44 protein-coding genes and 1 pseudogene are annotated in these 52,322 nt (G+C 68.4%); 17 read left to right on the top strand and 28 right to left on the bottom strand.

Going from position 1 to position 52,322, the window contains the following annotated elements:
• Positions 1 to 53 precede the first annotated feature (53 nt).
• The 3 genes from KHO18_RS20455 to KHO18_RS20445 form a co-directional block, all read right to left on the bottom strand.
• Entirely contained in the window at positions 54 to 758 is a 705-nt protein-coding gene (locus KHO18_RS20455; protein WP_211943777.1) for a paraquat-inducible protein A, read from the bottom strand.
• Entirely contained in the window at positions 755 to 1,858 is a 1,104-nt protein-coding gene (locus KHO18_RS20450; protein ID WP_144197366.1) for an AI-2E family transporter, read from the bottom strand. The genes KHO18_RS20455 and KHO18_RS20450 overlap by 4 nt, the downstream gene beginning before the upstream one ends.
• Before the next feature lie 126 nt (positions 1,859 to 1,984).
• Positions 1,985 to 3,130, bottom strand: coding sequence for an HPP family protein (locus KHO18_RS20445; RefSeq protein WP_144197367.1), 1,146 nt, complete (start codon positions 3,128 to 3,130; stop codon positions 1,985 to 1,987).
• A 107-nt stretch (positions 3,131 to 3,237) separates the two neighbouring features.
• On the opposite strand from KHO18_RS20445, the gene KHO18_RS20440 reads away from it, so the two are divergent.
• On the top strand, positions 3,238 to 5,055 hold the full coding sequence (locus tag KHO18_RS20440; protein WP_211943776.1) for a chloride channel protein: 1,818 nt from the start codon (positions 3,238 to 3,240) through the stop codon (positions 5,053 to 5,055).
• On the opposite strand, the gene KHO18_RS20435 is transcribed toward KHO18_RS20440, so the two are convergent.
• Positions 5,043 to 5,465: an Lrp/AsnC family transcriptional regulator gene (locus tag KHO18_RS20435; protein WP_144197369.1), complete on the bottom strand. Its 423-nt coding sequence runs from the start codon at positions 5,463 to 5,465 to the stop codon at positions 5,043 to 5,045. The genes KHO18_RS20440 and KHO18_RS20435 overlap by 13 nt on opposite strands.
• Positions 5,466 to 5,608: 143 nt before the next feature.
• Here KHO18_RS20435 and KHO18_RS20430 point away from each other — a divergent pair, with 143 nt between their 5' ends.
• On the top strand, positions 5,609 to 6,487 hold the full coding sequence (locus tag KHO18_RS20430) for a dimethylarginine dimethylaminohydrolase family protein (RefSeq protein WP_144197370.1): 879 nt from the start codon (positions 5,609 to 5,611) through the stop codon (positions 6,485 to 6,487).
• A gap of 13 nt (positions 6,488 to 6,500) precedes the next feature.
• A complete protein-coding gene (locus KHO18_RS20425; RefSeq protein WP_244844944.1) occupies positions 6,501 to 7,550 on the top strand; it encodes an ornithine cyclodeaminase in 1,050 nt (349 codons plus the stop codon).
• A gap of 108 nt (positions 7,551 to 7,658) precedes the next feature.
• Here KHO18_RS20425 and KHO18_RS20420 read toward each other — a convergent pair whose 3' ends face one another.
• The 5 genes from KHO18_RS20420 to KHO18_RS20400 form a co-directional block, all read right to left on the bottom strand.
• Entirely contained in the window at positions 7,659 to 8,258 is a 600-nt protein-coding gene (locus KHO18_RS20420; protein WP_144197371.1) for a helix-turn-helix domain-containing protein, read from the bottom strand.
• A gap of 464 nt (positions 8,259 to 8,722) precedes the next feature.
• Positions 8,723 to 10,051 (bottom strand): sigma-54-dependent transcriptional regulator, encoded by a 1,329-nt coding sequence (locus KHO18_RS20415; protein ID WP_377731489.1) that lies wholly within the window; start codon positions 10,049 to 10,051, stop codon positions 8,723 to 8,725.
• Between the two features lie 31 nt (positions 10,052 to 10,082).
• On the bottom strand, positions 10,083 to 12,005 hold the full coding sequence (locus KHO18_RS20410; protein WP_211943775.1) for a sensor histidine kinase: 1,923 nt from the start codon (positions 12,003 to 12,005) through the stop codon (positions 10,083 to 10,085).
• Between the two features lie 219 nt (positions 12,006 to 12,224).
• Positions 12,225 to 13,535: a dicarboxylate/amino acid:cation symporter gene (locus KHO18_RS20405; RefSeq protein WP_144197373.1), complete on the bottom strand. Its 1,311-nt coding sequence runs from the start codon at positions 13,533 to 13,535 to the stop codon at positions 12,225 to 12,227.
• Positions 13,536 to 13,774: 239 nt separating this feature from the next.
• On the bottom strand, positions 13,775 to 16,519 hold the full coding sequence (locus KHO18_RS20400) for a diguanylate cyclase (RefSeq protein WP_244844942.1): 2,745 nt from the start codon (positions 16,517 to 16,519) through the stop codon (positions 13,775 to 13,777).
• A gap of 324 nt (positions 16,520 to 16,843) precedes the next feature.
• Between KHO18_RS20400 and KHO18_RS20395 the strand changes: the two genes are divergently transcribed.
• The 5 genes from KHO18_RS20395 (at position 16,844) to KHO18_RS20375 (ending at position 24,718) form a co-directional block, all read left to right on the top strand.
• A complete protein-coding gene (locus KHO18_RS20395; RefSeq protein WP_144197374.1) occupies positions 16,844 to 17,725 on the top strand; it encodes a c-type cytochrome in 882 nt (293 codons plus the stop codon).
• A 221-nt stretch (positions 17,726 to 17,946) separates the two neighbouring features.
• Positions 17,947 to 18,405 carry a (2Fe-2S)-binding protein gene (locus tag KHO18_RS20390; RefSeq protein ID WP_144197375.1) on the top strand — a complete coding sequence of 153 codons (459 nt, stop codon included), beginning with the start codon at positions 17,947 to 17,949 and terminating at the stop codon, positions 18,403 to 18,405.
• A 13-nt stretch (positions 18,406 to 18,418) separates the two neighbouring features.
• The gene (locus KHO18_RS20385; protein ID WP_144197376.1) at positions 18,419 to 20,686 is read left to right on the top strand and encodes a xanthine dehydrogenase family protein molybdopterin-binding subunit; all 2,268 of its coding nucleotides are present in this window, start codon (positions 18,419 to 18,421) and stop codon (positions 20,684 to 20,686) included.
• 724 nt (positions 20,687 to 21,410) lie between these two features.
• Positions 21,411 to 24,323: an autotransporter family protein gene (locus tag KHO18_RS20380; protein WP_186296815.1), complete on the top strand. Its 2,913-nt coding sequence runs from the start codon at positions 21,411 to 21,413 to the stop codon at positions 24,321 to 24,323.
• A gap of 110 nt (positions 24,324 to 24,433) precedes the next feature.
• Positions 24,434 to 24,718 (top strand): winged helix-turn-helix domain-containing protein, encoded by a 285-nt coding sequence (locus tag KHO18_RS20375; protein WP_144197378.1) that lies wholly within the window; start codon positions 24,434 to 24,436, stop codon positions 24,716 to 24,718.
• Here KHO18_RS20375 and KHO18_RS20370 read toward each other — a convergent pair.
• Positions 24,715 to 25,578 (bottom strand): DUF1653 domain-containing protein, encoded by an 864-nt coding sequence (locus KHO18_RS20370; RefSeq protein WP_244844948.1) that lies wholly within the window; start codon positions 25,576 to 25,578, stop codon positions 24,715 to 24,717. The two genes, KHO18_RS20375 and KHO18_RS20370, sit on opposite strands and share 4 nt — an antisense overlap.
• Positions 25,579 to 25,824: 246 nt before the next feature.
• Between KHO18_RS20370 and groES the strand changes: the two genes are divergently transcribed.
• The gene (gene groES, locus KHO18_RS20365) at positions 25,825 to 26,115 is read left to right on the top strand and encodes a co-chaperone GroES (RefSeq protein WP_008644494.1); all 291 of its coding nucleotides are present in this window, start codon (positions 25,825 to 25,827) and stop codon (positions 26,113 to 26,115) included.
• Between the two features lie 37 nt (positions 26,116 to 26,152).
• The gene (gene groL, locus KHO18_RS20360) at positions 26,153 to 27,796 is read left to right on the top strand and encodes a chaperonin GroEL (protein ID WP_144197379.1); all 1,644 of its coding nucleotides are present in this window, start codon (positions 26,153 to 26,155) and stop codon (positions 27,794 to 27,796) included.
• Between the two features lie 110 nt (positions 27,797 to 27,906).
• Here the strand turns inward: groL and KHO18_RS20355 are convergent, their stop codons facing one another.
• The 14 genes from KHO18_RS20355 to KHO18_RS20290 form a co-directional block, all read right to left on the bottom strand.
• Positions 27,907 to 28,314: a T6SS amidase immunity protein Tai4 family protein gene (locus KHO18_RS20355; RefSeq protein ID WP_186296816.1), complete on the bottom strand. Its 408-nt coding sequence runs from the start codon at positions 28,312 to 28,314 to the stop codon at positions 27,907 to 27,909.
• A gap of 92 nt (positions 28,315 to 28,406) precedes the next feature.
• Complete coding sequence (locus KHO18_RS20350) at positions 28,407 to 28,799, bottom strand: T6SS effector amidase Tae4 family protein (RefSeq protein ID WP_211943774.1); 393 nt, start codon at positions 28,797 to 28,799, stop codon at positions 28,407 to 28,409.
• Between the two features lie 126 nt (positions 28,800 to 28,925).
• Positions 28,926 to 29,714: a metallophosphoesterase gene (locus tag KHO18_RS20345; protein WP_144197381.1), complete on the bottom strand. Its 789-nt coding sequence runs from the start codon at positions 29,712 to 29,714 to the stop codon at positions 28,926 to 28,928.
• A gap of 176 nt (positions 29,715 to 29,890) precedes the next feature.
• The gene (locus KHO18_RS20340; protein ID WP_244844940.1) at positions 29,891 to 30,943 is read right to left on the bottom strand and encodes a TadG family pilus assembly protein; all 1,053 of its coding nucleotides are present in this window, start codon (positions 30,941 to 30,943) and stop codon (positions 29,891 to 29,893) included.
• A 26-nt stretch (positions 30,944 to 30,969) separates the two neighbouring features.
• Positions 30,970 to 31,446 (bottom strand): TadE/TadG family type IV pilus assembly protein, encoded by a 477-nt coding sequence (locus KHO18_RS20335; protein WP_144197382.1) that lies wholly within the window; start codon positions 31,444 to 31,446, stop codon positions 30,970 to 30,972.
• Positions 31,447 to 31,463: 17 nt separating this feature from the next.
• Positions 31,464 to 32,408 carry a type II secretion system F family protein gene (locus KHO18_RS20330; RefSeq protein ID WP_144197383.1) on the bottom strand — a complete coding sequence of 315 codons (945 nt, stop codon included), beginning with the start codon at positions 32,406 to 32,408 and terminating at the stop codon, positions 31,464 to 31,466.
• Positions 32,409 to 32,460: 52 nt separating this feature from the next.
• Positions 32,461 to 33,438, bottom strand: a complete 978-nt coding sequence (locus KHO18_RS20325; protein WP_211943773.1) for a type II secretion system F family protein — start codon at positions 33,436 to 33,438, stop codon at positions 32,461 to 32,463.
• A gap of 9 nt (positions 33,439 to 33,447) precedes the next feature.
• Entirely contained in the window at positions 33,448 to 34,860 is a 1,413-nt protein-coding gene (locus KHO18_RS20320) for a CpaF family protein (RefSeq protein WP_144197385.1), read from the bottom strand.
• Between the two features lie 33 nt (positions 34,861 to 34,893).
• Positions 34,894 to 36,087: an AAA family ATPase gene (locus KHO18_RS20315; RefSeq protein ID WP_144197386.1), complete on the bottom strand. Its 1,194-nt coding sequence runs from the start codon at positions 36,085 to 36,087 to the stop codon at positions 34,894 to 34,896.
• A gap of 39 nt (positions 36,088 to 36,126) precedes the next feature.
• Positions 36,127 to 36,438, bottom strand: coding sequence for a hypothetical protein (locus tag KHO18_RS20310; protein WP_211943772.1), 312 nt, complete (start codon positions 36,436 to 36,438; stop codon positions 36,127 to 36,129).
• Between the two features lie 26 nt (positions 36,439 to 36,464).
• Positions 36,465 to 38,219 carry a type II and III secretion system protein family protein gene (locus tag KHO18_RS20305; protein ID WP_211943771.1) on the bottom strand — a complete coding sequence of 585 codons (1,755 nt, stop codon included), beginning with the start codon at positions 38,217 to 38,219 and terminating at the stop codon, positions 36,465 to 36,467.
• A gap of 81 nt (positions 38,220 to 38,300) precedes the next feature.
• Positions 38,301 to 39,146 carry a Flp pilus assembly protein CpaB gene (cpaB, locus tag KHO18_RS20300; protein WP_144197389.1) on the bottom strand — a complete coding sequence of 282 codons (846 nt, stop codon included), beginning with the start codon at positions 39,144 to 39,146 and terminating at the stop codon, positions 38,301 to 38,303.
• Between the two features lie 333 nt (positions 39,147 to 39,479).
• A complete protein-coding gene (locus KHO18_RS20295; RefSeq protein ID WP_144197524.1) occupies positions 39,480 to 39,944 on the bottom strand; it encodes a prepilin peptidase in 465 nt (154 codons plus the stop codon).
• A gap of 106 nt (positions 39,945 to 40,050) precedes the next feature.
• Positions 40,051 to 40,230, bottom strand: a complete 180-nt coding sequence (locus KHO18_RS20290; RefSeq protein ID WP_377731478.1) for a Flp family type IVb pilin — start codon at positions 40,228 to 40,230, stop codon at positions 40,051 to 40,053.
• A gap of 1,176 nt (positions 40,231 to 41,406) precedes the next feature.
• Here KHO18_RS20290 and KHO18_RS20285 point away from each other — a divergent pair.
• The gene (locus KHO18_RS20285) at positions 41,407 to 42,675 is read left to right on the top strand and encodes an MFS transporter (protein ID WP_211943770.1); all 1,269 of its coding nucleotides are present in this window, start codon (positions 41,407 to 41,409) and stop codon (positions 42,673 to 42,675) included.
• Positions 42,676 to 42,711: 36 nt separating this feature from the next.
• Here the strand turns inward: KHO18_RS20285 and KHO18_RS20280 are convergent, their stop codons facing one another.
• The 4 genes from KHO18_RS20280 to hemL all read right to left on the bottom strand — a co-directional run bounded on the left by KHO18_RS20280 (position 42,712) and on the right by hemL (position 46,150).
• Positions 42,712 to 43,230, bottom strand: coding sequence for a TPM domain-containing protein (locus KHO18_RS20280; protein WP_211943769.1), 519 nt, complete (start codon positions 43,228 to 43,230; stop codon positions 42,712 to 42,714).
• 15 nt (positions 43,231 to 43,245) lie between these two features.
• Positions 43,246 to 44,085, bottom strand: coding sequence for a TPM domain-containing protein (locus KHO18_RS20275; RefSeq protein ID WP_211943768.1), 840 nt, complete (start codon positions 44,083 to 44,085; stop codon positions 43,246 to 43,248).
• Between the two features lie 17 nt (positions 44,086 to 44,102).
• Positions 44,103 to 44,729 carry a LemA family protein gene (locus KHO18_RS20270; RefSeq protein ID WP_144197392.1) on the bottom strand — a complete coding sequence of 209 codons (627 nt, stop codon included), beginning with the start codon at positions 44,727 to 44,729 and terminating at the stop codon, positions 44,103 to 44,105.
• A gap of 128 nt (positions 44,730 to 44,857) precedes the next feature.
• A complete protein-coding gene (gene hemL / locus KHO18_RS20265; protein ID WP_211943767.1) occupies positions 44,858 to 46,150 on the bottom strand; it encodes a glutamate-1-semialdehyde 2,1-aminomutase in 1,293 nt (430 codons plus the stop codon).
• Between the two features lie 248 nt (positions 46,151 to 46,398).
• Between hemL and KHO18_RS20260 the strand changes: the two genes are divergently transcribed.
• The 6 genes and pseudogenes from KHO18_RS20260 to KHO18_RS20235 all read left to right on the top strand — a co-directional run.
• Complete coding sequence (locus KHO18_RS20260) at positions 46,399 to 46,569, top strand: rubredoxin (protein ID WP_092298462.1); 171 nt, start codon at positions 46,399 to 46,401, stop codon at positions 46,567 to 46,569.
• Between the two features lie 433 nt (positions 46,570 to 47,002).
• Complete coding sequence (locus tag KHO18_RS20255; protein ID WP_092298294.1) at positions 47,003 to 47,488, top strand: response regulator; 486 nt, start codon at positions 47,003 to 47,005, stop codon at positions 47,486 to 47,488.
• A gap of 41 nt (positions 47,489 to 47,529) precedes the next feature.
• On the top strand, positions 47,530 to 47,898 hold the full coding sequence (locus KHO18_RS20250) for a response regulator (protein WP_144197394.1): 369 nt from the start codon (positions 47,530 to 47,532) through the stop codon (positions 47,896 to 47,898).
• Between the two features lie 130 nt (positions 47,899 to 48,028).
• Positions 48,029 to 48,595, top strand: a complete 567-nt coding sequence (locus tag KHO18_RS20245) for a chemotaxis protein CheW (protein WP_144197395.1) — start codon at positions 48,029 to 48,031, stop codon at positions 48,593 to 48,595.
• 86 nt (positions 48,596 to 48,681) lie between these two features.
• Positions 48,682 to 50,883, top strand: a complete 2,202-nt coding sequence (locus KHO18_RS20240; RefSeq protein ID WP_144197396.1) for a methyl-accepting chemotaxis protein — start codon at positions 48,682 to 48,684, stop codon at positions 50,881 to 50,883.
• A gap of 51 nt (positions 50,884 to 50,934) precedes the next feature.
• A pseudogene (locus tag KHO18_RS20235) lies at positions 50,935 to 52,322 on the top strand (Hpt domain-containing protein); the annotation flags it as partial.

Raw genomic sequence — 52,322 nt, 5'->3', positions numbered from 1 at the left:
GGCGGTGCGCGAGGCGTGGGTGGGGCGCGGGGGCTGGGGGGGCGCGGCGGGGCTCATGGGCGATGGGCCTCGTCACGGGGCGGCACCTCGTCCGCGCCGGGCGGCTCGAGGTAGTGCCACAGGTCGCGCGGATCGAACGACAGCATTGCCGCCAGCACCACCACCAGCGCGCCGAACGACCACAGCGCCACGCCCGGCAGCACCTGCGCCATGGTGGAGAGCTTCACCAGCGTGACCAGCACGCCGATCATGAACACCTCGATCATGCCCCAGGGCCGGGTCTGGCGGATGCCGCGCACGATGCGGTCGAACCCGGGCGGCATCTGCCGGCGCGCCATCGGCACCAGCAGGTAGCCCATCATCAGCATCTCGGAGAGCGGGAACAGGATGGTGGTGGCGAAGACGAGCAGCGCCACCGGCGCCATCTGGTCCGCGAACAGCGCCTGCACGGCGCCGATCAGCGTGGTCTGGGTGCGCACGCCCTTGAGGTCCATCTCCACGATGGGGAAGGCGTTGGAGATCAGGAACAGGATCAGCGCCGTCACCACCAGCGGCAGCAGGCGGCGGTAGGCGCGCGAGCTTTCGCGGTAGAGCGGGCCGCCGCAGCGCAGGCAGGCGGCGCGCTCGCCGGGGGCCAGCGCGGTGCGTTCGTAGAGCGCGTCGCAGTATTCGCAGGCCACCAGCCGGTGCAGGTCCGGGTGCAGGTCCGCAGGCAGGTCCCGCGGGGTCTCGGAAGGGGCGTGCGGCGCCGGCGTCATGCGTCCGGGGTGAGCGTCTTGGGCGGCGCAGTCGTGACGGCGGGCACAGGCGGCCCTTCGTGCGTGCCGATGGTCCAGTCACGCAGCAGCGCGTAGGCCACGGCCAGCACGGTCGGGCCGATGAACACGCCGAGGAAGCCGAAGGCCAGCGCCCCGCCCAGCACGCCCATCATGATCCAGATCAGCGGCAGGCCGGTGCCCTTGCTGATCAGCAGCGGCTTGACCACGTTGTCCGCCATGCCGACCACGGCGCCGCCCCATATCACCATGAAGACCGCCCAGCCGGTGTGGCCCGAATGGTAGAGCCACAGCGCGGCCGGAATCCAGATCAGCGGCGGGCCCATCGGCACCACGGAAAGGAAGAAGGTGATGAAGCCGAGGATGGCGGCGCCGGGCACGCCGGCAATCCAGAAGCCGATGGCGGCCAGCACGGCCTGGATGAAGGCGGTGCCGAGCACCCCGTAGACCACGCCCTTGACCGTGCTGCCGGCCAGCGCCAGCAGGTGGTCGGCACGCTCGCCTGCCACGCGGCGCATGCCGCCGCGCAGCCACTCCACGGCCAGTTCGCCGCCGGTATAGAAGAAGAATGCCAGGACGATGGAGAGCGCCAGCTGGCCCAGCCCGGCGCCAATCGACAAGCCCGCGCCCAGCAGCACATGGCCGACCGGCGCGATCAGCTTGCGCAGGTTGGCCACCATCTCGGAGTCGGCCGTGATGACCTGGTTCCACGCACTGGAGAGCTGGCTGCCGACGAACGGCAGGCTGCTGAGCCATTCGGGCAGTTGCGGAATGCCATGCTCGGTATAGCGCTGGAACAGCGCCTGCAGTTCGTCCAGATGGGCGGAGAAGCTGGCGCCGGCATAGACGAACGGGCCGAGCACAATGACCGTGGAAATCAGCACGCAGATCAGGGCGGCGATGCTGCGCCGGTTGCCCAGCCAGCGCGTGAGCACGGTATAGGGGTACCAGGAGGCGTACGCGAGGATCGCGCCCCACAGCAGCGCAGTGGCAAACGGGGCCAGCACCAGCAGCGAGCCGCCGATCAGCACGATCAGTGCAAAGACGGCGGCGAGCTTTTCAATCAATTGTCCGGAACTCATCGGGCAGATCTCCAGGGGCGCCGTGTGACGGAAACGCCGTAAGCATAGCGGAAATCGATGACAGCGCCGCCGGGGGCGCTGGCCTGGATGAGTGTAATCGGGCGTCAGCGCGCCATCATGGTTGCCTTATGGCTCCGTGACCCCCCGGCGCAGCAGGGCCGCCACGAGGTCCGTCTGCGTGACCATGCCGACCACGCAGCGGTTGTCGTCGATCACGGGCACGTGATGCAGCCCGCCGTCCGAGAACGCCCGGCCCAGCTCCACGATGGGCTGGTCGGGGCGCGCGGTGACCACCGCGCGGGTCATCAGGTCGCGCACGGTGCCGTTCACGCGGCGCGAGTGCATGCGCTGGGCGCGGAAAAAGTCGGTCTGGGTGAGGATGCCGAGCAGGCGGCGCCGGCCGTCCACCACGGGCAGCGCCTTGATGTGATGGCGCGCCAGCAGCGCGGCGGCGTCCGCGGCGGCCTGGCCGGGGCGCACCGCCACCACGTCGCGCGACATGATGTCCCCGCACGACACATCGCCAAAGCGGCGCCGGTAGGCGCGCAGCTCCGCCTCCACGATGATCGCCTCGAGATCGTCTTCCTCGATGTCCAGGAACTCGCCGCGCGCGGCCAGCACGGCGTCCAGGTCGGCGCGCGTCACGCCCACGCGCTGGCTTGGCGGCACGTCGCGGGTGTGGTGCTGCGTGGCGGCCTCGGGCGGCCGGTGCGGATAGCGCCGCCGGGCGAAGTTATTGAAGGCGAGCGCGGTCAGCAGCAGCAGCATCGAATTGATGGCCACCGGCATCACCACGAAGCCGAAGCCCAGCGCCTGCACGGCTGGGCCGCCCAGTACCGCTGTGACGGCTACGGCACCGCTGGGCGGGTGTACGCAGCGCAGCGGGAACATCAGGGCGACGGCGACCGCCACGGCCACGCCGGCCGCCAGCCCGGGGTCCGGAATCCAGCGCGCGCAGGCCACGCCTACGGTGGCGGCGACCAGATTGCCGCCGATGATCGACCACGGCTGGGCCAAAGGGCTGGACGGCACGGCGAACAGCAGCACGGCCGACGCGCCCATCGGCGCGATGAACCACGGGTTGAAGCCCTGCAGGAAGCGGCGGCAGATCCACTCGGTCAGGAACAGGCCGATTAGCGCGCCAAGGCAGCTTTTCAGGCGCTCGCCAAGGCTCGCGGCGATCGGCATCGGCACGAAAGTGCGCAGCCAGGCACGTGCCTCGGTAACAGGATGGGGATGGGAGGGTTGGGAAGAGTCGAATTCGGCGGGCATCGAAATCGGGGGGCGGGGGCGCTCAGGATGCGGGGGTCCGCAAATATATCATGGCGTGATATATTGCGCCGGCCTCCGGACTGCCCACCCCTGCCCCGAACCCGATTATGCCCCTCTCATCACATTCCGGCCCTGCCCCGTTCGAGAAGCGCGACTACGCCGCCAACGGCCGCCTGCCCATGCTGGCCGGCATCGCGCTGGCGATCGGCGCGGTCAGCACCGGCGCCGCCTTCGTGCTGGTGAACCTGATCCGCTTCTTCACCAACCTGTTCTTCTTCCAGACGATCTCCTTCGCGGAGCGCTCGCCGGCCAGCCACGCGCTGGGCGCCTGGGTGATCGTCGTGCCGGTCATCGGCGGGCTCATCGTCGGCCTGATGGCGCGCTACGGCAGCGACAAGATCCGGGGCCACGGCATCCCCGAGGCCATCGAGGCGGTGCTGTTCGGCAAGAGCCGCATGTCGCCGAAGGTGGCCGTGCTCAAGCCGCTGTCGTCCGGCATCGTGATTGGCAGCGGCGGGCCGTTCGGGGCCGAGGGGCCGATCATCATGACCGGCGGCTCCATCGCCTCGCTGCTGGCCCAGTACCTGCACCTGACCGCCGCCGAGCGCAAGACGCTGCTGGTGGCGGGCGCCTGCGCCGGCATGACGGCGATATTCGGCACGCCGGTGGCGGCCGTGCTGCTGGCCATCGAGCTGCTGTTGTTCGAGCTGCGCCCGCGCAGCCTGCTGCCGGTGGCGCTGGCCTGCGCCGTGGCCGGTTTCCTGCGGCCGCTCGTGTTCGAGGCTGGCCCGCTGTTCCCGCTCCAGACCGCGCCGGCCAGCACACTGGCGCTGGGCTCGTGCGTGCTGGCCGGGCTGCTGTGCGGCGTGCTTGGCGCCGGGCTGACGCTGGCGCTCTATCGCACCGAGGACGCGTTCGGCAAGTTGCGGCTGCACTGGATGTGGTGGCCGGCCATCGGCGGCCTGGTGGTGGGCATTGGCGGCTATTTCGAGCCGCGCGCGCTGGGCGTGGGCTACGACGTGATCGGCGACCTGCTCAACAACCGCCTCGCGCTGGAGGTGGCCGTGGCGCTGCTGGCCGTCAAGGCCGTGATCTGGATTGCCGCGCTGGGCTCGGGCACCTCGGGTGGGGTGCTGGCGCCCCTGCTGATGCTGGGCGCCGGCCTGGGCGTGGTGCTGGCGCCGGTGTTGTCGGGCGGCTCGCCGGCGCTCTGGGCGCTGGTCTGCATGGCTGGCGTGCTCGGCAGCGTGCTGGGCGCGCCGCTGACCGCCATCGTGTTCGCCTTCGGCCTCACGCATGACAGCGAGGCGCTGCTGCCGCTGCTGCTGACCACGGCGGTGGCCTACGGCTTCTCGGTGCTGACCATGAAGCGGTCGATCATGACCGAGAAGATCGCCCGGCGCGGGCTCCATATCTATCGGGAGTACGGCGTGGACCCGCTCGAACGCGCGCACGTGGACGAGCTGATGACGCGCGAGGTGGTGACCATCGACGCCGACCTGCCGGTGGCCGACGCGCTGCCGCGCTACTTTGGCGATCACACGGCCCAGCGCGCCGCCCATCGCGCCTACCCGGTGGTGCGCGCGGGCCGGCTGGTCGGCATGCTCAATCGCACGGCCATCGTCGCGGCCCATGCCGGGGACAATGCGGGGCTGCGTTGCGGGGATCTGGTGGCGGGGCAGGGCGATGCTCCTGCCGCCGTACTCTTGCCCGCACTGACCGGCCGCGCCGCAGCCGGCCGCATGGCCGAACTGAGCGTGGCGCGCCTGCCGGTGGTGGAGAGCCTGGCGACGATGCGCATCGTCGGCATCGTCTCGCTACGCGACCTGCTGGCGCCGAGCGGCCATGTGATGCACGAGGAAACCCGCCGCGAGCGGCTGCGCGGGGCGGTGCGCGCGGTGCGCGGCGTCGGTCAGAGCTTGTAGCTCGTCAGCAGGATGCTGGTCTCGGTGGCCGAGATCCCCTCGATCAGCCGGATCCGGTCCAGCGTGCGGTCGAACTGCTCCAGCGTATCCGCGCGCAGTTCGGCGATGATGTCCCAGCGGCCGTTAGTCGTATGCAGGGTCTGCACATTGGGCTCGCCGCGCAGGGCCTGCAGCACCTGCCGGGCGCGGTTGCCCTCCACGGCCACCGTCATCCAGGCCCGAATGCGGTGCGGCTCGGCCTCGGCCTTCAGCCGCACCGTGTAGCCGACGATCAGTCCTTCCTTCTCCAGTTTGTCGATCCGGTTCTGCACCGTGGCGCGCGAGACGCGCAGCGCCTTGGCCAGCGCCGTCACGGGCGTGCGGGCGTTGTCGCGCAACAGGCTCAACAGTTGCTGGTCGGTGGCGTCCATTGGGGGCTCCTCTGGCGATTTGTCGCCTTATGTTGGCGGATTGTCGAATCGTGCGCGCAATTTGTCCACTTTGCTGGCTATTTGTTGGCGTGGGCGGGCATCAGAATGCACCCACGGCAGCCACATCAGACAAAGGAGCCCCCGTGACCGACCGCCCGACCATCCTCCTCATCGCCCCCACGTTCTATGACGTGTCCTACAGCATCAATCCGTGGATGGACCCCGCGGCCTGGGCGCGCGACCCGCGCGGCATGCATCGCCAGGCCCGGGCGTCGTTCGACGCGCTCCACGCCGCGCTGACCGCCGCCGGGTTTGCGGTCGAGGTGGCCGAAGGGGCGCCGGGTCAGCCCGACATGGTGTTCCCGGCCAACGCGGCGGTCGTGCTCGACGGCAAGGCCGTGCTGGCACGCTTCCGCTACCCGCAGCGCCGGGGCGAGGAAGCGCCGTTCGCGGCCATCTTCGAGGCGCTGCGCGCGCGCGGCCTGCTCGACAGCGTGACCACGCTGCGCGAGGGCTGTTATCAGGAAGGGGCGGGCGACTGCATCTGGGACGCGCAGCGCGGCCATTTCTGGGCCGGTTTCGGCCCGCGCTCCTCCCGGGAGGCCGCCGATGCCATGGCCGCGCAGTTCGGCCAGGAGGTGGTGGCGCTGGAGTTGGCCACCGAGCAAAGCTATCACCTCGACGTCTGCTTCTGCCCGCTGGCCGGCGGCGAGGTGCTCTATTACCCGCCCGCGTTCTCAGCGGCGGCGCTGCGGCTGCTGCACGCGCGTGTGCCGGCGGCGCTGCGCATCGAGGCCACCGAGGAAGACCTGCGCCACTTCAGCGTCAACGCCGTGAATCTGGACGACCAGGTGGTGATGACCCGCACCACGGCGCATCTGCGCGGCGAACTGGGCCGGCGCGGCTACCGGCTGCACGAGGTGGACCTGTCGCCGTACATGCTCTCCGGCGGCGGGGCCTACTGCATGACGCTGCGCCTGGATCGCACCAGCACGCCCGCGCGCCGCGCCGTGGCCGCATGACCAGGAGACCGCCATGACGCCCAGAATGACAACCTTCCTCGACGCCGCCGATGCCGCCACGCTGGTGCGCCGCCTCGGCGTCGCCCGGGCCATCGGCGAGGTGGCCGAGCACGTCCGGCATGACTTCCTGCGCTGGCCTGCCTTCGAGAAATCGGCCCGGCTGGCCAGCCATTCGCCGGTAGGCGTGATCGAGCTGATGCCGGTCAGCGACGGCACCCAGTTCGCCTTCAAGTACGTCAACGGGCATCCCGGCAATGCACAGCAGGCACTGCCGACGGTGATGGCCTGCGGCATGCTGGCCGATGTGCGCACGGGTTTCCCGCTGCTGCTGGCCGACCTGACACTGGCCACGGCGCTGCGCACGGCTGCCACCTCGGCGCTGGCGGCGCGCGCCATGGCCCGGCCCGGCGCGCGCACGATGGCGCTGGTCGGCAATGGCGCGCAGGCCGAGTTCCAGTCTCTGGCCTTCCACGCGCTGCTTGGCGTGCGCGAGATCCGCGCCTACGACATCGACCCGGCCGCCACCGCGCGGCTGGTGCACAACCTCGCCGGCGTGGCGGGCCTGTCGATCGTGCCGGTGGGGTCGATCTCCGCCGCGCTGGCAGGGGCCGACATCGTGACCACGGTCACGGCCGACAAGACCCACGCCACCATCCTCACGCCGGACATGATCCGTCCCGGCATGCACCTGAACGCCGTGGGCGGCGATTGCCCGGGCAAGACCGAGCTGCACGCAGACATCCTGCACGCCGCGCGGATCGTGGTGGAGTACGCCCCGCAGTCGCGCATCGAGGGCGAGATCCAGCAATGGCCCGAGGCGCCGGTGCAGGAGTTGTGGGAAGTGCTGTCCGGCGCCGCACCAGGCCGGGTGTCGGCGGACGACGTGACGATCTTCGATTCGGTGGGATTCGCGCTGGAGGACTATGCCGTGCTGCGCTGGCTCCATGCCGCCGCGCGCGCGCATGGCGTGGGGCGGCCGATCGCGCTGGTGGCGCTGCCGCCAGACCCGCGCGACCTGTACGGCTGGATGATGGCTTCCTGCCAGGAAGCCGTGGCAGCGTGAGGGGTGCGTGAGGGGTGCGGGCGGGGGAGTGTACGGGGCTCTTACTTAATACCGGACGGGTCGATGGGCTCCCCGCTCCCGAAGGAGCAGGGGAGTCAGCCCGGGCGCTCAGGCGCCCACGCGCCCCATCATCAGCTGCGCGCGCAGGAAGCCCTTGATCTCTTCCAGCGACGGCGTCTTCAGGAACACCATGATGCCCCATTGCTGGAGCGCATCGGCCACGCCGTCATAGGCCTGGCGGTTGGTGATGACGGCGAAGATCACGCGTTGCCGGGCGAAGAAGTTCTGGAGCTTCTCGATGATCGCCGACTCGGCGTCGTTCAGCTCTTCCACGTAGTAGAGCACCACGCGCGGCCGGGCATCGACCGAGGTGATGACCGTGTCGACCACGTCCTCGAGCACCTGGCTCTTGAGCGGCAGCGACCACTTGCCCAGCTGGGCGCTGATGCGCTGCGCTTCCTGGTGGTTCGGGTGAAACACCACGAGGTCGAGGTCGTGCTCGGCGGCCATGTCGGGCGCGGCGCGGCTCGCCAGCAGGCGGTGGACAGTTTCCTTGTGAATGCGCCGATGGCCGCCGTTGGTCTTCCACGCGCCCAATTCGCCGCGTTCGACCATTTTCTGGACGGTGCCCAACGAGACGTTGAGAAGTTTTGCCGCAGTCCGCGTGCTGTAGTAGGGCTTTTCAGCCAGTTCCGGATCCAGTTTCATCCAATCACCCGTAGTGTCGATCGGCAGCACGGCGCCAGTTGCTCGCCGCGTGGCACCCTCGGACGCGCCACGCCGTTTTGATCCGGGCTGCCGGATTTACTGACCCTGACATTTGCGACCCGCTCCCCGGCCGGTCTTTGTTGCTTTTTCCCTCGCCCGGGCTCAGGTGCCCGTGCACGGTGTAGGAACCTGGCAGTCTGTGCCGCCTGTTGGCGTTCCGCCATGCCAATAGTATGGCTTCAACGCGCTGTGCCGCCACGGGGAAACCCGCGATTGGCATCACACTTTTGTTGTTTAACGTACATCGGGCAGCTTCGGTGGACGGCACAACGCTGTCGGTTCGCATTCACGCCGGCATTTCTGCCCGCGTGCCGGTCCTAGCGCACCTCTGAAGTGACAGGTGCCAGGCGCCGCAGTTCCCCCGTTTGGTACATTCGATACATTGCCGTCGATGGCGTTACTTTTCAGTTCAATCCGTACTTCCTTACCTTGTCGAACAGCGTGGTCTTGGCCACGCCCAGCGCCTCGCTGGCGCGGGTCAGATTGCCGTCGTGGCGGCGCAGCGCATCGGCAATCAGCGCGCGCTCGAACTGCTCCACGGCCTGGGGCAGCGGCAGTGCGTGCGGCGCGGCGCCACCCTGGGCCGGGTCGCAGCCCAGGCCCAGCACATGGCGTTCAGCCAGGTTGCGCAGCTCGCGCACATTGCCGGGCCAGGGATAGGCCACCAGCCGCGCCAGTTCGGCCGCCGTGGCCGGCACGGCCTCGCGCTCGAAGCGCAGCGCTGCCTGGGCGACGAAATGCTCGAACAGCTGCGGCACGTCCTCGCGCCGCTCGCGCAGCGGCGGCAGCGCCAGCGTCACCACGTTCAGCCGGTAGTACAGGTCGGCGCGGAACTGGCCGGCGTCGGCCAGTGCGCGCAGGTCCGCCTTGGTCGCCGCCACCACGCGTGCGTTCACCGGCACCGGCAGGTTGGAGCCCAGCCGCTCCACCACGCGCTCCTGCAGCACGCGCAGCAGCTTGATCTGCATCGGCATGGGCATGCTCTCGATCTCGTCGAGGAACAGCGTGCCGCCCTCCGCATGCTCGATCTTGCCGATGCGGCGCCGCGCGGCGCCCGTGAACGAGCCGGCCTCGTGACCGAAGATTTCCGATTCGAACAGCTGTTCGGGCAGGCCACCGCAGTTGATCGGCACGAAATGGCGCGCGCGCCGGCCGCTGGCTTCGTGCAGGCAGCGCGCCACCAGTTCCTTGCCGGTGCCGGTCTCGCCGTGGATCAGCACGTTGGCGGCGGTGTCGGCCAGGTCGGCAATCATCTGGCGCAGCCGGCCGATGGCCGGCGAGTCGCCGATCAGCCGGGCGGACAGCGCCTCGCGCCCGGCCAGCCGCGCACGCAGTTCGGCCACTTCCAGCGCCAGCCGGCGCTTGTCGAGAGCGCGGCGGCACGTGGCTACCAGCCGCTCGGGCGAGAACGGCTTCTCGAGGAAGTCGTACGCGCCTTGTTTCATGGCTTGCACGGCCAGCGACACATCGCCGTGGCCGGTGATCATGATGACCGGCAGCGCGGCGTCGCGGGCCATCAGCTCGCGCAGCAGCGCCATGCCGTCGGCGCCGGGCAGGTGGATGTCGCTGACGACGATGCCGGCGTAGCCGGCCTGCACCTCGCGCAGCGCGGCCTCGGCGCTGGGCACGGCGCGCGTGGCCATGCCCTCGAGCCGCAGCGCCTGCTCGCAGCCCAGCCGCACGTCCGGGTCGTCCTCGACGATCATCACGGTCATGGCGGTCATGGCGGTCATGCCAGCCGTCATGGCGTCCGGCTGCTGCACCTCAGCCGACATGGCGCGCCTCCGGCCCGGCCTCTGGCAGGGCGAGCGTAAAGCAGGCGCCGCCCTCGGGATGGTTGATCGCGGTCAGCGTGCCGCCGTTCTCGTTCAGGATGCCGGCGGACAGCGTCAGGCCGAGGCCCAGCCCCTCGCCAGCCGGCTTGGTCGTGAAGAACGGCTCGAACAGCCGCGCGAAGGCCGCCTCGGACAGCCCCGGGCCGCTGTCGCGCACGGTCAGGTGCACCAGCCCGCCGCTCTGGTAGGCGTGCAGCGAGAGGCGGGGCGCCCCGCGGCCGGCCATCGCGGCCATGGCATCGAGCGCATTGCCGACGAGGTTGACAAGCACCTGCTCAAGCCGGTTCGGGTCGCAGGCCACCATCAGGTGGGGGTCGATGTCGCGCTCGATGGCCGGTGCCACCGCCGCGATGCGCGTCTCCAGCAGGAACAGCGCGTTGTCCACCGCCTCGGCCAGCCGGGCCGTGCCGCGCTGGCCCACCGAGGGGTTGCGCGCGAAAGACTTCAGCGCGCCCGTGATGCGCCCCATGCGGTCCACCAGCCCAATGATCTTGCCGAGGTTTTCCTGCGCCGTGGCGTGGTCGCCGCGTTCGAGGAACTTGCTGGTGTTGCCCGAGAGCGTGCGCAGCGCCGCGAGCGGCTGGTTCAGTTCATGGGCGATGCCGGCCGACATCTGGCCCACCGCGGCGAGCTTGCCGGCCTGCATCAGCCCATCCTGCGCCTGGCGCAGGAAGGTCTCGGTGCGGGTGCGTTCGGCCACTTCGGCATGCAGTTGCTGGTTGGCGGCGGAGAGGTCGGCGGTGCGCTCGGCCACCTTGCGTTCGAGTTCGCTGTTGGCCGCCTCCAGCGCCGCGCGCGCCGCCAGCCGCTCGCTGACAATGCGCCGCCGCACGTTCCAGGCCGCTCCGAGCAGCAGCACGAAGGCCGCCAGCACGCCGCTCAGCGCCGCGCTGTTGAGCGCGGCCACGCGGGCCTGCGAGATATTGGTCAGCAGCGTCAGGTTCCAGTCGGTGCCGGGCAGGGCCAGGTGCTGGGCCAGCATCGGCGGGCCCTGGCGCAGCCGCACCAGCGCGTCGCCGCCTTCGCTCGGGCCGGGGCCGAGTTCGCGCACCGTGGTCAGCGCCAGCGGGGGCAGCGGGGCGCGGTTGTACTGGAGCGAGCGGTCCAGCTTCTCGCGCTGGGCCGGTGCCAGCGGGCGCAGCGCGGCCAGCTTCCAGGACGGGTCCGAGGCCAGGATCACCACGCCGTTCTCGTCGGTCAGCAGCATCTGGCTGTCATTGCCCTGCCAGCGGTTCTCGAGCGGCTCCAGGCCGATCTTGACCACCGCCACGCCCGCCGGCTTGTCGCGGTCGCCCAGCGGCGCGGAGAGGTAGTAGCCAGACTCGCTGCGCGTGGTGCCCACGCCGTAGAAGCGGCCCAGCTGGCCTTCGATGGCGCTGCGGAAGTAGGGGCGGAAGCTCAGGTCTTCGCCGAGGTAGCTGTCCGGACGCTGGAAATTGCTGGTGGCGAGGACCTTGCCGCGCGCATCGAGGATATAGACCACGCGGGTGCCGGCCCGGCCGTTCAGCGCGGCGAGGTAGGCGTTGGCGGCGGCCACGCGCTCGGGGTTGCCCGGCTGGCGCAGCAATCCCTCGACGCGGGCATCGAGCGAGAGCAGGCTCGGCACGTAGTCGAAGCGGGCCAGTTCGCTCTCCAGCGTTTGGGCGTACAGGCGCATCTGCACCTGGCCGCGCTCGGCCTGGCGGTCCAGCGCGGTGTCATAGGTCAGGCGATAGCCGAGCCAGCCCGCGGCCGTCACCAGCGCGGCCAGGGCCAGCAGGGCGACGATCGGCGCGGCGCGGCGCCAGGGCGAGATGCCGCCGCCCCCGCCAGGAGCGAGGCCGGTATCGGCGGAAGACAGGGGGCCGGTCATGAGGAATTCTGTGAGGCGGATGCACAGCCGCCAGGTGACGCAGACACCGCATTCCGCGTGCGCGGATCGGGCCGGATCGGCGGCGAGGCCCACGTTTTACCACACCCCGCCCACCCCCCGCCCAAATGCCGGCCAAATCGGACAGGTCAGACGCCCCGGTAAACGCAAAAAGGCCCGGCCGCCTGATCGGCAACCGGGCCCTGGCACGCCTTGGCCGGCTTACTTGCTGGCCAGCGCCTGAGCGGGTGTCAGGCCGGTGTTGCTGTCCGCCGAGGTGTCGTCCTCGTCGGAAAGATCCGGCGCGCCGATCGCGCCTTCGCTTTTGGCGACGACGGTCGTGGCAATGGCATTGCCCAGCACATTGGTGACGGTACGGCCCATGTCCAGGATGTGATCGATCCCCAACACGAGCAGGATGCCGGCCTCCGGCAGGCCGAACATCGGCAGCACGGCGGCCACCACCACCAGCGAGGCACGCGGCACGCCGGCGATGCCCTTGCTGGTCACCAGCAGCACCAGCAGCATGGTGATCTGCTGCGTGAGCGAGAGCTGGATGCCGTACACCTGCGCCACGAACAGCGCGGCGAACGAGGTGTACATGATGGAGCCGTCCAGGTTGAACGAGTAGCCGAGCGGCAGCACGAAGCCGGTGATGCGCGGCTTCACGCCGAAGCGCGTGAGCTGCTCGATCACCTTCGGGTAGGCCGATTCGCTGCTGGCCGTGGCGAAGCCGATCATCAGCGGCGCGCGCAGCTGGCGGATCAGGCGGAAGATGTCGCGGCCCAGGAAGTAGTAGCCGCCGGCGATCAGCGCCACCCACAGCAGCGCCAGCGCCAGGTACAGGCTGCCCAGCAGCTTGGCGTAGATCGTCAGCACGCCCAGCCCCTGCGCCGTGATCACGGCGGACACCGCGCCGAACACGCCGATGGGCGCGAACGCCATCACGTAGTTGGTCACCTTCAGCATCACGTGGCCGAGGCCGTCCACACCTTGCAGCACCGGCTTGCCGATGCCGTCCTTGAGGGTGCCGAGCGCGAAGCCAAAGAACAGCGAGAACACCACGATCTGCAGGATCTCGTTGGTGGCCATGGCCTCCACGAAGCTCTTGGGGAACATGTGCGCGATGAACTCGCGCAGGTTCAGCGCCCCGGTCTTCAGGTTCGAGGCGGCGTCCGCGGCCGGCAGCGGCAGGTTCATGCCGTGGCCCGGCGCCAGCAGGTTGGCCATCACCAGGCCCAGCAGCAGCGAGGTGATCGAGGCGCCCAGGAACCACGCCATCGCCTTCAGGCCGATGCGGCCGACGGCCTTGCCGTCGCCCATGCCGGCGATGCCGGAGACCAGCGTGGCGAACACCAGCGGGCCGATGATCATCTTGATCATCCGCATGAAGATGTCGGTGAGGATGGAGAAGTGATCCGCGATCGATTTCGCGGTGGCGGCGTCGGGCGCCAGGTGGTGGGCAGCGGTGCCGGCCAGAACGCCGAGCAGCATCGCGATGAAGATCAGTGTGGGCAGTCGCTTCATTGTCATCGTCAGTACATCCTCCTTGGGGTCGGGCACGTAGGCATCGCGCCCTGACAGCGGCGCCTAGGCGTGCACGAGGCGTGCCAGCGCGGCGGCCCCCGAGGGAGGGTGTAAGTCGATGAATAAAAAGGGAATTTCGATGTGATGGCGGCGCGGCGTTCGGAAATCCGGACAACCGGGTGGGAAGCCCATTCGGAAATCCGAACGGCAGGGCGGGCCGGTGTGATGCCGGCACCCCAAGGGTGTCAGGCCGTGTCCGCCTCGCGCTCCCACGCCTCGAGCAGTTGCTCCACCGGCACCGGCCGGCCGATCACATAGCCCTGCGCGTAGTCCACGCCAATCGCGCGCAGCGTGCCCAGCGTTTCCTCGTCCTCCACGGACTCGGCCACGGTCTGCACGCCCAGCCGGTGGCCGATGTCGTTGATCGAGCTGACGATCTCCCGGTCCACCACGCTGCCGGTGAGGTTGCGGATGAAGCTGCCGTCGATCTTGAGGTAGTCCACCGGGAACTGCTTCAGATAGGAAAACGACGAAAGGCCGGCGCCGAAGTCGTCCAGCGCCACGGTGCAGCCGGTGCTGCGCATCTCCGCCACCAGCCGGCTGGCGGCGGTCATGTTGTTGATCAGCGCGGTCTCTGTGATCTCCAGCCGGATGCGGCTGGCGGGCAGCACGGAGTCGCGCAGGGCGTCGTGCAGGAAGGGCAGCAGGAAAGGCTCGCCCAGCGAGTTGGCCGACAGGTTGATCGACACCGACAGCCCCGGCACCGCCGCCAGCCGCCGCCCGTACTGGTGCAGCACGTTGCGGATCACCCAGCGGTCGATGTGGCCCATCAGGTCATAGCGCTCGGCCGCCGGAATGAAGGCGCCGGGCATGATCAGCGCGCCTTGCTCGTCGACCATGCGGACCAGGATCTCGACGTGCCGGCCCTGCTCGCCCTCGCGCAGGGAGCGGATCTCCTGGGCGTAGAGGCGGAAGCGGTTGGCGTCGAGGGCCGAATGGATGCCGGCGGCCACCTCCAGCTCACGGTGATGGCGGCGCGCGTCGCTTTCATCGCGCCGGTAGACCGAGACCCGGTTGCGGCCGGCAGCCTTGGCGGCGTAGCAGGCCACGTCGGCGCGGCTCATCAGCTCGCCCACCGGCGGGGCGTCGGCGTCGATGGCGGCGATGCCGATGCTGGCGCCCACATCGTAGACACGGCCTTCCCACGGGAAGCGGCGTTCGTGCACGGCGTCGATGACCTTCTGGCACACGTGCTCGGCGTGGTCCACCGAGCAGTCCTTGAGCAGCAGCGCGAATTCGTCGCCGCCCAGCCGGGCGAGCAGGTCGTCGGGGCGTACGTGGTGGCGGATCACATAGCCCAGTTCGCGCAGCAGCACGTCCCCGGCGCCGTGGCCGGCGGTGTCGTTGACGATCTTGAAGCGGTCCAGGTCGATAAAGCACAGCGCGGCGCGGTGGCCGTGCAGCCGGGCGGCCTCGCAGGACTCGCGCAGGCGCTTTTCGAACCAGGCGCGGTTGGGCAGGCCGGTCAGGGCGTCGTGGGTGGCCGAGTGGGCCAGTTCGCGCTGGAGCGCCCGGGAGGTGGTGATGTCCTGGAACACCAGCACGGCGCCGAGCACGCCGCCGTCATTGGTCAGCACCGGTGCGGCGGAGTCCTGCACGTCATGGCGCTCGCCGGTCAGGCTTTGCAGCACCGCGCCTTCCTGGAGGTAGGCCGGGCGCAGGGTCTGCAGACACTGCTCCACCGGGCTGGGGATGGTCACGCCGGTGATTTCATCGACGATGCGGAAGACCTGCTCGAGCGGCTGGCCCATCGCGGCGTCCAGGCTCCAGCCGGTGAGCTGCTCGGCGATGGGGTTCATGAAGGTCACGCGCATCACGCGGTCCGTGCAGATCACCGCGTCGCCAATCGAGCGCAGGGTGATGTGCAGCCGCTCCTTCTCCTCGAACAGCGCGCGGTTCAGGCGGCGCTGCTCGGTGATGTCCCAGTTCGTGCCGACCAGCGCGCGCGTCATGCCGCGGCGCGTGGGGGTGCCTGTGCTGGCGCCGCCGCCGTGGTTACCTTCGTCCTCATCCTCGTGGTGCGAGACCATGGCCATGGCGCGCACGTGGCGCACCTCGCCGGTGGGGCATACCACGCGGTATTCGGTATCGAAGCGATGCACGCCGCGAATCGCCTGGCGCATCTCGGTGCTGACGCGGCTCACGTCCTCGGGGTGCAGCATGGCAATCCACTGCGCCAGCGTGGGCGCGCCCAGCTCCACCGGGGTGCCGTGCAGCGCGTGCATGCGGGCATCCCAGGTGATGGTGGCGTTGGTGAAATCCCATTCCCAGATGCCCACGCCGCCGGCTTCCACGGCCAGTTCCATGCGGCGCGCCAGTTGTTCCATGCGTTCGTGGTCCAGCTTGCGGCGGTGGATGTCCTCCACCTGGGCGATGTAGTGGTCCGGGTGGCCGGTCTGCTCGTTGCGCACCATCGACACGGCCAGCAGCGCCCAGCGGTAGCGGCCGTCCTTGTGGCGGTAGCGCTTTTCCATGCGGTAGGCGTCGATCTCGCCGGCGGTCAGGCGCTCCAGCTGGCGCAGGTCGGCGCCCAGGTCGTCCGGGTGGGTGATCAGCTGGAACGGGGTCTCGCGGAACTCTTCGGGCGTGTACCCGAGCAGCTCGCACATGGCGCGGTTCACCAGCTGCCAGCGCCCATCCAGCCCAACCAGCGCCATGCCGATGGCGGAATGCTCCAGCGCCTGGCGGAAGCGTTGCTCGCTGCTGCGCAGGTTGGCGCGGCTCTTGCGATTCTGCGCGCTCATGAAGGCGATGCAGGCCGGGAAGACCGTCACCAGCGCGGCCGAGACCAGCAGCTCGTGGCCGGCCCAGATGGCTGCCACCCCGCCGAGCGTGCACAGTGCCAGCAGCCCGCCCTGCAGCGGCCGCCGCCACGGGGCAGCCGCCGGTGGCGGGGGTTGGAGGGGGTTCGCGGCCGTCTCTGGCGTCATGTCTTGTGTTGTCGATGGCTGCCCCTGTGCATCAGGAGGCGGTCCGGGATACGGCGGGCGCCGGCGCAATGGTCGCACCCCTGCCCAGCGTATGGCGCAATGTAGTCGTTCTGCGGGGCGGACCAGACCCGAGATACGGGGCATGGCGGGGCGTTGTTGGGGCTGGCGCTCGGGCGCATTTTTTGGTAGGGGGTGGGGAAGACCCGATGCCGCGGGCGGTCGGCGTCTGTATCATCGCGCACAGAATCCGCGCCCCGTTCCGGCTGCAATCAGGCCGGGGCGGGCCGCGCGGCGGCCGTGCCTCCGCCACGGAGAGGGGAACCCATGGATATTGCGCGATTCTTCCGCATCGCCAGTTCGGCGTCGATTGCCTTCGTTGTCGTGGTGGCGGTGGCCGTGGGCAGTACCTATTGGTGGGGCGGACGCAAGCTCGCGCGGACGGTGGACGTCAGCGTGGCCCCGGTGACGATTCCCACCGACGCCGCCGCCATTGCCCATGGCAAATATCTTTACGAATCGCGCGGCTGCATGGACTGCCACGGCGCCAAGGGCGCCGGCAAGCAGGTCTTCGACGAGCCCAACGGCCTGCGCGTGCGGGCGCCCGACATCACCCAGGCCAACCCCGACGTCGCCCGATACCGCCCCGAGGACTGGGACCGCGCCATCCGCCACGGCGTGGCGCAGTCGGGCCGGCCGCTGCTGATCATGCCGAGCGAGGATTACAACCGGCTTTCAAATGAGGACTTCGGCGCGCTGGTGGCCTACGTGCGCAGCCTGCCGCCGGCCAACGGGCAGCCGGCCGAAGTGCGCTTCCCGTGGTTCGCGCAGGGGCTGTACGGCGCAGGCGTGATCCGGGACGCCGCCGAGAAGATCAACCATGACCTGCCGCCCGCGCCCGCGATTGCCGCCGCGGTGACGCCGGCCTATGGCCAGTACATGGCCAACGCCTGCATGGGCTGCCATGGCGGCGACCTGCGCGGCGGCCATATCCCCGGTGCCCCGCCCGACTGGCCGCCGGCCGCCGACCTGCGCCCGAACGGCGTGATGAAGCGCTACCCCCAGCCGGACCAGTTCGTCGCCATGATGCGCACCGGCAAGCGCCCCGACGGCACCGACGTGAGCCGGGTCATGCCGTTCTCGTCGTTCGCCAAGATGAACGACACCGATCTCAACGCGCTGCATCTCTATTTGTCCGCGACTAAATAGAAGGGGCACGCTATTAAATAGCAGGGCCAGCAAACCTCGGTTTCGCCCCATCCCGGTGCACGCCAACCCATGTGCGGGGGCCGACGCACGTTTCTCGAATTTGTTCTATCCTCCGTGGGCGCCGCCGGGTGGCCAGGGATCCCGTGCCACGTTGCATGCCAACGAGCCCGGCGGTGCGATGCAAGAAGACTAAGGGCAACGCACCCAAGGAGTTCCCCGCAATGACTACCCTCACCCTCAACGGCAAGACCGTGGACGTGGACGCCGATCCGTCCACGCCACTGCTCTGGGCCCTGCGCGACAACCTCGGCATGACCGGCACCAAGTTCGGCTGCGGCATGGCCGCCTGCGGCGCCTGCACGGTCCACATCAACGGTCAGGCCACGCGTAGCTGCGTGATGCCGATCTCGGCCGTGGCCGGCAGCAAGGTCGGCACCATCGAATCGATGCCGGACGACAAGATCGGCCGCGCCGTGCTCGACGCCTGGCTGCGCCACGATGTGGCCCAGTGCGGCTACTGCCAGAACGGGCAGGTGATGAGCGCCGTGGGCCTGCTGCGCAGCAAGCCGCGCCCCACCGACGCCGACATCGACCAGGCCATGGCCGGCAACGTCTGCCGCTGTGGCACCTATCAACGGATTCGCGCGGCCATCAAGGATGCCGCCCGGGCCATCGCCTGAGCGGGGAATCATCATGCGAATTCGTGGCATTGAAGCATTGGCCGGCGGCAGCGGCGCGCCGGTGACCGAGGCGTCCGCGCCGGCCGAAGGCATTGCGCCGCTCTCGCGGCGCAGCTTCCTGAAGCTGGGCGGGATGGCCGGCGGCGGGCTGGCGATCGGAATTGGCGGGATGGCCGGCCTCAGCACGGTCGCCCAGGCTGAGGAGGGCGCGCCCAAGGCGCCGTCCGCGCCGCAGGCGTTCCTGATCATCGCCCCGGACAACACCGTGACGGTGGCCGTGAACCGGCTCGAGTTCGGCCAGGGCGTGCAGACGGCCCTGCCGATGGCGCTGGCCGAGGAACTGGACGTGGACTGGAAGAACGTGCGCGCGGTGCTGGCCCCGGCCGGCGACGCGTACAAGGACCCGGCCTTCGGCATCCAGATGACAGGCGGCTCCACGGCCCTGAACCACTCGTTCCAGCAGTACCGCGAACTGGGCGCGCGCGCCCGGGCGATGCTGATCTCGGCGGCGGCGCAGCAGTGGAAGGTGGACCCGGCGAGCTGCAGCACGTCGCTCGGCGTGGTCACCTCCGGCAGCCATCGCGCCACCTATGGCGAGCTGGCCAACGCCGCCATGGGCCTGCCCGTGCCGGCGCAGGTCACGCTCAAGGACCCGGCGCAGTTCCGCATCGTCGGCAAGCCCACGCCGCGCCTGGATTCGGCCGCCAAGCTGCACGGCGACGCCGTGTTCGGCATCGACACCCGGCTCAAGGACATGGTCGTGGCCGTGGTGGCCCGCCCGCCGCGCTTTGGCGGCAAGGTCAAGTCGTTCAACGCCGACCGCGCACGCAAGATCAAGGGCGTGGTCGATGTGATGCTGGTGCCCGTGGACCGCGGCGGCACCGGCGTGGCCGTGGTGGCCGACGGCTACTGGCCGGCCAAGACCGCGCGCGAGGCGCTGGAGATCGTCTGGGAAGACAGCGGCTCGACGGTGAGCACCGCCGCGCTGTTCGACCAGTACAGCAAGCTGGCCACGCAGCCGGGCACGGTGGCGAAGCCGCTGGAGGGCATCGACGCCTCGCTCAAGGGCGCGGCGAAGGTGATCGACGCCGAATACCGCCTGCCGTACCTGGCCCACGCGCCGATGGAGCCGCTCAACTGCACCATGCAGGCCGAGGTGGCCGGCAACAAGGCCACGGCGGTGAAGGTGTGGGTGGGCTCGCAGTTCCAGACCATCGACCAGGCCGCCATCGCCCGCACGCTGGGGCTGGCGCCGGAGAAGGTCACGCTGAACACGATGATGGCTGGCGGCGGCTTCGGCCGGCGCGCGGTGCCGACCTCGGACTATCTGGTCGAGGCCGCCAACGTGCTGCGCACGTGGATCGGCAACGGCCACACCGAGCCGCTCAAGGTGATGTGGAGCCGTGAGGACGACATCAAGGGCGGCTACTACCGGCCGCTGCACGTGCACCGCGCGCGCATTGGCGTGGACGCCAAGGGCGGCGTGGTGGGCTGGCAGCACACCATCGTCGGCCAGTCGATCATCGCCGGCACGCCGTTCGAGCCGATGATGGTCAAGAACGGCGTGGACGCGACGATGACCGAGGGCATCGTCGAGAACGACTACGACCTGCCGCTGCAACTGGCCGTGCACCATCCGAAGGTGGACGTGCCGGTGCTCTGGTGGCGCTCGGTGGGCAACACGCACACGGGTTTCGTCAAGGAGACGCTGGCCGACGAGATGGCCACCGCCGCCAAGCAGGACCCGGTGGCGTGGCGCCTGGCCCGGCTGGACCCGCAGAAGCACGCCCGGCACCGCGCCGCGCTGCAGCTGGCGGTGGACAAGTCCGGCTACGGCAAGAAGAAGCTGCCGAAGGGGCATGCCTGGGGCGTGGCCGTGCACGAGTCGTTCGGCTCGGTGGTGGCCTATGTGGTGGACGTGTCGGTGGTCAAAGGTGAGCCGCGCGTGCACCGCGTGACCGCCGGCGTGCATGCCAACCGCGTGGTCAATCCGCTCTCGGCCGAGGCGCAGATCCAGGGCGGCTGCGTGTTCGGGCTGTCGATGACCCGGCCCGGGTTTGCCATCGAGATCGAGAACGGCGCGGTGAAGAACAGCAACTTCCCCGACTACCCGCCGCCGCGCATGCCGGATGCCCCGCAGGTGGACGTGTTCTTCGTCCCCTCGCAGGACAACCCGACCGGCCTTGGCGAACCGGGCGTGCCGGCCATCGCGCCGGCGGTGGCCAACGCGCTGTTCCGCCTCACCGGCAAGCGCCAGCGCCAGTTGCCGTTCGTGGTCTGAGGCGCGCTGGCCGCGTCGGCCAGATATCGTTCCTCACCTCCCGCCCCTCTCCTGCCATGCATCCTGCAAGTGGGAGAGGGGCCATCACCGACAGCGACACCGCTGTTACGTGCCAGCGGCGACGCCGCGCCTCCATCCTCCTCTGACAGTAGTGTTCCGCCCCGAATCTGACGGGCCTGAATTGTCGCGCGCAGTCACTCGCACATCCCCCGAGGATGTGTTGTGGCGATGTAAAACATCATCATTTGACGTACCTCTTTCAGCGCCTAGGATGGTTGTACTTTCACGCCGATGCCGCGTGATGGCGCAGTCCACGCAGACTCTGACAAGGATGTTTCTAGAGAGGGCGCATATGAAAACCTTCAAAGCGAAGCTCGCTGCGGCAACGCTGGTGGCGCCATATTCACTGCTTCATGCGCAAGTCGTCACCGTTCCATCCTCGACCTCCACGGTCCGTTTGCAGACGCTCGATCCTGCGGCGACGAACTTTGAGGCGCCCGCCGGTACCGTTATCGCGGTAGCCACGGATGATGGCCTGAATGCGAATAACACGCGGAACTGGAATCTCGTCAATCGCGGCACGATCACGGGAACCAATGACGGGATCTCCCTTGGCGCTCTCACTCCGGGTGGCTCACGCTTCGAGAATTACGGCACGGTGAGCACCTCGGCAACGACGGGGGTCGGACCATTCGGCGGCTTGTACGCGAATAGCGGGGCGACGGTGATCAATCACGCCGGCGCCACGATCTCCAGCGGAGACCGTGCCATCCACATGGGCGCGCCCGGCACGGTGACCAACAACGGACTGTTGCAAGGGGGGCAGGACACGGTCATCTTCGTGCAGGGCGGGACGTTCACGCAGGGCGCCACGGGCCAGGTTTCTGGCCTGAATGGGGTCGTCTTCAGCGCCAATACGCTGGCAGGCACCAACGCAGGGTTGATACGCGTGGCAGGTACCGGGTTATGGGTGCGCGGCGGCGCAGCCGGAACGTTCGACAACACGGGAGGGACCATCGAGGTCATTGCCACGGGCGGGCTGCGCACCGCGGTGGTGGCTGATACTGGCGCGAAGCTCGACTTGGTGGGCGGCTTCGTCCTGGCGGCCGGCGGGTTTTCGCGGGGGCTTGTCGCGCAAGACGTGCAATCGACGATCAACGCCCGCGACCTGTCGATTGAAGCCGATGGAAACCAGGCGCGGGCCGCCAACGCGATTGCCGGCGGCGTGACCACAGTGACCAATACGAGCATGACAGCGCGGGGCCCTGGCAGTGCGGGTGTCGTGGCGTTGACCGCAGGGCGTGTCCAGGTAAGCGGCGGCACGGTGACGACGACGGGCGCTGACGGTGACGGTCTGGTGGCCTACGGCGACAGTGCGGGCGGGGCAGGTGGCGTGGTCGTGGCCGATGGCGTGCGGATCAGCACGTCTGGCGCCACCGCCTATGGAGCACGTGCTGCGGGCGCGGGAACGGGCACGCCGGCATCCGTAACGATGACGGGCGGTTCGGTGGAGACGTCGGGTGATGGCGCCATCGGGCTGGTTGCCATCACGCAGACCACGCTGACCGCGGGCAACGTCGCCGTGACCACGCGTGGCGTGGGCAGCGAAGGCGCTACGGCGAGGAACGCCGCGCGACTTGTCATGAACGGTGGTTCCGTGACAACGACGGGCAATGACGCCGTGGGCCTCAGCACGGTGGGCTCGGGCGAACCTGACCAGGTGGGTGCCGTGAATGATCCGGATGCGGCGATCATTCCAGGCGCGTCCGTGGGCGGCGCCTCACTCGCGGCGACCGGGGTCACCGTCAACACAAGCGGTACGGGGTCGCATGGCGTTCGTGTGCGTGGCGACAGTGTGCTGTCGTTGGTCGACAGCACGGTCACGGCCAGCGGCGCCGGCGCCAACGCGGTGCAATACGAAGCGGCCGGCGGCGCGGGCACGCTGACCGCTGCGGGTTCGACCCTCGTCTCCCAGCAGGGCGCTGGCATTGCCATGAACGGGGGGACGATGAACGTGTCGATGACAACGTCATCATTGCATGGCAGCGCGGCGTTGTTCAACGTCACGGGTGGCGGCACGCTGAACCTGAATGCTGACGCCGGCTCCACGCTGACCGGTGCGGCGCTGACCGAGGCAGGCAGTACGTCGAATCTCGTCCTGCGGGACAGCACGTGGAACCTCACCGGCGACTCGCGGCTCACGACGCTCAACAACGACCCAAGCCAGATCCTGTTCTCCGCACCGGTGGGCGGGGTGTTCAAGACGCTGACCGTCGGCCAGTACAGCGGCGACGGCGTCATCGGGCTCAACACCTATCTGGGTGGCGATGGCTCGCCATCGGACAAGCTGGTGATCGACGGCGGGACCGCCTCCGGCACGTCCAGGCTACGGGTGACGAATGCGGGGGGGCCGGGGCTGGTCACGAGCGCGAGCGGCATCCAGCTCGTCGATACGATCAACGGCGGCACGACGCAGGCCGGTGCGTTCTCGATCGACGGCCGCGCGGTGGCTGGCCCTTATGAATACCGGTTGTTCCGGGGCAGCATCGACGGCACCGCGCCGCAAGCCTGGTACCTGCGCTCCGAGCAGGACCCGCCTCCGCCGCCGCCCGACCCCGCGCCGGGCCCCGCTCCGAGCCCTGCGCCGGACCCTGTGCCCGATGTGCCCAGGCCGGTACGTCCGCTGTATCGGCCAGAGGTGGGCGCGTATCTTGCCAATCAACGCCTGTCGGGCCAGATGTTCGTGCATAGCCTGCATGATCGCCGCGGCGAGCCGCAGTATGCGGAGGGGGTGGGCCTCGTGGGGCAAGGCAAGCCGGGTGCGGGCTGGCTGCGCATGGTGGGCAAGTGGGAAGGCGGGCGTAGCAAGGATGGCGTGTTCAAGACCAGCACCGATTCGTTCCTGCTGCAAGGCGGCGCGGAGTTGGCGACGTGGCAGGCGGGCGGCGTGGCGAGCCGCCTGCATGCGGGCGTGATGGGCAGCTACGGCTACGCCAGCAGCGATGCCGAGGCGCAAGCCAACAGTGCACACGCGAAAGGCAAGGTCGAGGGCTGGAGCCTCGGGATCTACGGCACCTGGTACCAGGACGACGAGAAGAAGCACGGCGCCTATGCCGACGCATGGTTCCAGTACGGCTGGTTCAGCAACCGCGTGGAAGGCGACCAGTTGCCCACGGTGAAGTACAGCGCGAACGGGCTGGCGGTGTCTGGCGAGGTCGGCTATGCCATGCCGCTGCGCGGCGGCTGGGTCGTCGAACCGCAGGCGCAGTTGATCTACGTCGACTACAACGAGAGCGACATCGACGAGCCGAACGGCACCCGCGTGCGTGGCGCCAGTGCGAGCGGCATCCTGACGCGGCTGGGCGTGCGAACGCACCGCACGTTCGTGCGCGAAGACGGTCGCAAGCTGCAACCCTATGTCACGCTCAACTGGTGGTACTCGGACACCGAGAGCCACATCGCCTTCAACCAGGTGCAACTGGGTTCGATGTACCCGCGCAACCGCTTCGAAGCCAAGGTGGGCATGAACCTGGCGCTGAACAAGTCGTGGTCGGGCTGGACCAGCGTGTCCGGCGCATGGGGCCAGCAGGATTACTACCAGTACGCGGTGCGTGTGGGCGTGCGATACGCGTGGTGACCGGCACGGCCTGCCGGATGAGGGGTCAGCGCAACACCCGGACCGCAGACTTGCGTTTGCCGCGTCAGCACGGTACAAACGAACGCAACCATCACGACACGGGGTTGGCCATGGCCACTCAGGAAAGCGCGCTGACGTTTGCGCTGCTCGCCGTGCCCGCGCGCGCGGCCATCTGCCGCGCCTTGCTCGAGGCCGGCGATGACGGCCTGCCGGCCGACCAGCTCGCCCAGCTTGCCGGGCTCACCCTCCATCGCGCGGCCCATCACTTCGGCGAGATGGTGCAGGCCGAAGTACTCGTCCTCGTGATTCGTGACCGCCGGGTCGGCTATGTGCTCAAGGCGCGCCGCGAGGTGCGCGAGGCGCTGAGCTACCTCGACAGCAGCGGACTCGACTAAGCCTGGGGCAGGGCGGCCGCAATCCGGGCGATGATCCGGGCGATATTGTCGCGCGCGGGTTGCTCGGCATCGGCAAACGCGGGCGTCAGGAACAGCCGCTCGCGCTGCGCCAGCGTGGTGAGGAATTCCACGCGGCGCGCCATGAAGGCGGCGTGCAGCGCCGCGCCCGCCAGCCCGGTGCGGCGGGCCAGCAGCGCGCGGTTCTCCTCGAACACGGCGGCCGTGTAGGCATCGAACGCCTCGGCGGGGGCCGCCAGCCGGTACAGGTCCAGATCGAGCACCGTGGCCGCGTCGGGCGCGGTCGGCGTGTGCGTGCGGGTGTCCAGGACGATCTGCATGGCCTGGCGGAGCACGTCGGCATCCACATCCCCCACCATCGTTTCGATCAACGCCGCCGAAGCGGCTTCGTTGTGCTCGCAGCCGGGCACGTACACCGCGTCATGGAACAGCACCGCCAGCGCCTGCGCCGGGCTCAGCGCGAGGCCCCGGGCGTGCGCCACCTCGAACATCTCGAGCACATGGGTGCGGTCGTGGTAGCGGCGATAGGGCGCCTCATAGAGCGCCAGCGCCTGGAGCACGGTCTGGCGCGGCAGGAAGTCCAGACAGGCCAGCGCGGCCGGCCAGTCCGGCGCGAAGCGGGGCATCTCGCCCGCGTCGGTCCGCACCGGCTCGGTGAAGACTTCCGCCGTGCGCACCCACAGGATCGAGCGGTCGCGCATGGACTCGTAGACCACCACGGGCGCCAGGTCGGCCTCGAAGCGGCCCAGGCCGGTCACACGGTAGGCGCCGCCCTTGTAGTGGCGGTAGGGCATGCCCGGCACGAGGTCCGGGTCGTTCGGCATCGGCATCGGCATCGGCATCGGAAAGGGATTCGCCAAGATATAGACTCCACGGTTGCGGCGGATCATAAGCTATAGGGTAAACCCTTGCCTAGGGAAACCCCGTATTCAGCCCTTGTCTTGAAAACGACAACCCTCGTCCCTATAATTAGCACTCCCCGGGGGTGAGTGCTAACAGAGCCCTCGCGGTACCCGAAAACTCGTTGGCCGTCGCCTTCAGACGGCCATTTGTGAATCAAAACTCACTTTTTGTACCTAGGAGTCCGTATGAACCTGCGTCCTCTGCACGACCGTGTGATCGTGAAGCGTCTGGACAATGAAACCAAGACCGCATCCGGCATCGTGATTCCCGACAATGCTGCCGAGAAGCCCGATCAAGGCGAAGTCCTCGCCATCGGCCCCGGCAAGAAGGATGACAAGGGCAACAACATTGCCCTCGACGTCAAGGTGGGTGACCGCGTGCTGTTCGGCAAGTATGCCGGCCAGGGCGTGAAGGTGGATGGCCAGGAACTGCTGGTCATGCGCGAAGAAGACATCATGGCCGTGGTCAACAAGTAATCCACGCGTCACTCGTACAGATCAGGAGAAACAGAACATGGCAGCAAAAGACGTAGTGTTTGGCGACGCCGCCCGTGCCAAGATGGTCGAAGGCGTGAACATTCTCGCCAACGCAGTGAAGGTGACCCTGGGCCCGAAGGGTCGCAACGTGGTGCTGGAGCGCAGCTTCGGCGGCCCGACCGTGACCAAGGACGGCGTGTCCGTGGCCAAGGAAATCGAACTGAAGGACAAGCTCCAGAACATGGGCGCGCAGATGGTCAAGGAAGTGGCTTCCAAGACCAGCGACAACGCCGGTGACGGTACCACCACCGCTACCGTGCTGGCCCAGTCGATCGTCCGCGAAGGCATGAAGTTCGTGGCCGCCGGCATGAACCCGATGGACCTGAAGCGCGGCATCGACAAGGCTGTCGGCGCTGCCGTGGAAGAGCTGAAGAAGCTGTCCAAGCCCACCACCACCAGCAAGGAAATCGCCCAGGTTGGCGCGATCTCGGCCAACAGCGACGCCTCGATCGGCGAGCGCATTGCCGAAGCCATGGACAAGGTTGGCAAGGAAGGCGTGATCACCGTGGAAGACGGCAAGTCGCTGGCCGACGAGCTGGAAGTCGTGGAAGGCATGCAGTTCGACCGCGGCTACCTGTCGCCGTACTTCATCAACAACCCGGAAAAGCAGGTTGTTGCCCTGGACAGCCCGTTCGTCCTGCTGTTCGACAAGAAGGTGTCGAACATCCGTGACCTGCTGCCGGTGCTGGAGCAAGTGGCCAAGGCTGGCCGTCCGCTGCTGATCATCGCCGAAGACGTCGAGGGCGAAGCCCTGGCAACGCTGGTGGTGAACAACATCCGTGGCATCCTGAAGACCGCCGCCGTGAAGGCCCCGGGCTTCGGCGACCGCCGCAAGGCCATGCTGGAAGACATCGCCATCCTGACCGGCGGTACCGTCATCGCCGAGGAAATCGGCCTGACGCTGGAAAAGGCCACGCTGCAGGACCTGGGCCAGGCCAAGCGCATCGAGATCGGCAAGGAAAACACCATCATCATCGACGGTGCCGGCGACGGCTCGGCCATCGAAGGCCGTGTGAAGCAGATCCGCGCCCAGATCGAGGAAGCCACCTCGGACTACGACCGTGAAAAGCTGCAAGAGCGCGTGGCCAAGCTGGCCGGCGGTGTTGCCGTGATCAAGGTTGGCGCTGCCACCGAAGTCGAAATGAAGGAAAAGAAGGCACGCGTGGAAGACGCGCTGCACGCCACCCGCGCTGCCGTGGAAGAAGGCATCGTCCCCGGCGGTGGTGTGGCCCTGCTGCGCGCCCGCGCTGCGATCTCGGCCCTGCAAGGCGAAAACCCTGACCAGAACGCCGGTATCAAGATCGTGCTGCGCGCCATGGAAGAGCCGCTGCGCCAGATCGTGCTGAACGCTGGTGAAGAGGCTTCGGTCGTGGTGGCCAAGGTGATCGAAGGCAAGGGTAACTACGGTTACAACGCTGCCTCGGGCGAGTACGGCGACCTGGTGGAAATGGGCGTGCTGGACCCGACCAAGGTGACCCGCACCGCGCTGCAGAACGCCGCCTCGGTGGCTTCGCTGATGCTGACCACGGACTGCGCCGTGGCGGAATCGCCGAAGGAAGAGTCGGCTCCGGCCATGCCGGGCGGCATGGGCGGCATGGGCGGCATGGACGGCATGATGTAAATCACGCCGGACCAGACGGGGCCTCCGGGTCTCGTCAACGTCTGACAAAAACCCCCGCGGGCGCAAGCTCGCGGGGGTTTTTGTTTTGGGGGTAGCTTCGCAGGTAGGCGCTAGTTGACCCGGGGCTGTTTGCGCACCAATTGGTCCAGTTCCTTGCTGTAGAACAGGTCGATGCATTTCATGGTGTTCAACTCCGTGGGCGTCTCGCCGATCTCGGGCTTCGAGCCGTATTTACGGGCGACGAACTTGCCGATGAGGGTTCGGATGGCGTCGTAGCTTTCGATCGGTTGCTTCCCAAATTCGAAGTAGGCGCCTGCCGTTGCCCTGGCATCGGCTCTGTCAGCCGGGCTCGTCGCAATTCTTGCAAGGCAAGCGCTCAAGGCCCAGTTTTTCAGCAGCGTACGTTGCGAGAATCTTTGCAAGGGATGTGTATTTTCAGCCGACTGGGATGGTCTTCCGTCTGCATAGGCCGACGTTACGAATGTCGCGCATATGACCGCGATTCCGATCTTCCTCATGGGAGTTTCCATAGGGAGGCGGTTTTGGGTATGAACGTCCCATTGTCAGGGTCGTTGGCGAAATGGCATTTGTCTACACATTGCGCCCCATCTCACAGCGTCGCATGCCCGTGAGCGCCAATCCATCCATACCCTTTGACGACCAAGATGCCGCGCATGTTCGCAAATGCGACCGGTCGAGGCGAATGGACAGTCTTGTCAGGTCTACCAAGGTTGTGCTCAAGATAAGCAAGCATGTCGTCGACGCGGTAGATGTACTGTTGCCGATCACCACCGCTCACCATGCGGAACTTCGATGTCTTGCGAATCGGAAATCCGGTCTTGTTCAGGACATAGCTCATCCTGATGGCACATGCGTTCTCGAAGCCGTCCGGCATTTCGATATTCATCTGGACGTTTCCGCCAATCAGCTTGCCAACCGCTCGAACCGGAACCCTAACGGCCACAAACGCATTCCAGACGGCTTGAAACGAAGGTCTGCCCATCACTGCTCCTCGCTGTCAGAAGAGCGGCCACTATGTCGGGCGCGGCGTGAGCATGTCCAGTTTTCGTGCCGCAATCGGCACCTGTTGGCGCGTTTTGCGATCGATTTAAAGAAAGTACGTGGTGGTCTAGATCTCCACCACCCGCCCCCAGTCAAACACCGGGTTCTCCGGGTTTCCGGTCCGTCGCGATATATACCCGCGCGGGTTGCAGACCACGCGGGACTGGTCGATCCAGTAGTCGAAGCTGGTGTGGGTGTGGCCGTGGATCCAGAGGTCGGCTTGGGCCACGAGGTCGGGGCGGCGGGAGAGGAAGCCGGCGGAGACGATGTCGTGGGCGTAGCGGGGGTCCAGGCTGCCGAGGTCGGGGCCGTGGTGGGTGACGACCACGGTCTTGCCGTCGAAGGGTTCGGCCAGCGTGTCCGTCAGCCAGGCGGTAGCGGCGCGGTGGCGGGCCAGGGCGTCGGCGGGGGTGTAGGGGCGGTGCTGGCCGGCCGCGTCAGTGGTCTCGATCAGCCGGTGGTCCACCACCACGCGGGCGCAGGCCTGCATGGCGTCGTCGATGCGGTCGGTGCCAAAGAGGCAGTAGTCGGTCCACCAGGTGGTACCGATCACGCGCACCGGGCGGCCGTCAGCATCGGCGTACTCGGCCACGGCGCCGTTGAGCAGCGCCACGTTGGGCGCTGCCTCGGCCGCCTCGGCCATCAGACGGTCCACGGTGTCGAAGTCGTTCTCGTAGTACTCGTGGTTGCCGGGCACGTAGACCACCGGCACATCGAAGGTGCGGGCGGCCCAGTCGATGCCGTCGCGGCCGTTGGCGATGTCGCCGGCCAGGATCACGAGGTCCGCCGCGCACGCGGGGACGGCGTCGGTCTGGTTGTGCTCCAGGTGGATGTCGCTGAGGATGCGCAACTTCATGGGGGCTCCCGGACTCGCCATGTGGATGTGCGGTCGATTCTTCAAAAAAAAGACAGCCTGGTCAAGACCAGGCTGCAAAAGAGGAGCCAGGGGGGCCTCGGCGCTGCTCATGGGGGGCAGCGCGAGGGGCTGGCCGTGCCCGGGAGACCCGGCCGTGCCACTGGCTCCTGTCCTGGCTAGCGGGCCAGGCGCGGGGGGACGTAGCCGCCGTAGTACGGCCCGACGCCGCCGCCGCTGTTCGTGACCTTGAAGTTGGGGATGAAGTAGCCCTCGATGTACTTGCCGCTGCCGCCCACCGAGGCGGTGATATGGAACGCCGCGAAGGCGGTGACCGGGCCGAGCGAGCCCGGGTTGAGCGACGAGGTGACCGGCAGCAGGTAGTCCTGGTTGACCCCGACATAGTTGTAGTTCGAGGTCTTGGTGCCGTCCTGCATCCAGATCTGGTCGCCGATGGCCACCGGCGCCGGGTTGCCGGTCTGGATCAGGTCGCGCGTGGCGGTGGCGCTGTTGTCGGTGGATTTGAACGTGGTCCACTGGCCCGATTCGCACGGCCCGTAGTGGTAGGCGGAGCCGATGCGGAACACATAGGGCTTGTTGGTGGCCGGATCGAGCTTGGGCTGGTTGGTGGCGCTGTCCCAGAAGTTGTTGTACAGGCACTGGCTCAGGGCTACCGGGAACAGCCCGCCGTTGCCGATGATGCCCGGCGCCGCGATCACCGCCACGGCGGTGGCCGTGGTGCTCGCCGCGGCACCGTCGAAGATCTGCGCCAGCAGGGTTGGCACCGGCCCGCCGTTGCTGCCGGCGCCCCGGCTGATGGTCACCTGCACCGCTGGCACGTCATTGGATGTCGGCGTGATGTCCTGCGGCTGGAGCCCGGCCGGCGTGCCGGTCAGGTTCCAGTAGCCGGCCTGCACCGTGCCGCTGGTCAGCGTGACCCCGGCGGCCTTGTTCAGGCTGATGGCGTTCGTGCCCTTGGTAACGCCGGTGGTCCAGGCGGGATTGGGATTGGCCGGGAACAACCCGGCCGCCCCGGCCAGCGCGGCAGCATCGGCGGCATTCTGCAACTCGTTGCGCACGATGGCCAGATGGGCGACATCCACCGCCAGCGCGCCCACCGACAGCACCGAGATCAGCATGAACGGCATCATGATGCCGATGGCGCCGCGCTGGCGCTGCCGGCGGGTCGGTCGGGCGCGTGGCGGGTTCTGCTGCGGGGTTTCCTGGCGCATGGCACACCTCCTGTCTCTGGATTGGGCTACTCGCACAGCATGGTGGTGAGCGCGTTGATCGTCAGCGGCCCGGTGAAGGGCCGGATCAGCGGGCCGAGCAGCAGGCCGTTGAACGTGTACGACACCTGCACGGTCAGCGCGGTCCCGGTCGATGCGCATGGCGAGACCGTCAGCGGGAAGGTGCAGGTGGCGGCGGCGCCGTAGGTGACCAGCTTGTTGGTGCAGTAGTTGAGCGCCACCTGCTTGATCTGGGCGCTGGTCATTGCCGGGGACTTCAGCACCACGCCGGCGCGGGCGGCCTCGCGGCTGGCGTTGGTGACCACGGACTTGTCATAGAGCGCGGTGCCGAACTCGATCACGCCGAAGACGATGAACAGCAGCAGCGGAAAGATCAGCGCGAATTCCACGGCGGCGGCGCCGGCGTGGCGCGGGCCGCCCGGCTGGTGGTGCCGGGGGGGAAGGGTGCGAAGGCGGCGAAGGTGGAGGGAGGCAGGTCGGCGCATGGCGGTCTCCGGCGGGGTCAGTTGCTGGCCACGCTGCGCAGGGCGGTCACCACCTGGATGGCGGCCGGCCCGAGCAGCACCACGAACAGCGACGGGAAGATGCAGAAGATCAGCGGGAACAGGATCTTGGTGCCGATCTTGGCCGCGCGTTCCTCGGCCAGCGAGTGGCGCTTGGTGCGCAGCATGTCCGAATGCACGCGCAGCGATTCCGCCACACTGGTGCCGAAGCGGTCCGCCTGGATCAGCATCGCCACCAGCATGCTCACATCCTCCACGCCGGTGCGCGCCGACAGGTTGCGCAGCGCCTTGTCACGCGGCAGGCCGGCGCGCAGTTCCAGCGTCAGCAGCTCGTATTCCTCGGCCATGGCCGGGCGGGCGGTGCGCATCTCGGCCACCACGCGCAGGATCGCGGCATCCAGGCTCAGGCCGGCTTCCACACAGACCATGATCAGGTCCAGGCTGTCCGGGAAGGACTCGAAGATGTCGCGCTGGCGGTGGCGCACCTTCCAGCGCAGCGCGAAGTTGGGCAGGTAGAAGCCCGCCACCGCCACTGCGAACAGCCCTGTCATGAATTCGGACTGCCGCGCGGCTTCCACCTCGCCGACCAGCGCCACCCACAGCGCCATCGGCAGGCCGAACGCGAGCACGGTCTTGGCGCCGAAGTAGAGCGGAATTGCCTCGGGCGAGCGCCATCCGGCATGGATGAAGCGCGTGCGCAGCGCGGAGTTCTCCCAGCCCTCCTTCGGCAGCGAGAGCTGCGCCAGCGGCCGGGCCAGCCGCTCCATCTGGCGCATCCATTCGCGGCGGCCGTCCGGGATCGGCGCGCCGCCGGGCGCCTCGCGCTCGATCTGGCCGAGCCGGCGTACCACGGGGTTCGGGCGCATCACGATCATCGCGACCCAGGCCGCGCCGAAGACGATGGCGAAAGTGACGCCCAACAGCAGGATCGTTGTGGTTGGCATGGTTGTCCGGGAATCTTCCCGCCTCGGTAATTGGGGTGCCTGAATGCCTGCCCTAGACGTGGATCCGCACGATCTGGCGCATCCACAGGATGCCCACGCAGGTCATGGCGACGGCGTACCAGAGCATCTGAATGCCGGTCGGGTCGGTCCACAGCGTGGCCATCATCTCGGGATTGATCTGGAACACGATGCCGCCGACCACCACCGGCAGCAGCGTCAGGATCCAGCCGCCGAGCCGGCCCTCGGCCGACAGCACGCGCACCTTGTCCAGCAGTTGCAGCCGCTTGCGGATCAGGCCCGCCACGTTGTCGAGGATCTCGGCCAGGTTGCCGCCGGATTCGCGCTGGATCAGCACCGCGATGACCAGGTAGCGCAGGTCCTCGATCGGTACCCGGTCGGTCAGGCCGGCCAGCGCGTCGTGCAGCGGAATGCCGTAGTTGATCTCGCCGAACACCAGGCCCAGTTCCGTGCCGATGGGCGCCGGCAGCTCGTGCCCGGCCATGTCCAGCGCGCTGGGCAGCGAGTGGCCGGCGCGCAGCGCGCGGCTGATCAGGTCGGCGGCCTCGGGCAGCTGCGCTTCCAGCGTCGCGAGCCGCCGGGCCCGCTTGCGCAGCACGCACAGCAGCGGCAGCGTGCTGGCCGCGCCGGCCATCAGCAGCACGGCGTACCACGGCGCGTTCAGCATCGTCAGCACCATGCCGGCGAGGCTGGGCGCGGCCAGCGTGAGGGCCAGGAAGCGTCCCACGGACATGTTCATGCCCGATTGCAGCATGATGTGATCCAGCGCCTGCATGCGCGGCAGGCGCCGCAGCAGACGGGCCAGCGCCGGCGACTGGCTCATCACGCGCTGCTTGAGGATGCCGGCGTCCTGCCCGTGGCCAGCGCTGTTGAGCAGCGCCGCCTCCACGCGATGGCTGAAGCGCCGCGCGTGCTGGCTGTGATACGTGTTCCACCACAGGTAGGCGCCGATCCCGCCCAGCACGATGGCCAGGAACACCGACAGCGCGAAGGCGATCATCATCGGATTCATGGCGCGCTCCTAGACTTCGTGCTGCACGGCGGGGTCGAACAGCGCTTCCGGCAGGTGGATGCCGAAGGCCTGGAGCCGCTCGCAGAACTTCGGCCGCACGCCCGTGGCGCAGAAGTGCCCGCGGATGCGGCCGTCGCGCTCCACGCCCTGGCGGCGGAAGGTGAAGATCTCCTGCATGTTGACGACCTCGCCCTCCATGCCGGTGATCTCCTGCACGCTGACGAGCTTGCGGCGCCCATCGGTGAGGCGCGAGACCTGCACCACCACCGACAGCGCCGAGGTGATCTGCTGGCGCATGGTGCGCGTGGGCAGCGCCAGGCCGGCCATGCTGATCATGTTCTCGAGCCGCGTCAGTGCATCGCGCGGCGTGTTGGCGTGGATGGTGGCCAGCGAGCCTTCGTGGCCGGTGTTCATCGCGTGGAGCATGTCCAGCGCCTCGGCGCCGCGCACTTCGCCCAGGATGATCCGGTCCGGCCGCATCCGCAGTGCGTTCTTGACCAGCGCACGCTGGGTGATCTCGCCCCGGCCCTCGATGTTGGCGGGGCGCGTCTCCAGGCGCAGCACGTGCTGCTGGCGCAGTTGCAGTTCCGCCGCGTCCTCGATGGTCACCACACGCTCGTCGGCCGGGATGAAGCCCGAGAGGATGTTCAGCAGCGTGGTCTTGCCGCTGCCGGTGCCGCCCGAGATCAGGATGTTGAGCTTGGCACGCACCATGGCGTCGAGCAGCTGGGCCATCTCGTCGGTCAGCGTGCTCAGGCCGATCAGGTCCTTGACCTGCAGCGGGTTCACCGCGAACCGGCGGATCGAGAGCAGCGGGCCGTCGATGGCCGAGGGCGGGATGATGGCGTTGATGCGCGAGCCGTCCGGCAGGCGCGCATCGACCATCGGGCTCGATTCGTCGATGCGGCGGCCCATGCGCGACACCATCTTGTCGATCACGCGCAGCAGGTGGGCGTCATCGAGGAAGGTCACGTCGGTCAGTTCGAGCTTGCCGCGCCGCTCCACGTACACGTGGCGGGCGGTGTTGACGAGGATGTCCGAGATGGTGGGGTCGGCCAGCAGCGGCTCGAGCGGCCCGTAGCCGAGCATCTCGTCCTGGACGTCCGAGACCAGGCGGCGCCGCTCCGACTCGTTCACCGGGTGGTTGCCTTCCTCGATGATCCGCTCCACCAGCTGCGCCAGCTCGCGTCGGACCTGTTCGGGCGGCATGTGTTGCAGGCGGCTGAGCTCCACGCGATCGACCAGCGTCTGGTGAATCTCCAGCGCCAGTTGCTGGTAGGCGGGCGTCACCGCGCCCGAGCCGGCCGTGCCGCTGGCAGCGTGGCTGCCGTTGGCACCATGCACGGCGGCGCCGTTGGCGCGCGCCACGCGCTCGGGCAGGGCTTCGCCGGCCTGGCGGAAGAGTTGTTCTCGCAGTGACATCTTGGACTCCTGGTGTCGCCGTGGCGGGCCCGGTCAGGCGCGCGCCGGGGCATGGACCTGATTGTTCTGGCCGAACAGCTTGCGCAGCAGGTTGTCGCGGCGCGGCTGGGTGTCGGGATAGAGCTGCCGGGCCATGTCGGCCAGCGCGCGGGCGATGGCGCAGTTCGGCGCCAGTTGCGCTACCGGCACGCCCTGCTCGCTGGCGTCCCGGACCGGGCCGGCATCGAGCGGCAGCACATGGGCCACGCGCACGCCGAAGGCGTCTTCCAGCGTGCGCTGGGCGATGTTGGCGTGCCGGTCGTCGCCGTTGAGCACCAGGCGCACGCGGTCGGTGTGGTAGCTCAGCGACTGGCAGAGGTCGAACAGCCGGCGGCCTGCGCGCAGGTGGGCCAGGCTGCGGCGCATCACCGCGTAGATCAGGTTGCTGTGGTCCAGCACCACGAGGGTGGCCGGGTTGATGTCCTGGCCGATGTCGAAGACCACCGCGTCGTACTGCTGGCGCGCCACGGCCAGGATGCGCTCCAGGTGTGCGGCCTTGATCTCGCCTGCCTTGATCGGGTCGCCGGCGGCTGGCACTACGTCGAAGCCGGGGCAGACGTGGGTCACGCAGGCGTCCAGCAGCGCGGCGTCGAGCCGGTCTACCTGGCGGCAGACGTCCGACAGCGTGGCGGGCGGCGTCTGGTCGGTCATCAGGAAGGCGGCGTCGCCATATTGCTGGCTCAGGTCCACCAGCAGCACGCGCTTCTTGTGCCGGGTGGCCATCACGTGGGCGAAGTTGGCCGCCACGAAGGTAGTGCCGCTGCCGCCCTTGCAGGCGGTGAAGGCCAGCACCTGACCCTCGGCGCGGCCATTGCTGAGCGCGTGGCTGGTGCAGCGCTGGAGTTCGTCGCGGAACTCCTGGGCCTCGGGCGGCCACGGCAGCACGCCCTGCACGCCGGCGCGCATGGCCCGCATCAGCAGGTCGGCGGACGGGTGCGCGGTCAGCAGCATGCACAGCGTTTCCGGGTGCTCGGTGGTGATGCGGCGCAGTTGGACGATGTCGTCCGCGCCGACCTCGGGCGCATCCACGATCAGCAGGTCGGTGCCGAGCGTGAGCGCGGGGTCGGCCAGCGCGACGGCCGGCGCGGCCCGCACGCGCTGTACCACGTGGTTGGCGCTCTGGGCGATCAGTCCCGCCACGTAATGCAGGTGCGCTTCGTCGGCGGATACTACGGCGATCTTTGCCATGGCTTCACTCCTGGAGACAGCGTGCGGCGGCCGTGCGGCCTACCGTCCCATGTTGTTGAGACCGCTGGAGGCGCCCACGCCGATCGTGAAGGCGTTGGCGTCTGACTGCGGCGTGCGGAACTGGGTGCCGTAGCGGTCCATCGCCGCCGTGGCGGCGCGGCCGTCGATGCCTGTCACGGGGTCGGTGTTGTTCGAGGCATCGGGGTTCAGGATCTGCATCGCCCGCAGGGTGCGCACGGCGTCGCCGAACTGCTGGTCGTACATCGGCGTGGTGGCCATGCAGCCCGAGAGACCCGCGACGGTGCCGAGCAGGGCCACGAGCGCAGCGGGGCGAAGGAAGTTGGTCGTCATGATGTGCTCCTGGTTCGGGTCTGCGCTTATTCGCCGGCGGCGTCTGCGGCGGCGGGGACGGGCACGCTGGTGGTGGGCGCGGCGGATGGGGCCGTCAGCGGGGCTGCAGCAGGCACGGCAGGGGCGGGCAGCGCGGCGGGGGCCGGGCGCGCGGGGTGGCCTTCCATGTTGCCGTTCAGGTAGACCTCGCCCGGGGTGGTCGGCCCGAAGGTGTCGGTCGGCAGCGGGTAGTTGGCCGGCAGCGGCTTCACCAGGCGCGGCGTGACCACGAACACCAGCTCGGTGCGGTCCTGCTGGAAGTTGGTGCTGCGCATCAGCGTGCCCACCACCGGCAGTTCGCCCACGCCCGGCAGCGCCTTGAGGCTGCCCGTGATGTTGTTCTTGATCAGCCCGCCGATGGCGAAGCTCTGGCCGTCGTAGACCTGCAGCGTGGTGGAGGCCCGCCGCGTGTTGATCAGCGGCAGGATCGACGTGCCCGACACGTTCGGCGCGGTCAGCGCCACCCCGGTCGGCGAGAGCTCGGACACCTCCGGTGCCACCTTGAGGTTGATGCGGCCGTTCTCCATCACCGTCGGCGTGAACTTCAGCCCGACGCCGAAGGTTTCCTCCTGCAGGATGATGGTGGTGCCCGTGCCGCCAAAGCTCTGCGGCACCGGGATGAACACCTTGCCGCCGGCCAGGAAGCTCGCCTCCTGCCCGCTGATCGCCATCAGGTTCGGCTCGGCCAGGATCTTCACCAGCCCGTCGCCTTTCTGCGCGTCGATCGCGAACTGGAGCGGCAGGTTGTTGGCCTTGCTGAAGGAGAGCAGGTCCGGCGCCCCCGAGAGGAAGTTGGCCAGCAGCCCGAAGCTCCAGCTGCCGAACGCGGCGTTCAGGTTCGCGGCGGAGCCCATCTGGTCGATCAGGCTCTTGGAGACCTCGGCCACCTTCACTTCGAGCATCACCTGCTGCGGCGCTTCCACCACCAGCATGTTGATGATGCGCGGGCTGCGCACCGGCATGCCGTTGTTGGCGGAATTGCTGGACATGGTCCCGTTCTGCTGCTGGCCCTGGGCCGCGCCCTGCGGGTTCTGCGCCGGGCCGCGCGTCTGGCGCATGACGAAGGCGTTGGCGATGTCCAGCACCTTCTGCGCCTGCACCGAGTCTTTCACCGTGCCGGTCAGCACCAGGCTGTCTGCGGCGGACGAGACCCGCACGCGGCCTGCGTCGGGCAGCAGGTCGCGCAGGGTGGCCTGGAGCCCGCCGGGATCGGCGCCGACCACCAGGTCGATCACGCTGCACGAGCCGCTGCGACCCTGCACGATCATATTGGTGGTGCCCACTTCCTGGCCCAGCACGTAGAGCGTCTGCGGGGAGACCAGCATCGCCTGCGCCACGTTGGGGTTGCCGAGCGAGCGGGCCTTGACCGCCTCCGGCATCTCGATCATCGTCGATTTGCCAACCGGCACCTGCACCTCGCGCCGTTCGCGCATGGCGCCGACGCAGTTCGGTCCGCGTGCCGGCGCGGTGTCCCGCGGCGCGGCCGCCGCGGCGGCGACCCCTCCCTGGACACTGCCCTGCATGTTGCCCTGCATGTTGCCCTGCATGTTCCCAACGGCCGCGAGGCGAACCGGCCGGGCGGGGCCGGCGGCGTTGGCCGTGGCCATCGCCGCCTCCATGCCAGCCTGCCCCCGGGCAGGCGTGCCCCACAACATGCACAAAGCCGTCAATGCGAGCACGGTGGCCTGCAGTTGCGGGGCGATACGGCGCGCTGCGCCTTGATGCGTGGTGATGCGATCCATGATGTTCCCCCGGTGGGTTCGCGCAGTCATTGCGGGCAGTTACCGCGTGGGCCTGCCTTTCTCAGACGCGTGAGCCGTGGTTCAAAAGCATTCCTGGTTGTGCTGGTTGCCGCTGATGACGCCGATGCAGGTACCGGAGAAGGTTTTCTCCGCCACGCGCCGCACCACCTGTACTGTCCGGGTCACGGGGGCGGCCGCCGCGATCACGGGTTCCTTGAGGAGGGAATGCTTGGTGGCGCCGGCGGTCTCGGCCGGGCGCGGGTCCATCTGGTTGCGCAGCACCAGCGAGAGCGAGCCCACGCTGCGTGCCAGGTCGAGCTTCTCGGCCTCGTCGGGCGACACTTCCAGCGTGACCGCGTTCACCACCTTCGGCTTGGTCTCGTCGCGGTTCACCTCCTGGGCCACGGCCAGCACCAGGATCTTCTCCAGCACGATCTTCGAGATCGACTGGTCGGTGCGCTCCGCGCTGGCCTTGCCGTCCTGCTTGTCCTTCTGCGTGTTGACGATGATGTCGACGAAGCTGCCTGGCAGGGCGAAGCCGGCCACGCCGACCACGTCGTTCACACGCACGGTGATGGCGCGCTTGCCGTTGGCGATGACCGCCGAGAGGCCGCCCTTGGTGCCCACCGGCGTCAGCTTGGACTCCAGCACCGGCTCGCCGCGCGAGAGGCTGGCCTTGGTGACGCGGCCGGCGAGCGAGGCGGCGTCCTGGACCACGCCGGGCGGCAGGCTGGCGGCGGGCCAGTCCACCAGCTTCACGGCCTCGGGGGTGATCTGCTGGCCCAGGCTGATGTCGGCGGCCGCCACGGCCACCTTGGTGATGCCGTTGCTGCCTTGCTGCAGCAGCCAGCGGGACGCGAGCATGACGGCGCTGAGCCCCGCGACGGTGGCGATCAGCAGCATGAACAGGATGCGCAGGTTCTTCATTTTCGGCTCCTCTTGCTCAGAAGAAGATGGTGCGATGTGCCAGGATGCGCGGGCACGTGGCGGGAATGGCGGGGCGTCCGGTGCGTCTGGCGGCGCGGTGGCGTCCGGGCCGGCGGGCGGCATCCTGGCCGCCGGCGGCTGTCATGTGGTGGCCTGGGCGCGACCCGGACCCGTGGCGGTGTGCCGAGGCGCAGGGCCTGGCGTCTCCATGTGGCGCATGCATGCGGCTGCTGTGGTGCATGGCGATTCCCCCGTTCCTGGTCCCTGTTGTCACGGCATCGGGACCTTCTCGTTAGTGGCGCGCAAGCCGGAGGCGCGCCGTCTCCGTGTTGTTCAGAACAGCTCCCACTTCACCAGCAGCGTGGCCGTGGCGATGGCCAGGCCATACGGCAGCCGGACGGGCTTGCGTGCGGCGGCCCGGCGCGCCGCGGCGATGCGGCGCAGCAGCAGGGCGGCGATGGCCAGCGCGCCGCCGGCCAGGAAGCCGACCACGGCCACATGCGCGGCGCCCGCCACGCCCATGAAGGCCCCCACGGCCCCCATCAGCTTCACGTCGCCGGCGCCCATGCCGCCCATCAGGTAGACCGCGAGCAGCATGACCGCGCCGGTGGCGGCCCCGCCGATCCAGACCAGGGCGCCGTCCGCCGGGCCGTGGGTGGCGACCTGCGCCACCAGGGCCAGGGCCAGTCCGGCGGCCACGAGCCAGTTCGGGATGCGGCGCGAGCGGACATCGCTCACGGCAGCGACGATCACCATGGCGACGAGGCTCAGATTGGCGGCTGCGGCAACGGAGAACATGGCGGCCTTCCCGTGGATCGGTGCGATCGATGCGATCGGCATGTCAGGAATCTGGCCGGACCGGGGCCCATGGCGCGGAGCCCGGTCCGGGGGTACCGGAAGTCGTTCAGGCCGCGGAGAGCGCGGTGGCGATCGAATTCCAGATGGTGCCGACGGCGGTCTTCACGGTGGTGCCATAGGTCACCATCACGAGGGCCACGAAGGCCAGCAGCAGGGCGTACTCCACACCGGCTGCGCCGTCTTCTTCACGAACGAAACGCTTGATGCCATCGAACATGGTGGACATGTCTTTCTCCTTCACTTCACGGTTGGTGGGGAAAAAAGCGCCCGCTGGAGATCGGGCACAAGGTTTCGGCCGAACTGCCGACCGAGGCCAAACCGAAAAAGCTGCACTGTCGTGACATCTTTCCGATTCCACCTGGCTCAGGCTTGCGCACGCCCGGCAAGGCCGGTCTAGCGCTTGTCACCCGATGCATGGCCACTCCCTGCGGCATGCATCCTGGGCGGGTGCCGCGTACCGGTCCGAACTTCTCCAGGGACCGAGACGCGCCTGAAATGCTGCAAGACTGCGAGGCTTCGCGGCGTGCCGCTGGGCCGGACCGGCCATGCAGCTGGCCGGTCGCTTTTTCCTCCCTGGGCGCTGACTCGCGTCATCGCCGCCCCCGTTCCCACTTGTTCTCTGGATCCGCCTGGCCCCTGTCTTTGCCGGTTGGCCTGGCGTTCCGTGGTTGCGACACATCCAGCGACGAACGTGCCACGGAGGCTAAGTCGTTGATTTTTATAGGGGTGGGGGTTTGCCAATGCGTCGTTTGCGAGACGATGTAACCAAATGTTTCTCGGCGGTTACGAGTCGGCTCATGCACTCGGTTGCGGGTTTTTGCGCGATATAGGCAGTGCAGTTCCTATATTCGGACGGGAATGTACCGAATACCTGGCACCAGCCTGCTCTGGGCCCCGCCGAAAGGCGTAGAAGCGCAAGTGGCCAAAAACGTACCATTTATGAAGCGCCGATTACGTCATATTCGGTGGCCATCATCCTTATGGGCTGGCGGTATGGGGGACACACCTAACTGAAACGCGGTACACCGAAACAGTCGGCGATGCGTTGGGACCGCCCGAGAGTGCGCCCCGGCGGGGGTATGCGGATCGTCCGTTTGGGCGAGGCCAATCGCAGAAGGATTGCCTCCGTCACGTGGCCTCATCCTCGTGACCTAAGGGTGGACCGAAAATCGCCAAAAATGGCCGCTGGGCAAAAACGTTTCAATTGTGAAACTAGACCCCCAAATCAACGATTCTCGTTTCGATCATGAAGTAAGGTCGGGGCCGCATGGCGTTGCGACGCGTCAGGTGCTGTTACAGCTTGGAAACAGACAGCGGCAATGATTGGTAAGCGTTACACGGTCTGCTCGCCTGGCGGGGGCGTGGTATCTTTCGCAGGTTTTGCACCATGATGGTGAAGATCATGCCAGGCGCCTCCCCGACAACTCCCTCCGATTCCCTCGCTTCGCAACCGAACCCCGCCGCCAACGCCCGCTGGCGCGTGCTGGCGGTGTTTTCGCTCGGTTTTCTGGTCTCTTATATCTTCCGGGGCGTCAATCTCGGCTTCGCGCCATTCCTCACGCGCGAGCTCGGGCTGTCGGCGGCCGACCTGGGGCTGCTCACCAGCTTCTATTTCCTCGGCTTTGCCTGCGCGCAACTGCCGGCGGGCATCCTGCTCGACCGCTACGGCCCGCGCCGCACCGAGGCCGCGTTGCTGCTGCTGGCCGTGGCCGGCTCGCTGGTGTTCGCCTTCGCCCCGGGCATGGCCGGCCTGGCCGCGGGCCGGGCGATGATCGGCGTGGGGGTGTCCGTCTGCCTCGGGGCGGCCATCCAGGCGCTGTCGATGTGGTTCCCGCTGTCACGCATGCCCTTGCTGAACGGGCTGGTGATGGCCATCGGCGGGCTGGGCGCGGTGGTGGTCGGCAGCCCGCTGTCCTGGCTGCTGGCCTGGACGGACTGGCGCACCGTCAGCATCGGGCTGGCGGCGCTGACGTTCGCCATGGCCGTGCTGCTCTGGTTTGGCGTGCCGGACGCCCGTCGCGCGGGCAAGGAAACCTTCGCCGAACAACTGCGCGGCACGCGGCTGATCCTGGTCAGCGAGAAATTCTGGCGGGTGGTGCCGCTGACGCTGCTGAACCAGGGCATCTTCCTGGCCGTGCAGACGCTCTGGGTCAGCGCATTCATGCGCGATGTACAGGGGCTGGCGCCGTCCGAGGGCGCGCGGCTGGTGTCGGTGATCGGCTTCGCCATGATGGCCGGCTGCGTCGGCGCGGGCTGGGCCGCCCGGCACCTGGAGCGGCGCGGCGTCAGCCTCTACGCGTTCGCCGGCTTCGGGATGATCGGCTTCATCGCCGTGCAACTGCTGCTGATGGCACGGCTGCCGTTCCTGCCGCTGGGCGTGTTGTGGGCCGCCTACGGGGTCTTCGGGTCCAGCGGGATCCTGACCTACGCGCTGCTGGCGCGCCGTTTTCCCGATGCGCTGATCGGGCGGGCGACAACCGCCATGACCCTGACCGTGTTCCTGGCAACCTTCGTGTTCCAGGTGGGGATCGGGTTTGTGCTGGACTTCTGGCCGTCATCCGGCGGGCACTATCCGGTGGCGGCGCATTGGGTGGTGTGGGGTGGGTTGGTGGGGCTGCAGGTGCTGGCGGCGGGGTGGTATTTGATGGAGAAGAGAGGGGGGAAGGTTTGAGATTTGAGGGTGTTGGGCTCAACAGCCAAAACCCCCTCAAAGCACGATCGGCCGATCCTCCAGCTCATTCCGATTAAACCCATCCCCCGACGGAAAATGCTCCGTCAGCAGCGCATGCATCTTCTCCACCGCCTCCAGCACCGGCCGTACCGACAGCGACTCCCTGAGCCCCAACGTCAGGTCGGCGCAAACCTTTTCCCAGACCCGCGCGCTGACGCAGGCGTCAATGCCCCGGTCCGCGAGGATTTCCACCGCGTGGTCGGCCAGGTTGATATAGAGCAGCACGCCCGAGTGGTCCTCGGTGTTCCACACCTCCAGCGCGCCGAACAGCGCCCGGGCGCGTTCGCGCGGGGTGGTGCCGCGCCAGGCCAGTTCCCACGGCATGCCGGCCTCGATCACCACGCGGACTTCCCCGCGATGGTGCTGTTCGCCGGCATGCACCGCCACCTGCAACTGGTGCTGGGCCTCGGCGGGGAACGCCCTGCGCGCCGCCGATGACGTTGTGCTCAGGTGCCGCAGCGCCCGCTTGAGAGACTTCTCCCTGATTGCTTTCATCAGCCCGTCTCCCGATTACCAGTTACCTGAGGCGCCGCCGCCGTCGAAGCCGCCGCCGCCTCCGCCACTGAATCCGCCACCGCCACCCCCACCGCCGAAGCCGCCACCGCCGCCGCCCCAGCGGCGCCCGGCCTCATAGCCACCCAGGCCGCCCAATCCGCCAGCCGTGGTGGTGGGCCAGCCGCGCCGGCCGGTCACGATCTGTGGGCCGCGTCCGCGCCGCAGGATCGCCGAAAGAAAGAAAAATACGACGATGGCGAGCGGGAACAGCACGGGCAGCCAGTCATTGAGAGCGGAGGCCGCCGCGTTGCCGGCTTTCCTGTCGGGCCCCGGCAGCGCCTCCTTGTCGATCGCGGCCTGGATGGCCGAGATGCCCGCCGCGAGGCCGCCATAGAAGTCGTTCTGGCGGAAGTGCGGGGCCATCACGTCGCGCAGGATGCGCGAAGACACCGCGTCGGTGAGCGACCCCTGCACGCCGCGTCCGGTCTCGATCCGCATCTTGCGCAAGCCGGGCGGATTGTCCTTGGCGATCAGCAGGATCACCCCGTCGTCGATGCTCTGGCGCCCCGCCTTCCACGCGTCCGCCACGCGGATGCTGTACTGGTCGATGGTCTCGGGCTCGGTGGTCGGCACCATCAGCACGAAGATCTGGCTGCCGCGCTGTTGCTCGTACTCGGCCAGCACGTTCTCCAGCGCCGCGCGCTGTTGGGGGGCCAGCGTGCCGGTCAGGTCGGTCACCCGCTGGGTGAGCGGCGGCACCGCGACGAAGCCGTCTGCCGCCCGGGCGGGATGGGCGGCGAACATCGCCGCAAGGCATAGCCAGATGCCGAAAAAGCGGAGCAGAGGGGCACGCATGATGGCGATGCGCCGCGTCAGAACTTGACGGCCGGCGGCGCGGAGATGGCCTTCTCGTTCTCCACCGTGAACGACGGCTTGACCGGGTAGCCGAACACCTTGGCCGTGAGATTGGTCGGGAAGCTGCGCGCCAGCACGTTGTACTCCTGCACCGCCGCGATATAGCGCTGCCGCGCCACGGTGATGCGGTTCTCGGTGCCTTCAAGCTGCGATTGCAGGTCGCGGAACGCGGCGTCGGCCTTCAGTTGAGGATAGTTCTCGGAGATCGCCAGCAGGCGCGACAGCGCGCTGGTCAGCTGCCCCTGTGCCTGCTGGAAGCGCGCGAAGGCCTCGGGATCATTGAGTGTCTCCGGCGTCACCTGGATGCTGGTGGCCTGCGCGCGTGCCTTGGTCACGGCCTCGAGCGTCTCGCGCTCATGGCTGGCGTAGCCCTTGACCGTGGCGACCAGGTTCGGGATCAGGTCCGCGCGGCGCTGGTACTGGTTGACGACTTCGCCCCACGCCGCCTTGACCGCTTCGTCCTTCGACTGGAAATCGTTGTAGCCGCAGGCGCTGAGCAGGCTGGCGAGGATGGCCATGGCCAGCCAGCGGCCCAGGGCGGCGGGCGAGGGCAGGACGAACAGGGATGGGAAGGCGGCGCGCATTGATGAGACTCCTGGAATGGCCGGGGTCGGCAAAATCCAAGTGTAGCGCACGGCATTGGGGCGCCGCGCCCAAGGTGAGGGAAGGATGCGGCGCGCCGGACGCGCCCCATCCTTCACACGACGGGCGCTCAGCCGGCCTGGAACGCGCGCGCGGCCGCTTCCACGGTGGTGGCGATGATCGCGTCGTCGTGCTTCGCGGAGACGAAGCCGGCCTCGAACGCCGACGGCGCCAGGTACACGCCCTCGTTCAGCATGGCGTGGAAGAAGCGGTTGAAGCGCCCGACGTCGGCCTTGGTTACCTCGGCGAAGCTGGTCGGCACGGTCTGGGTGAAATAGAGGCCGAACATGCCGCCGATGGCGTCCGCGGCGAACGGCACGTTGGCGGCACGGGCAGCGGCGGTCAGGCCATCAGTCAGCTTGCGCGTCTGTGCGGCCAGTTGGTCGTGGAAGCCCGGCGCCTGGATCAGCTTCAGCGTGGTCAGGCCGGCGGCCACGGCCAGCGGGTTGCCGGACAGCGTGCCGGCCTGGTAGACACCGCCCAGCGGGGCCAGCTTGGCCATGATGTCGCGCCGGCCGCCGAACGCCGCCGCGGGCATGCCGCCGCCAATCACCTTGCCCAGGCAGGTCATGTCCGGCTTGATGCCGTAGTGGGCCTGCGCGCCGCCCAGCGCCACGCGGAAGCCGGTCATCACTTCGTCGAAGATCAGCACGGCGCCGTGCTCGCTGCACAGGTTGCGCATGGACTGCAGGAAGGCGTTCGTGGCGCGCACCAGGTTCATATTGCCGGCTACCGGCTCCACGATCACGGCGGCAATCTCGCCCTTGTGGCGCGCGAAGGCTTCTTCCAACTGGGTGACGTTGTTGTACTCGAGCACCATCGTGTGGCGCGTCACGTCGGCGGGCACGCCGGCCGAGGAAGGCGCGTTCTGGGTGGTGTCCGCGAAGGTCAGCAGGCCCGAACCGGCCTTGACCAGCAGGCTGTCCGCGTGGCCGTGGTAGCAGCCCTCGAACTTGATGATCAGGTCGCGCCCGGTGAAGCCGCGCGCCAGCCGCAGCGCGCTCATGGTGGCTTCGGTGCCGGACGACACCAGCCGCACCTGCTCGATCGACGGCACCAGCTTGCAGATTTCCTCGGCCATCTCGATCTCGCCCTCGGTGGGCGCACCGAACGAGAAGCTGCCGGCGGCGGTCTCCTGCACGGCGCGGACCACGTCCGGATGGGCGTGGCCGAGGATCATCGGACCCCAGGAGCCGATGTAGTCGATATAGCGCTGGCCGTCCGCATCCCACATATAGGCGCCCTCGGCGCGGGTGATGAAGCGCGGCGTGCCGCCCACGGAGCGGAAAGCGCGCACGGGCGAGTTCACGCCACCGGGAATGGTCTGCTGGGCGCGGTCGAAAAGCTGCTGGTTACGGGACATGGCAGGAGTTGTAATCCGATACGGGATGAAAATGGGCTCGCCGGGGGCGGAGGCGGGCGGCTTGCGGTCAGATGCCGAAAAAGCAGGCAATCTGGGCGAAATGCGCGTCGTTTGAACGGTATCTGCACGCTAACATGCGCGAACGCGACGATATTCGCATAGTTGCGCCGCCCCATGGGTGGCGCCGGCGGCGCGGTTTATGTACCATCTGCGCTGGAATTTTAATGGAGAGTGGCAAGAGCCTGCATATGGAATACAAGACTTGGATGTGCCTGATCTGCGGTTGGATCTATGACGAGGCCACCGGTTCGCCGGAAGACGGCATCGCGCCGGGCACCAAATGGGAAGACGTGCCGATCAACTGGACCTGTCCGGAGTGCGGCGCGCGCAAGGAAGACTTCGAGATGGTGGCGATCTGACGTCTGGCCACTGTGCCAGCCGTCGAGGGTCATCGCACCATCCCGCGTAAGTCGTCGAACAAGCCGAAAAGGCCGACGCGTCGCGCCAAAGCGACAGATCGGCGGGCCGCGCCGGACAAACCGGATTGACGGCCCAACCGCGAGTTGTCACACTTTGCGGCAAAGCGGAACCTCCGTCCCGGCCATGCCGCCGTCTGGCAGCACGGCAAGGGGCGAAGAATACCGCCATAACATCGCCATAACAGCGCAATAAGATAGCAAGACGCAGGCGGACGCACGGGTCGCGCCGCCGGCGCCGGTCGGATTGACCGGGCTTTTTTTGATTGGGAATTTGGAAATCGGGGGCCGCCGGCGCGCCAAGCGCTGCCGTGCGGGTGTTCTCAAGTGAATACCGGCGCCTGCATTCGTGCGGGCAGCTGGTCGCGGGAACAGTATGCGGGTCGCTCAAACAGAAGAAAACACGTCCGTCGATGGGGTCAACACCGGCGACGCCGGTGCCGTCAAGGCAGCCGCGGCATTGCGCCGCAAGATCCTTGTGATCGACGATTCCAGCACGATCCGCCGGACGGCGGAGATCTTCCTGTCCCAGGCAGGCTATCAGGTCATGCTCGCCGAGGATGGCTTCGAGGCGCTCGCCAAGGTCGGCGACATGCACCCGGACGTCATCTTCTGCGACATCCTGATGCCCCGGCTGGACGGCTACCAGACCTGTTCCCTGATCAAGAAAAGCCCGAGGTTCCACGCGATCCCGGTGATCATGCTGTCGTCCCGCGACGGCGTGTTCGACCGTTCGCGCGGCAAGCTCGTCGGCGCGCACGACCATCTCGCCAAGCCCTTTTCCCGTGAAGCCCTGATGCAGGCCGTAGAGACCTGCCTTGGCGGCTGTGCGCAGGAAGAGGGTGCGGTCGTGGCGGCCTGACCCTGAACGCCGCCACGCAAAAGCATCCAGGAAACACACCAATGACCATCAGCAAAATCCTTATCGTCGACGATTCCCCCACCGAAGCGCTGTTCATGTCCGACCTGCTCGGCAAGAAGGGCTTCAAGGTCTCGGTGGCCGGCAACAGCGACCAGGCCATGGCCCGGCTCGAGGCGGAACCTTTCGACCTGATCCTGATGGATGTGGTCATGCCCGGCCAGAATGGCTACCAGACCACCCGCGCCATCAAGCGCGACGACCGCTTCAAGGACATTCCCGTGATCATGTGCACCAGCAAGGGCCTCGACACGGACCGCATCTGGGGCATGCGCCAGGGTGCATCGGACTACATCGTCAAGCCGGTGGACAGCGACGAACTGCTGACGAAGATCGCCGCGCTAGCCCACTGAGCCAGCGCAGAACGACCTGCCGGGCCCCCGGGCCCGGGGTTTGCCGTCACGCCGCCCGCCGCGATGCGGGCGGGGGTGACGCTGTGTCCGCCCGCCGCCAGGCGGTCTTTCATCCAACGGTATGCCGACCATGAACGCGCCGCGCCAAGACATCCGTGCCCGCCAGACCCGCCTGCAGGACTACCAGGCCATGCTGGCCCGTCGCCTGCGCGACGCGCGCAACCTGCCCGCCGTGGACAGCTACCTCGGCGTGCTGGTCGGCCAGCGCCACTGGCTGCTGCCGCTGCCCGATACCGGCGAGGTGCTGGAAATGCGCCAGCCGGCCGGCGTGCCACTGACCCAGCCGTGGTATCGCGGCCTGGTCAACGCGCGCGGCAACCTGCTCGGGGTGATCGATTTCGGGCTGTTCTGCGGCGAGGGGCCCACGCCCGTGCAGCCGGGCAGCAAGATCGTCGTGCTGTCCCGCCAGGTGGAGCGGGCCTGCGGGATCATCGCCACGCGGGTGGTGGGGCTGCGCCATGCCGGCGACCTCTCGCTGCCGCACGGCGACGCCCCGGCGGGCCACGCACCGGATCTCGCGCCCGAATGGCACGGCCCGCGCTTCGCGGACCGCGACGGCCGCGACTGGCAGGTGCTGGACATCCGCCAGCTGCTGGACGCCCCGGCGTTCCTCCAGGTGGGCCGCGTGGTGGCCTGAGCCGATAGCCGATAGTCGATAGCCAAATAGTCGAACACCAAGACGCAGTACCAACGAATCAAAAAACAAACGGACAGAGGGTTGCTATGGGTATCAAGAAGATGAGCCTGGGACGCCGGACGGCTGCCGCGGGTGCCGCTGCCGAGGCCGCGGCGCCGCGCCGGTCGGTGTTCGCCAAGGGCAGCGCCGGCGCTGACAAGGGCGGCCTGGGCCGTACCCCGGTGGAGCAACTGTCCGGCTGGCTGTCGCGCATGCCGTTCGCGTCGCAGCAGCGTACGCTGACGGTGGGCGTGGTGGTGTCGCTGGTGGCGCTGCTGGCTTCGGTGTATCTCGATAACCGCCAGGCCACCAACGGCGCGGCGCAGATCGAAATCGCCGGTAACATGCTGATGCACTCGCAGCGTCTGGGCAAGGCGGTGCCGGTGGCGCTGCTGGGCAACGCGCAGGCGTTCACGCAGCTGCGCCAGTCCAAGGAACAGCTCACGGCCGACCTGCTGGCGCTCCAGAACGGCAGCGACGAGAAGCACGTGAGTGCCACCTCGGGCGCGGCGGTGCCGCTGCTCGAAACCGCCATGAACTCGTGGAAGCGCTCCGAGAAGAGCGCCGGCGACGTGCTGGCCCAGCAGCCGATTCTGACCACCATCGGCCAGACGCTGCAGATCTTCAACGCTTCGAACCCGGAACTGCTCGAAGCCGCCGAACAGGTGGCCGCCATCAAGCTCCAGGCCGGCGCCAACGCCCGCGAGGTGGCCGCCTCCGCGCAGCTGGTGATGCTGACCCAGCGCCTGGGCAAGAACCTGAACGAGTTCCTCTCCGGCGAAGGCGTCAACCCCGAGACCGCGTTCCTGCTCGGCAAGGACACCAACACCTTCCGCGAGACGCTGGACGGCCTGATGAACGGCTCGGAAGCCCTGCGGCTGTCCGCCGCCACCGACGCCGAGACCCGCAGCTACCTCCAGCAGCTCTCGCAGCGCTTCGAGGCGGTGCAGAAGACCACGCAGACGATTCTCCAGAACCTGCCGGGCCTGATCGCCGCCAAGCGCGCCCAGCAGCAGATCTTCAACGACAACGAGGCCCTGCGCGGCGAGCTGTCCACGCTCCAGACCGCCTATTCGGATGGCGCGCGCTACCGCCCCTGGACCCTGGGCGCGACCATCGTCTCCGCGCTGTCCACGCTGATCTTCCTGGCCGGGCTGGCCGCGCTCTACCTGCGCGACTCGCGCGTCCGGGCGCTGGAAGCCGAGGCGCGCGAACGCGAGGCCGAAGCCCGACGCCTCGACGAAAAGCGCAACAACGACGCCACCCAGAAGGCCATTCTGCAGCTGATGAACGAGCTGCAGGACATCGCTGATGGTGACTTGACGCGTCAGGCCACCGTGACCGAGGACATCACCGGCGCCATCGCCGACTCGGTGAACTACACCGTGGAAGAACTGAAGGAACTGGTCGGCCGGGTGCAGCAGACCGCCGTGGACGTGCAGCAGGCCTCGAGCCAGGTGCAGGAAACCTCGGTGCAGCTGGCTGCCACGACCGAGGAGCAGTCGCGCCAGATCCGCCAGACCGGCGAGTCGGTGGTGGAGATGGCAGACCGCATCACGCAGGTGTCGCGCGGCGCGGCGGAATCCGCCAACGTGGCCCGCGCCTCGCTGGCCGCTGCCGAGCAGGGCCAGCAGGCGGTGGAAAACGCGATTACCGGCATGAACGGCATCCGCGACCAGATTCAGGAAACCTCGAAGCGGATCAAGCGTCTGGGCGAGTCGTCGCAGGAGATTGGCGAAATCGTCGAGCTGATCTCGGACATTACCGAACAGACCAACGTGCTGGCACTGAACGCCGCCATCCAGGCGGCTTCAGCCGGCGAGGCAGGCCGCGGCTTCTCGGTGGTGGCGGAAGAAGTGCAGCGCCTGGCCGAACGTTCCGGCGAGGCCACCAAGCAGATCGGCGCGCTGATCCGCACGATTCAGACCGATACCCAGGACGCCGTGCACGCCATGGAGCGCAGCACGCAGGGCGTGGTGGAAGGGGCGCGGCTGTCCGATAACGCCGGTGCCGCACTGGTCGAGATTGGCCGCGTGTCGCGCCAGCTGGCCGAGCTGATCGAGCAGATCTCGCAGACCACCTCGCACGAGGCCGGGCTGGCCACCAACGTGGCGCGCCACATCGACGGCATTCTCCAGGTGACCGCCCAGACCACGTCCGGCACGCGCCAGACCGCCACCTCGGTGCGCCAGCTGACGGCACTGACCGAAGAACTGCGTAACTCGGTGTCGCGGTTCAAGATCGCCTGACTTGCATAAAACCTGCATCGAGGCCCGCGCGCGGGCGCAACGGATTGTGTCATGTCATTGAATTTTTCCGTATCGAGCGACGTGGCTGACCCGGCCGCGCCGCAACCGCCGGTGCAGGGCGAGGCGGCCGTGCCGGCCCCCGTGCCGCAGCGCGACCTGTCGGTGCTGGCCTGGCTTGCGCCAAGCCTGCGCACCGCGCTGGACGACGCCGCCGCCGAGCTTGGCCACTATGTGGACGAGATCCAGCAGGCCCCCGAGGCGCTGGGCGCGCGCGACACCACGTCGCTGCGCCTGGCCGGCCAGCAGCTGCACCAGGCCGCCGGGGCGGTGCACATCGTCGGCCTGCGCGGCGTGGATGCGCACTGCCAGGCCATGCGCCGCCTGCTGGAAGCCATCGACGCCGGTACCGTCGCCGCCAGCCCGGAGACGCTCGGCGTGTTCCGGCGCGGCGTGCAGGCCCTGGCCGAGTATGTCGATGACCTGATGGCCGGCGATCCCGAGGATCCGCTGCGCCTGTTCCAGCCCTACGCCGACGCCCTTGTCCTGATGAAGGAGGAGCGCGTGCATCCGGCCGACCTGTGGCTGGAGGAACTGCAGATGCTGCCCGGCATCGTGCTGCCCACGCGCTCCACGTCGTCGGTCACGCGCGCCCGCCAGCGCTTCGAGGCCGCGCTGCTCAAGGCGCTGCGCCTGCCCACGCCCTGCACGGACGGCGCGCTGCTGCGCGAAGCCTACCTGCCGCTGCAGATCGCGCTGGACGATGTTCGCAACCACGAACAGCACGCGCGCCGCACCACCGATACCCCGGACCGGGGCATCTGGCTGACGCTGTCGATGGTGTTCCGCGCGCTGGCGCACGGGCTGCTGCCGTCCGACCTGCTCGCCAAGCGCTTCGCCGCGCGCGCCCACCTGCTGCTGCGCCAGTACCTGCAGGGGCAGGTGCGCGTGCCGCAGGCGCTGCTCAACGATGCCGTGTTCCTGTTGGTCAGCACCGGCCTGACGCCCGATGGCCCGGAGGACACCACGCCGCCGGCGGTGCAGGCCGCCGTGCAGGTGCTGCGTGCCGACATCGCGCGCGGCCTGCAGGCTTTCCGCGTCGATCCGGCCCACGCCGTGGCGCGCGCCGACTATCGCCGGCGCTACTACGGCTGGCTCGATCCGATCGACACGCGCAACCTCCAGAACGCCGCCGCCGCGATCGAGCGCGCGGCTGCCGACGATCAGGCCGGATGGGAACTCGCGCTGGCTTCGCTGGCCGAGGCCGCGCAGCCGCTGGCCCAGCCCGCGCTCCAGCACTGCCTGAGCGCCGCTGCGGCTCATGCCGGGCAGCGCAACGTGCCCGGCGAGACCGGGGCCGCCCTGGGGCCGACCGGCGTGGCGCTGTTCCTCGCCCGCGCGCTGGCCATGCCGTGGCGCGTGCATGGCCAGTCCGGCCATCC

The sequence above is a fragment of the Cupriavidus campinensis genome (genome assembly GCF_905397395.1).
Classification (GTDB): Bacteria; Pseudomonadota; Gammaproteobacteria; order Burkholderiales; family Burkholderiaceae; genus Cupriavidus; species Cupriavidus campinensis.
Note: the sequence above shows the minus strand (reverse complement) of the source record. Positions and strands in the feature narration are given on the sequence as shown.

Bases quoted from the DNA above. Each gene is read 5' to 3' on its own strand.
- KHO18_RS20455 (WP_211943777.1), bottom strand. From the start codon at position 758: ATGACGCCGGCGCCGCACGCCCCTTCCGAGACCCCGCGGGACCTGCCT.
- KHO18_RS20450 (WP_144197366.1), bottom strand. From the start codon at position 1,858: ATGAGTTCCGGACAATTGATTGAAAAGCTCGCCGCCGTCTTTGCACTG.
- KHO18_RS20445 (WP_144197367.1), bottom strand. From the start codon at position 3,130: ATGCCCGCCGAATTCGACTCTTCCCAACCCTCCCATCCCCATCCTGTT.
- KHO18_RS20440 (WP_211943776.1), top strand. From the start codon at position 3,238: ATGCCCCTCTCATCACATTCCGGCCCTGCCCCGTTCGAGAAGCGCGAC.
- KHO18_RS20435 (WP_144197369.1), bottom strand. From the start codon at position 5,465: ATGGACGCCACCGACCAGCAACTGTTGAGCCTGTTGCGCGACAACGCC.
- KHO18_RS20425 (WP_244844944.1), top strand. From the start codon at position 6,501: ATGACGCCCAGAATGACAACCTTCCTCGACGCCGCCGATGCCGCCACG.
- KHO18_RS20420 (WP_144197371.1), bottom strand. From the start codon at position 8,258: ATGAAACTGGATCCGGAACTGGCTGAAAAGCCCTACTACAGCACGCGG.
- KHO18_RS20415 (WP_377731489.1), bottom strand. From the start codon at position 10,051: ATGACCGCCATGACCGCCATGACCGTGATGATCGTCGAGGACGACCCG.
- KHO18_RS20410 (WP_211943775.1), bottom strand. From the start codon at position 12,005: ATGACCGGCCCCCTGTCTTCCGCCGATACCGGCCTCGCTCCTGGCGGG.
- KHO18_RS20405 (WP_144197373.1), bottom strand. From the start codon at position 13,535: ATGACAATGAAGCGACTGCCCACACTGATCTTCATCGCGATGCTGCTC.
- KHO18_RS20400 (WP_244844942.1), bottom strand. From the start codon at position 16,519: ATGACGCCAGAGACGGCCGCGAACCCCCTCCAACCCCCGCCACCGGCG.
- KHO18_RS20395 (WP_144197374.1), top strand. From the start codon at position 16,844: ATGGATATTGCGCGATTCTTCCGCATCGCCAGTTCGGCGTCGATTGCC.
- KHO18_RS20390 (WP_144197375.1), top strand. From the start codon at position 17,947: ATGACTACCCTCACCCTCAACGGCAAGACCGTGGACGTGGACGCCGAT.
- KHO18_RS20385 (WP_144197376.1), top strand. From the start codon at position 18,419: ATGCGAATTCGTGGCATTGAAGCATTGGCCGGCGGCAGCGGCGCGCCG.
- KHO18_RS20375 (WP_144197378.1), top strand. From the start codon at position 24,434: ATGGCCACTCAGGAAAGCGCGCTGACGTTTGCGCTGCTCGCCGTGCCC.
- KHO18_RS20370 (WP_244844948.1), bottom strand. From the start codon at position 25,578: ATGCCGATGCCGATGCCGATGCCGAACGACCCGGACCTCGTGCCGGGC.
- groES (WP_008644494.1), top strand. From the start codon at position 25,825: ATGAACCTGCGTCCTCTGCACGACCGTGTGATCGTGAAGCGTCTGGAC.
- groL (WP_144197379.1), top strand. From the start codon at position 26,153: ATGGCAGCAAAAGACGTAGTGTTTGGCGACGCCGCCCGTGCCAAGATG.
- KHO18_RS20355 (WP_186296816.1), bottom strand. From the start codon at position 28,314: ATGAGGAAGATCGGAATCGCGGTCATATGCGCGACATTCGTAACGTCG.
- KHO18_RS20350 (WP_211943774.1), bottom strand. From the start codon at position 28,799: ATGGGCAGACCTTCGTTTCAAGCCGTCTGGAATGCGTTTGTGGCCGTT.
- KHO18_RS20345 (WP_144197381.1), bottom strand. From the start codon at position 29,714: ATGAAGTTGCGCATCCTCAGCGACATCCACCTGGAGCACAACCAGACC.
- KHO18_RS20340 (WP_244844940.1), bottom strand. From the start codon at position 30,943: ATGCGCCAGGAAACCCCGCAGCAGAACCCGCCACGCGCCCGACCGACC.
- KHO18_RS20335 (WP_144197382.1), bottom strand. From the start codon at position 31,446: ATGCGCCGACCTGCCTCCCTCCACCTTCGCCGCCTTCGCACCCTTCCC.
- KHO18_RS20330 (WP_144197383.1), bottom strand. From the start codon at position 32,408: ATGCCAACCACAACGATCCTGCTGTTGGGCGTCACTTTCGCCATCGTC.
- KHO18_RS20325 (WP_211943773.1), bottom strand. From the start codon at position 33,438: ATGAATCCGATGATGATCGCCTTCGCGCTGTCGGTGTTCCTGGCCATC.
- KHO18_RS20320 (WP_144197385.1), bottom strand. From the start codon at position 34,860: ATGTCACTGCGAGAACAACTCTTCCGCCAGGCCGGCGAAGCCCTGCCC.
- KHO18_RS20315 (WP_144197386.1), bottom strand. From the start codon at position 36,087: ATGGCAAAGATCGCCGTAGTATCCGCCGACGAAGCGCACCTGCATTAC.
- KHO18_RS20310 (WP_211943772.1), bottom strand. From the start codon at position 36,438: ATGACGACCAACTTCCTTCGCCCCGCTGCGCTCGTGGCCCTGCTCGGC.
- KHO18_RS20305 (WP_211943771.1), bottom strand. From the start codon at position 38,219: ATGGATCGCATCACCACGCATCAAGGCGCAGCGCGCCGTATCGCCCCG.
- cpaB (WP_144197389.1), bottom strand. From the start codon at position 39,146: ATGAAGAACCTGCGCATCCTGTTCATGCTGCTGATCGCCACCGTCGCG.
- KHO18_RS20295 (WP_144197524.1), bottom strand. From the start codon at position 39,944: ATGTTCTCCGTTGCCGCAGCCGCCAATCTGAGCCTCGTCGCCATGGTG.
- KHO18_RS20290 (WP_377731478.1), bottom strand. From the start codon at position 40,230: ATGTCCACCATGTTCGATGGCATCAAGCGTTTCGTTCGTGAAGAAGAC.
- KHO18_RS20285 (WP_211943770.1), top strand. From the start codon at position 41,407: ATGCCAGGCGCCTCCCCGACAACTCCCTCCGATTCCCTCGCTTCGCAA.
- KHO18_RS20280 (WP_211943769.1), bottom strand. From the start codon at position 43,230: ATGAAAGCAATCAGGGAGAAGTCTCTCAAGCGGGCGCTGCGGCACCTG.
- KHO18_RS20275 (WP_211943768.1), bottom strand. From the start codon at position 44,085: ATGCGTGCCCCTCTGCTCCGCTTTTTCGGCATCTGGCTATGCCTTGCG.
- KHO18_RS20270 (WP_144197392.1), bottom strand. From the start codon at position 44,729: ATGCGCGCCGCCTTCCCATCCCTGTTCGTCCTGCCCTCGCCCGCCGCC.
- hemL (WP_211943767.1), bottom strand. From the start codon at position 46,150: ATGTCCCGTAACCAGCAGCTTTTCGACCGCGCCCAGCAGACCATTCCC.
- KHO18_RS20260 (WP_092298462.1), top strand. From the start codon at position 46,399: ATGGAATACAAGACTTGGATGTGCCTGATCTGCGGTTGGATCTATGAC.
- KHO18_RS20255 (WP_092298294.1), top strand. From the start codon at position 47,003: ATGCGGGTCGCTCAAACAGAAGAAAACACGTCCGTCGATGGGGTCAAC.
- KHO18_RS20250 (WP_144197394.1), top strand. From the start codon at position 47,530: ATGACCATCAGCAAAATCCTTATCGTCGACGATTCCCCCACCGAAGCG.
- KHO18_RS20245 (WP_144197395.1), top strand. From the start codon at position 48,029: ATGAACGCGCCGCGCCAAGACATCCGTGCCCGCCAGACCCGCCTGCAG.
- KHO18_RS20240 (WP_144197396.1), top strand. From the start codon at position 48,682: ATGGGTATCAAGAAGATGAGCCTGGGACGCCGGACGGCTGCCGCGGGT.